The organism is Cobetia sp. MC34, from assembly GCF_018340035.1.
In the GTDB taxonomy this organism is placed as follows: Bacteria; Pseudomonadota; Gammaproteobacteria; order Pseudomonadales; family Halomonadaceae; genus Cobetia; species Cobetia amphilecti.
In genome coordinates, this window is sequence record NZ_JADPPY010000002.1 from 115,343 (window position 1) to 173,013 (window position 57,671).

Consider the following 57,671-nt stretch of genomic DNA (forward strand, 5'->3'; position numbering starts at 1 on the left):
ATCGAGTCGGACCTGCAATTGCTGGCGCGAGTGGTGCGCAACTTCCTGAGCAATGCGCTGCGTCATGTACCGGATGGCTCGACGCGCGGGCGGGTGCTGCTGGGGTGTCGGCGTCGCGGCGACTGGCTGGAGATCACCGTGGCCGACAACGGCCCCGGCATCGCCGAGCATCAGCGCGAGGTGGTCTTCCAGGAATTCCGACGTCTGGCGCCGCGCCAGGACAACGAGCAGCGCGGCCTCGGGCTGGGGCTGGCGATCGTCAAGCGCATCACCGGCCTGCTGGAGCACCCCCTGTCGCTGACCAGCACGCCGGGGCGCGGCGCCGCCTTCGCGGTCCGCGTGCCGATTCGTCAGCCTGCCAGTTTGGTAGGCCCGGCGGCTGACGCCTCTTCTCCCGGCCAGCCTTGCGCGTCACCGCTCGCGCAGCCGCTGCTCGATACCGTTATCTGGGTGGTCGAGGATGATCGGGAGGTGTGTGCCGGCATGCAGTCATTGCTCGGGGGCTGGGGCGCGAGTGTCCACTGCGCCGAGGATGCCGAGGTGCTGTTGCAGCAGGCCGTGGCCACGCCGCAGGTCTTGATCGTCGATCATCAGCTGGGCGAAGGGCAGCCCGATGGCCTCAAGCAGGCGCAACGCCTGCGGCAACGCTGGCCGGGCCTGCCGGTGGTGGTGATCAGCGCGGACCACTCGGCGCCGCTCAAGGCCAGGGCGCGTGCGCTCGGTTTCGGGTTTCTGCTAAAGCCGGTCAAGCCACTGCGCCTGCGCCAGTTGCTGGTCAATTGTCGCTAGCCGCGCGCAGAAGGGCTGGAAGAGATGTTGGAAAGGGGGAGGGAAAAGAGGGCTGGGAAAGAGGCTGAGGGGGCCTCAAGAAGAGACTGGAAAGGGGGAAGGCAAAGACAGTGGCAAATAGGCGTCCGCCACGGGGGTGATTGAAGGAGCCTATCGGGCACCACGCTTGTTTTAATGAGAATCAATGGCATTTGGCGTGTATGCTGATCACATAGCCTCCCGCATATTTCTTTATCTGTTCGCGGGTCATTGATCTGGCAGGTTTTCCCCCCATGCTGAATGTCATGTCCGATAAATCCGTACGTCATGCCGCAAGCATGTCACTGGGCAGCGAAGGCGACGCCTCTGCTGCCGGTGGTGCGCACACAGCTTCCCCTGTCCGTCTCGCTGGCCGCCTGCGCCGCGCCTTGCCATTCCTCGGCCCGGCGATGATCGCCGCCGTGGCCTATATCGACCCGGGCAACTTCGCGACCAACATCGAGGCCGGCTCCCGCTATGGCTACACCCTGCTGTGGGTGGTGCTGTGGGCCAACCTGATGGCGATGTTGATCCAGACTCTGTCCGCGCGGCTGGGGCTGGCGACCGGCAAGAATCTGGCCGAGGTCATCCGTGAACGCTTCCCGCGTCCGGTGGTGTGGGCCTTCTGGGTGCAGGCGGAGATCGTCGCTATCGCGACCGATCTGGCCGAATTCCTGGGGGCGGCGCTGGCCTTCAATCTGCTCTTCGGGCTCAGTATGCTGGAAGGGGCGCTGCTGACCGGCGCCATCACCTATGCGGTGCTGGTGATGCAGCGCTTCGGCTTCCGCATGATGGAAATGATCATCGGCGCGATGATTCTGGCGGTCTCGGCGGGCTTCCTGCTCGAGATCATTCTCAGTCGCCCGCCGGTGGAGCCGATCATCTACGGTTTGCTGTCGCCGAACTTCCCGGATAGCCACGCCATCTTCCTGGCGGCGGGCATCCTCGGTGCCACCGTGATGCCCCACGTCATCTACCTGCATTCCGCGCTGTCCCAGAATCGCATCCGGGTGCGTGACAGCGGTCAGCGCCGTCGCGTGATGGGTTACTACCGGCTGGATGTCATCATCGGCATGGCGCTGGCCGGCTTGATCAACATGGCGATGCTGGTGCTGGCCGCCAAGGTCTTCCACGGTAACGGCGAGACCGGCGTGGCCTCCATCACCGAGAGCTACAAGCTGCTGTCGCCGCTGATGGGTCAGGATGCGGCGAGTCTTATCTTCGGCTTCACGCTGCTGCTGGCGGGGCTGTCCTCGTCCATCGTCGGCACCCTGTCCGGTCAGGTAGTGATGCAGGGCTTCGTCAACTTCCGCATTCCTATGTGGCTGCGCCGCGTGATCACCATGGCACCGGCCATCGCCATCATCCTGATGGAGTTGCCGGAGCAGCAGGTGCTGGTCGCAAGCCAGGTGGTACTCAGCTTCGGGATTCCCTTCGCGCTGGTGCCGCTGTTGATGTTCACCGCCAATCGCCGCCTGATGGGCGACCTGGTCAATCGTCACTGGGTGACGGCCATCGGGGTGCTGGTCGCGGCGATCATCATCCTGCTCAATGGCTATGTGCTGGTCGGCGAGCTGATGTAGGCTTCATGCTTTATGCCCCAGTTCCTATGCCCTTGTGAGAGGTAAAAGCCCTGCTGGTGGCAGGCCCTCGCAACGCCCCGCTGTGTGCCTCATTCGTGAGCGCCCCGGCGGGGCGTTGCGCGTTTTGGGAAGGCAGGGGGCGCGCTCGCGCCAGACACGGCAGGCAGGGCGTGGCTGGCCAGCAGAATCGCCTGTACCCGGCTGGCGACCCCCAGCTTGTGGAGGATGGCGGAGACATGCGACTTGACGGTGGTTTCCGCCACGCCCAGCTGCCAGGCGATCATCTTGTTGGATTCGCCCAGCACCATGCGCTCCAGCACGCCGCGCTGCTTGGTGGTGAGGGTCTGCCACCGCTGCGCGAATTCCGCCTCGCTGAGGCTCGGCGCAAGTTGAGGGGCTGGCGGTGGCACTGGTGCTGAGGCCGATGCCGAGGCTGATGAGGATGAGGAAGCCGCCTGGCTCGCCAGCGCCGGACGCGGGGCGGCGCGCATCAGGCGGGCGGGCACATAGACCTCACCGGCCAGCATGCGCGCGAGCGCCTCGCGCAATACCTCCGCCGAGCTCGACTTGGAGAGATAGCCGACCGCGCCGAGTGCCAACGCCTCCAGCACCGTCTCGCGCGCCTCGTGGGCGGAGAGTATCGCCACCGGCAGCCAGTCTGCCTCCTGGCGCAAGCGCGCCAGGCCTTCCAGGCCGTGGCTGTCGGGCAGGTCGAGATCCAGCAGCAGCAGGTCGAGGCTATCGGCATGGGCGTCGATGAGGCTGAGCGTCTCGGCGAGACTGGCGGCCTGCAGCAGCTCGTAGGGCGGCGCCGGCGCGTCAGCGACGCTCAGACTCAGGGTACGACTGATGGCATCACGGAACAGCGGATGGTCATCCGCGATCAACAGACGGTACATGGAGGCTCCTGGCCGGTGGCGGGCGATATCCTGATCAAGGCTTTTCTGTTCATGGCTAGCCTGAGCATAACGTCATGGCGTGGTGTCGTGCCTTGCGGCCTTCGCGGTATGGCGGCGTTCGTTTCTCCTTCCTTTTCTCCTCCCTTTTCTCCTCCCAAGGGATGAGACGGTCTCCGCCCATGGGGGCATGTCGCGATTGGCGTCAGTGGTCAAGACTGTGAGAGTCGCCTGATCAAGTACCGCTTGATGGATCGGGCAGCGGGTCAGCGCCAACGGCGCCACTGCAGAAGGGCCAACACAGGCGTTTCGCTGACACGACAACGACTTCTCAGCAACGATAACGACTTTTCAGTAACGACAACGACTGCGCAGCAACGACAACAACAGGCCGTCGATCACGAGCGCCTCTCGTGAATCCGGCCAACAGGAGTTCGCCATGATCTACGCCTCCCCGGGCAGCGCCGATGCGCTGGTCACGTTCAAGGATATCTACGGCAACTATATCGGCGGTCGCTTCGTCGAGCCGGTGAAGGGTGAGTACTTCGACAATGTCAGCCCGGTGACGGGCGAGGCCTTCTGCCGTATCCCGCGTTCGAGTGCGGAGGATATCGACCTCGCGCTGGACGCCGCCCACAAGGCAGCCGCTGCCTGGGGCAAGACCTCGGTACAGGAGCGCTCCAACATCCTGCTCAAGATCGCGGATCGCATCGAGCAGAACCTCGAGATGCTGGCCGTCGCCGAGACCTGGGACAACGGCAAGGCGGTGCGCGAGACGCTGAACGCCGATATTCCGCTGGCGGCGGACCACTTCCGTTACTTCGCCGGTTGCCTGCGCTCCCAGGAAGGCACCGCGGCGGATATCGACGCCAATACCGTCTCCTATCACTTCCATGAGCCGCTGGGTGTGGTCGGGCAGATCATCCCGTGGAACTTCCCGATCCTGATGGCGGCCTGGAAGCTCGGCCCGGCGCTGGCGGCCGGCAACTGCGTGGTGCTCAAGCCGGCGGAGCAGACCCCGGCCTCGATTCTGGTGCTCGCGGAGCTGATCAATGACCTGCTGCCGGCGGGCGTGCTCAACATCGTCAACGGCTACGGGGCCGAGGCCGGCCAGGCGTTGGCCACCAGCAAGCGCATCGCCAAGATCGCCTTCACCGGCTCCACTCCCGTGGGCTCGCACATTCTCAAGTGCGCCGCCGACAGCATCATCCCCTCCACGGTGGAGCTGGGCGGCAAGTCGCCCAACATCTACTTCGCCGACATCATGAATGCCGAACCCGAATTCATCGACAAGGCCGCCGAAGGCCTGGTACTGGCGTTCTTCAATCAGGGCGAGGTGTGCACCTGCCCGTCACGCGCCCTGATCCAGGAAAGCATCTACGACGACTTCATGGCCCGGGTGATGGAGCGCGTGAAGACCATCAAGCGCGGCAACCCGCTGGACACCGACGTGCAGGTCGGCGCCCAGGCTTCCCGCGAGCAGTTCGACAAGATCATGTCCTACATGGATGTCGCCCGTGAGGAAGGCGCCGAGGTGCTCACCGGCGGCAGCAGCGAGCAGCTGGAGAACGAGCTGGCCAACGGCTATTACATCCAGCCTACCCTGCTCAAGGGCAACAACTCGATGCGTGTCTTCCAGGAAGAGATCTTCGGGCCGGTGGTGGCCGTCACCACCTTCCGTGACGAGGCCGAGGCGCTGGCCATCGCCAATGACACCGAATTCGGTCTCGGCGCCGGTGTCTGGAGCCGCGACATGAATGTCGCCTTCCGCATGGGCCGTGGCATCCAGGCCGGTCGCGTGTGGACCAACTGCTACCACCAGTATCCCGCCCATGCCGCCTTCGGTGGCTACAAGAAATCCGGTGTCGGTCGCGAGACCCACAAGATGGCACTGGAGCACTACCAGCAGACCAAGAACCTGCTGGTCAGCTACGACATCAATCCGCTCGGCTTCTTCTAGGCCTGTCTGGCAGCGCCACCGTGACTGGTGGTGCTGCACGACTCCCGCGATTCTTGCTTGAGAAATGACATCGATGCCCGCGCCAGATCCGATTGCTTGATCTGGCGCAGGGCAGGGAGCGCTGCGTCTGGTTTCAATGGAGAGGCAAGCTTTGCACTGGCTCGGGCGCAGGCTCGGGCGCTGGAAAAAACGCTGGCACGGGCGCTGGCGCATGCAGGCGCAAGCCCACACTCTCCGGCGCAACTCTCCGCCGCAACTCTGCTGGTTCGTCTGTCTTGAATGTCCGCCTTTCTTGAATGTTCGTCAGTCTTCAATGGATGAGGAGTACGTCATGGATAACAGCATGAAAGCCGCCGTGGTACGTGAATTCGGTGCACCGCTGGTGATCGAGGAGGTCGCGGTACCGCGCCCGGGACGTGGCGAGATTCTGGTCGAGGTCGCCGCCTCCGGGGTCTGTCATACCGACCTGCACGCCGCGCATGGCGACTGGCCGGTGAAACCCAATCCGCCGTTCATTCCCGGCCATGAAGGCGTCGGCACCATCGCGGCGGTGGGCGAGGGCGTCACCCACGTCAAGGAAGGCGACCGTGTCGGGGTGCCCTGGCTCTACTCGGCCTGCGGCCACTGCGAGCATTGCCTGGGCGGCTGGGAGACGCTGTGCGAGAGCCAGCAGAATACCGGCTATTCGGTGAATGGCGGCTTTGCCCAGTTCACGCTGGCGGACGCAGGCTACGTCGGCCGACTGCCGGACAGCGTGGGCTTCGTGGAGATCGCGCCGGTGCTGTGCGCCGGGGTCACGGTCTACAAGGGACTCAAGATGACCGACACCCGCCCCGGCCAGTGGGTGGTGATCTCGGGCATCGGTGGACTGGGACACATGGCGGTGCAGTATGCACGCGCCATGGGCCTGAACGTGGCGGCGGTGGATGTGGATGATGCCAAGCTGGAACTGGCCCGCCGTCTGGGCGCGACCGTGACCGTCAATGCCATGAAGGAAGACCCGGCGAGCGTCATCAAGCGCGAGATCGGCGGCGCGCATGGCGCGCTGGTGACGGCGGTATCACCCAAGGCCTTCGATCAGGCCCAGAACATGCTGCGCCGTGGCGGCACCCTGGTGCTCAACGGCCTGCCGCCGGGCGACTTCCCGCTGCCGATCTTCTCCACCGTGCTCAATGGCATCACGGTGCGTGGCTCCATCGTCGGCACGCGTCAGGACCTGCAGGAGGCGCTGGACTTCGCCGCGGAAGGCAAGGTCGCCGCCACCGTGCAGACCGGCAAGCTCGAGGACATCAACGACATCTTCGGACGCATGATCGAGGGCAAGATCGAGGGGCGCATCGTGCTCGACATGAAGGCCTGAGGCGTTCGCTGGCCTGATCTTGAACCTTCATCACCAACGCCAGGCCTGCTGGAAACGGCAGGTTGCCAGACACGACAACGCCAGCCCGAGGGCTGGCGTTGTCGTGTCTGGCATGGCCGTGCGCGTTGACTCTCACGCGGGCACTGCAAAGAGCTCTCCATGACGAGCTCGGGCTTTAGCTTACACCGTGCCGAATTTCTCGTTCTCGCCCATGTCCGGGGTGTGGTCCTTGTCGAGGTTGGCGCGCGCCACCTCGTAGAGCTGATAGGCCTTGCTCTCCTTGGCCTTCCAGTGCTCACCGGATTGCACCGAGATCTCCAGCAGGGTGACGTCGGGGTCATCCTTGCCTTCCGGGAACCAGGCGGCCACGAACGGGTTCCAGAACTTGTCGATCAGGCCCTGATCGCGGTGCAGATTGGCATGACCGCTCAGCGACACGTAGACGCCATCATCCTGATCGGAAAAGCTCAGGCAGACCTCGCTGTCCTTTCTGGCCTCAAACACCTTCTCGGCGCTGGCGCGGGTGAAGAACCACAGGGTGCCGTCGTAGTCATCCTGCACCAGATGCATCGGGCGGGCGTGGGGCATGCCGTCGCCTTGCGTCACCAACATGCCGACCTTCACATCCTTGATCAGCTTCCAGATCTTCTGCTTGTGCTCCGGGCTCGACATCGTGTGTCACTCCTTTGCGTCATGCGAATGAAAATCCGGCTGGCTAGCCGTTGCACAAGACCTTGGAGCGACGCCCCCCAACTTCAAGGGATGATGGTGAAGCTTTCGCTTGATGAGTCAGGGCTTGTTGAGTCAGCGCTTGATCAATCGGGGCTTTATTCAGGCGCCGAGGCGACTCACTGCGCTGCCGGGGCCTGCCAGGCGTCGCTGCCCCACAACGGCACGCTGCTCAGTGCATGCTTGAAGCTGCCGCTGGTTTCCTTGGTGCTGTAGGCGATATAGAGCAGGCTCTGGGAGTCGCGATCCAGAATGCGGCGAATCTTGAGGCTCTTGAGCAGCACGCTCTTGGACTTGCGATAGACCTCCTCGCCACTCTTGGAGGTGTCGATGTCGGCGATCATCTCCGCCGTGATCGGGCCGGTCTGGCGGCAGGCGATGCTCATGTCGGAGGGATCGGAGAAGTCGAGGTCCGCCTCGATGTTGCTCAGATGGCAGGTCACGCCCGGCACCTTGGGGTCGATCAGGCTCTCGATCTTGATGTCCTTGGTGGTGAACAGGCCCAGCGAGACATCCCCGACCTCGTTGTCATCACAGCCGGCCAGCAGCAGGCCTGAGGCAATCACACCCAGCAGGGCAGCACGAGGGGAAAGGCGGCGCAGTCGCGTCATGGGGGCATCCTTGAGTCAGTGGTGTCAGGCGATGATAGCGTGTCAGATCCGCGGTGGGCGTCAACCATCGCCCTGGCCTCAATGCTTGCCGCGGGCTCAATGCTTGCCGCGGCCTCACTCGCTGGCGAAGGCAGCGAGATTCAGCGTATGCGAGTTGCCCAGCCACATCACGCCCTGGGTGTGATCGAAGGGGTCATTGCCGGTGCCGGCGTGCACGAAGATGTCCAGCGAGCCGCGGTTGAGTGCCAGCCACGGGATGATGCGCCCGAATTCCTCAGGCAGGAAGGACAGCTGACAGCTCCACCGCGGGTGCGGGCCGACCGGCTGCTGGTGGAAGCGCCCGACGCGCAGCGTGAAGCGCTGCTCGGCCTGGGCCGCCAGTTCGCGAGCGGTGGCCAGGCTCTGCTCATCGGTGTAGTAGAGATGGGCGTGGTAGTAGCTGATGTGGTGTGTCATGGCGTTGTCTCGATCGTTCTCAAGGGGGCATTCCAGTACTCGGTCTCAAGGGCCGTACCGGGAGTTTTCAATGGCTGGCGGCAGCGGCCGTCAGGGCGTGATGGGCCTTGTGGCCCTCAGCCCCAGGCCTTGTAGATCAACTGCACACCCACCAGCGCCATCGCGATGATGATCAGGCGGAAGAACAGCTTCTCGTTGACGCGGGATTGCAGCCACAGGCCGCTTCTGACGCCCGCCCAGGCCACCGGCACCAGCAGCAGCGAGGTGGAGAGGCTGGTGAGGTTGATCTCGCCCAGCGCCACGTAGGGGCCCAGTTTCATCAGGTTCATGCCAGCGAAGATGATCACCGTGGTGGCGATGAAGGTCTCCTTGGGGTGCTGGCGCGGAATCATGTACAGGTTGTAGGGCGGGGCGCCGGCGTGGGCGAAGAAGCTGGTGAAACCGGCGGTGGCCCCGGCAGGAATGGCCAGCCAGCGGGGCAGCGGTTTGCTGGCTGTCGGTTTGAACAGCATATAGGCGGCGAACAGCAGCGAGATGACGCCCAGCAGGCCGCGAATCATGTTCTCGTCCAGCTCGTCGAACAGCACCACGCCCACCGCGATGCCGATGGCGGCGCTGGGCAGGATGATGCGCACCTCCGACCACAGCTGCTTGCCCCACCAGACGCGGGAGCTCAGAAAGTCCATCACCAGCAACAGCGGCAGCAGGATGCCGGCGGCTTCCAGCGGCCCGATGGCCAGCGCCATCAGCGGCACCGAGAGCGAGCCGAAGCCACCGGCGAAGCCGCCCTTGGAGATGCCGGTAAGGTAGGTCGAGAAGATGATCGCGCTCCAGGCCAGCGCAGAGTAATCGGGCAGTGTCAGCAGGGCATCGAGAGAATCGGTCACGGGCATCTCATGTCGAGAGGGCGGGCAAGGTGAGTCGTGAAGGCCCATTGTTGAACAATTCTGGCCGCGCTTCATCCCGACACGCTGCAATGAAGTCTTTCCCTTGGCGCACCAATGCGCTAAAAGGCGCATGTCGCACAGTGTTTTCTTTCGAGACACTGGGCGAGTAGCCTGATCTGGCGGGCATGTCGCAGTGCCTGCCGCTCGTTGGTCGAACAATCTCTGAGGTGGCGATGTCACGCGCTCCATTTGAAATCAGCGGTACCCGCATCGCGCCGGGAACGCGGGCCCAGGTCGATGTGCCTGTCGCCAAGCTCTACACCCATGCGCCGCTGCACATCCCCGTCGAGGTGGTGCATGGTCGCCAGCCCGGCCCGGTGCTGCTGGTGTGCGGTGCCATCCACGGTGACGAGATCAACGGCGTCGAGATCGTGCGGCGGCTGCTCAAGAGTTCCAGTCTCGCGCGGCTGCGCGGCACCCTGATCGCGGTGCCCATCGTCAACGTCTTCGGTTTCGTGCAGCACACGCGCTACCTGCCGGACCGCCGTGACCTCAATCGCTGCTTCCCGGGCAGTGAGAGCGGCTCACTGGGCTCGCGGGTGGCGGCGCTGTTCCGTGAGCAGATCGCCGATCAGGCCACCCACATCATCGACCTGCACACCGGCGCGATTCATCGCACCAACCTGCCGCAGATCCGCGCCACCATGACCGGCAGTGATGCCACGCGTCAGATGGCGGACGCCTTCGGTGCGCCGGTGCTGCTGAATGCCGAGCTGCGCGAGGGCAGTCTGCGCGCCTATGCCAGCGAGCGCGGCGTGCCGGTCATCACCTATGAGGCCGGTGAGGCACTGCGCTTCGATGAGTGGGCGATTCGCCCGGGGGTCAGCGGCGTGAAGCGCGTGATGCGCTCCATCGGCATGCTGGCCAAGGACCGCGACCGCAAGCCCAGCTCGCGTGCGGTGGAGATGTCCAACGGCTCCAGCTGGGCGCGGGCCTCCATCGATGGCATCGTCCAGAGCCGAGTAGGCCTGGGGGACCGCGTCGAGAAGCATCAGGTGCTGGGCATCGTCGCCGACCCCTTCGGTAACAGCGAAAGCGAGGTGCTGTCACCCGCGGATGGCATCATCATCGGCATGGCCAATCTGCCGCTGGCCAATGAGGGCGAGGCGCTCTATCACGTGGCGCGCTTCCATGCGATCGACGATGCCGAGAGCGCCGTCGACAACTTCCAGCAGCTGTTCGTGCCGGATTCCATCTAGGCGCTTCACGCCCCCTTACGGCCCTGTTGCTGGCAGTGATAACGCAAACGCCCCGCTCAATGAGCGGGGCGTTTGCGTTGTAACAGTCTGTCGTCTGGTCGAAAGCGACAGCCACAGAGCACTCAGCCGTGGCTGGTCTGGGTCTCGAGCGGGCCGTCATGACGCGCTTCCGCGCCGTGCATCCAGTCCACCAGCTTGCCGGCGAACACCAGCAACAGCAGGCCGCCGAGCACGCCGGTGATGGCGATGCCGCCGAACACGCTCATGGCACCGGCTTCGCCGACCAGCGAGCCGATCATCCCGGCCAGGTAGTTGGCCAGCGCCACGAAGGCGAACCAGGCGCCCATCATCAGCGCGCCCATGCGCACCGGTGACAGCTTGGTGACCATCGACAGCCCCACCGGCGACAGGCACAGCTCGCCGAGAGTGTGGAAGAAGAAGGCACCGACCAGCCACATCATCGAGGCGCTGCCTGCGGCTTTCTGCTCCAGCACTGCGCCGATCATGCACACGAAGCCGATGCCGAGGGCGATCAGGCCGAAGGCGAACTTGACCGGCGAGCTGGGCTCGCGGTTGTCCATGCGCGTCCACAGACCCGCCAGCAGCGGCGAGAGCAGGATGATGAACAGCGGATTGAGCGACTGGAACCAGGCCGCCGGCACTTCAAAGCCCATCAGCATGCGGTCGGTGTAGTCCTGCGCATACAGCGCCATCAGGCCGCCGCCCTGCTCGAAACCGGCCCAGAACAGGATGGTGAACAGGCCCAGCACCATGATGACCTTGATGCGGTCACGCTCTTCGCGGCTCAGCGGTGTCTTGCGGTTGCTGCTCTTGCTCAGGCGTGCCTCACGGCGGGCGCTGGGTTCGACCCCCAGGTCACCCAGATGGCGCGGCGCGAAGATGAGCTGGATGGTGACTGCCAGCAGCATGCCGATACCGGCCACCAGGAAGCCAGCATTCCAGCCATAGCCTTCGGCCATGGAACCCGCGACGATGCCCGACAGCAGCGCACCGATGTTGATGCCCATGTAGAAGATGGTGAAGGCGCCATCACGGCGATGATCGCCCTGTTGATAGAGATCACCGACCATCGTGGAGATGTTGGGCTTGAACAGGCCGTTGCCGACGATCAGCAGGCCGAGCCCGATATACAGCAGCAGCTCGGGGTCGAGACCGCTCATGGCCGGCGGCACGGCGAGCACGAATTGCTCGGTCGCCATGATCAGACCCCCGATCAGGATCGCACGGCGGGCGCCCAGCCAGTTGTCGGCCAGTGCTCCGCCGAACATCGGCGTGATGTACACCAGGCCCGTGAAGATGCCATACAGCTGCAGGGCGTCGCCCTGATTCCAGCCCAGACCGCCACTGGTGACGGCATCGGTGAGATAGAGCACCAGCAGGGCACGCATGGCGTAGTAGGAGAAGCGTTCCCACAGTTCCGTGGAGAACAGCAGATAGAGTCCGGCCGGATGCCCGAACAGCTCACGGCTGTTGGCTCCGGTAGGGGAGTGTGTGGACATGGAACCTCGAAGGAAGTGTCAGCAGAAGCAGCGCAGCCCGGATGACGGGACTGCATGGACCGGCCCACAGGTCTGCAGAGGAGGACTGTGGAGGAATCGCCGATGACGGAGCAGTTGTGTGGCTGACATCACGCGAGCATGGCGTGACGATGTCGAGACCGGTTGTTGTCCGTAGGGTCAGCCATTCTGCGTGAGATGGCTTTGTCAGACGATCAAACGAAAGTCATGCATGTTGTTGGTATTTAAGGGGTTATTAGCTTAGATGGCGACGCAGGGTTGCGTCAGGTGTCACGCCTGCCAGTGCAGTGTCGTCACTTTGCTGACTGCCAAGACGACGACACCCGGCGCGAGGGCCGGGTGTCGGGGGACTGTCTCTTGAAAGCGCTGCTCTCAAGAGAGAGGGCAGAAGATAGGGGGATGAAGAGAGAGCAGAAGCGGCGCGAACAGGCCAGCTCGATCAGGCCAGCTCGATCAGGCCTGTTCGACCTGTGCCTCGGGCCGGTGCTCCGGCACGCGCGCCATGGCGTCATCGATGACCTCGATGCCCGCACCCGGCTTGTGGGCGTTCTCGGAGACATGACGGCGGAACTGGCGGCCGCCCGGCTGACCCTGGAACAGCCCCAGCAGATGGCGGCTGATGTGGTTGAGGCGCACGCCTTCGGCGAGACGCTTCTCGATGTAGGGGCGGAAGGCACGCAGCGCATCGTGGCGGCTGGTGTGCGGATTCTCGGCCTCGCCGTACAGCTCGCTGTCCACCGTCGCCAGCAACCAGGGGTTGTGGTACGCCTCACGGCCGACCATCACGCTGTCGACATGCTCCAGCTGCTCGTGCAGCTCATCCATCAGCTTCAGGCCGCCGTTGATGCCGATATGCAATGACGGGTGCGCCTGCTTGAGGCGGTGCACGCGGCCATAGTTCAGCGGCGGCACATCGCGGTTCTCCTTCGGCGACAGGCCCTGCAGCCATGCCTTGCGCGCATGCACGCTGAAGGTGTCGCAGCCGGCATCGGCCACGGTGGTGATGAAGCGCTCGAGATCGGCGTCCTCATCCTGATCATCGATCCCGATGCGGCACTTCACCGTCACCGGAATCTTCACCTGCGCCTGCATCGCCGCCACGCACTTGGCCACCAGCTCCGGATGGCCCATCAGACAGGCACCGATCATGTTGTTCTGCACGCGATCGCTCGGGCAGCCGACATTCAGGTTCACCTCGTCATAGCCCCAGCTCTCGGCGATCGCCGCACACTCGGCCAGCGCCTGAGGGTCGCTGCCACCCAGCTGCAACGCCAGCGGATGCTCCGTCTCGTCGTGACCGAGGAAGCGCTCGCGGTCCGGATTGAACAGCAATGCCCCGGTGGTCACCATCTCCGTGTACAGCAGCGTACGACGGCTCAACACGCGCGCGAAGGCGCGGTAGTCTCGGGTCGTCCATTCCATCATCGGCGCAACGGAAAAGGTGCGGTCAATCGGTGTCATCGGCATGGCAGTCATATCGGCTGGTGTGGGAGCAGGGATCGGAGCATCAGGTGCAGGCGCTGTCGAGACAAGCGGGCGGTGATTCTAGCAGCTTGTGAGGCGAAGCGCCGAGTCAGAGGGAGCCGCGAGCCAATGCGCCGCTCATGGCTCAATGCGTGTTGTTGACCTTCAGCGCCTCGATATCCTGGGCGATGTCTTCAGCGAGCTGGCGAACGGCTTCGCTTTCGCCTTCGCGCTGGGCGTAGGCGCGCAGGCCCATGACTTCGGCCTGCAGGCGACGGCCGAGGCGTTCCGGCTGGTGAGCGGGGCGCTCGGGGTCGATGAGTTCTCCGGCGTCGCGGGCGTCCGCGAAGGCCTGGCGGAAGCGGGCTTCCATGTTGGCGAGCAGCGTCTCGACCTTGTCGCGGGCGGCCTGTTCACGCTCGCCGAGTTCCAGCAGGCTCTTGGCCAGCATGCAGGCGCGGGACGGCACCTCGCAATCGCGCAGTCCGCCGAGCTTGCGGATATAGGTGGCGAGAGCGGTCAATGGCGAGTCGTGGCTGGCCATCAGGCTTTCCATCTCGCGCAGGCTGCGCGCGGAATAGCAGTCCAGTGCTTCCTGGAAGAGGCCATCCTTGCTGCCGAAGGTGGCGTAGATGCTGCCGGGACGCATGTCGAGCGCGTGCTCGATATCCTTCAGCGAAGTGGCATGAAAGCCCTTCTGCCAGAAGAGATTGAGCGCCCGTTCGAGGGAATCCTGGCGGTTGTGCAAGGTCGCGCGTGGCATGGCTGTCCTGACGATGGGGCTCGCGAGTGACGCCTGTCTTCGCGCGGCTTGGCGAAGCGGGCGGTCTGCAAGGAGCAAGGTATTGAGTGAGTACTCAAGTTTAACTTGAATGATCGCTCAAATCCAGCTAGTGTGTTCCCCGACAACGCAGTGCAGCGGATGGTCAGGCGTTATTTTGAGCGTTTGCTCATATCTTGCCCTGCATCCTCAGGGTCGCTGCTCAAGGCTTCATGCCACTGACTGGCAGCCCGCCCCTGAGGCCCCGCGCATCTGGCTCATCATTCCGAAGGAGTTCTCATGACAGATTTCACACTCTATACCGCCGACAATGCCCCGCAGGAAAGCAAGCCGCTGCTCGGCAAGTCCGTCGAAGCCTTCGGCATGGTGCCGGGCCTGCACGCCGTGATGGCCGAAGCGCCGGGCCTGCTGGAAGGCTACCAGGTGCTGCACCAGCTGTTCCTCGACAGCAGCTTCGATGATGAAGAGACCACCGTCGTGTGGCAGACCATCAACGTCGAGCACAACTGCCACTACTGTGTGCCGGCGCATACCGGTATCGCCAAGTCGATGAAGGTGGATGACGCCATCATCGAGGCGCTGCGCAACGAGACGCCGCTGCCGACCGAGCGTCTGGAAGCCCTGCGTACCTTCACGCTGGCCGTGGTGCGTGAGCGTGGCTTCGTCGATGACGCCACCGTGCAGACCTTCCTCGATGCCGGTTACACCAAGCGCAATGTGCTGGAAGTGATTCTGGGCCTGTCCCAGAAGGTGATGAGCAACTACACCAATCACCTGGCCGAGACGCCGATCGACGAGCCGTTCAAGAAGTTCGAGTGGCACAAGCAGGGCTGAAACTGAGGCGAGAGGGCACGGCAAGTGCCTGAGCCACCAATGCTAATGAAAATATTTCTCATTAGTGTTGACGTCTGAGCCTGCGGGTCATATTCTGGGGTCATCGCTTCCCCGCCATGGGTAGCGGTGTCCCGGCCAGCGGAGTCAGGCCCCTGTCCGGGAGGCTTCTCATCAGACAGTTTTACGGTCCTTGCCAGCGGCTCATCCTACGGGGTGGGCCGCTTTTTTATGGACAAAAAAGACGCCTCCTTCGCTTGCACGAGGGAGGCGTCCGGAAGCGCTTCTCGATTCATTCGCTTTCCATCTGCCAATGACAGGGAGGAAGGCTTGCGAGTCGAGCGGTGCTTCGTGCTCACCAGATTAGGATGTCAGGTCCCTGGCAAGCGTCTCATCAGGCCAGTCACGACCTTGATATTCTGGCGCCATGATACGTCAGCCGGTGAGGGGAGGCCAGCGGCGCGTGAGATAAACGCTGACTCAATGTTAATGAAAATATTTCTCATTAGTATTGACGGCGTCTGCCGGAGAGCATAATCTGGATTCATCGCTTCCCGCCATGGAATGCGGTAGCCAGAACAGCGGAGTCAGGCCCCTGTTCGGGTTTCTCCTCATCAAGCTAGTCACGGTCTTAGGGCGACTCTCACGGGTCGCCTTTTTTCGTGTCTGGCCGTCAAGCGCTGCTCTGGCGCGTTATCTCGATCCTCGCTCGATCTCTCGCTCAATCACTCGCTCAATCACTCCTGCGGGTGATCTCTCGCACGCGACTTCTCGCTCACGCCCTCGTGCTTGATAACGCCCCGTCGCTCGGCCTCCGCTGGCGCGCCATCTCGTTTAGAATGACGACATCCTATTCCCACGCCGACAAGGCGCCCGGGTTTCGCTGCCTTTTCAGACGGTTGGCCATTGCGGCCAGTCATTGTCATCAGTCAGTGCACAGGCGCGACCCGCGGGGCTTTTCGAGGAAGTCATCATGATCACACTCTATCGACTGCACGATGATGGCCGCCTGCGCGGCGAACATATCGTGTTGCCCGACCCGCAGCCCGGCCAGCCCGATGCGCCGCCGCGCCTGGCGGACAGCGCAGAAGAGGCGGCTGCCCTGCATGCCGGGTTGCTGGCCGATGACGAGCTGGCACCGCCGATTCTGGTGCGAAGTGATGTGCTGTGGATCGATCTCTGTGAGCCGGATGAGCAGGAAAAACGCTGGGTGAGCGAACAGTTCACGGTGGAGCTGCCTGATGTCGAGGAACTGGAGGAGATCGAATCGTCGTCGCGCTTCTATCTGGAAGGCGATGGCATCCACGTCGTCTCGCTGTTTCCGCATCGCAAGGGGCGCGAGCCACAGACGGCCAACGTCGCCTTCCATCTGCATGGGCGCCAGTTGATCAGCATGCGCCACGAGGACATCGGCCTGCTGCGGCTGTTCCGCAATCACCTGCGTCGCCAGCGACTGAGCCCGGAGGATGGCTGGGAGGTGCTGTTGGCGCTGCTGGCGATGAAGGTCGATTACCTGGCCGATGAGATCGAGGATATCTACCGGGCACTGGAAGCGCTGGGCAAGCAGGCGGTGCACCCCGAGGCGCTGGAAGACACCCTGCACGGCATCCTGTTGCAGGAGCGCTACAACGACAAGGTGCGCCAGTCGCTGCTGGACAGTCAGCGCCTGCTGCGTCAGCTGACGCGCCATCTGCCCTCGGCGCCACGCCAGAAGTCGCGGCGTCAGGAGATTCGCGACATGTTGCGCGACATCGACTCGCTCAATCCGCACACCACCTTCATCTTCGACAAGGTCAACTTCCTGCTCGATGCCTCGATCGGTTTCACCAACCTCGACCAGAGCCGCATCATCAAGATCTTCTCGGTGGCGGCGGTGGTCTTCATGCCGCCGACATTGATCGCCAGCATCTACGGCATGAACTTCCACTGGATGCCGGAGCTGGACGAGGACTGGGGCTATCCCTTCGCGCTGTGCCTGATGGGGGTGTCGGCGCTCTCGACCTATCTGTTCTTCAAGTGGAAGAAGTGGCTGTAAGTCACTGAAGACAGGCATAAAAAAAGCGCCTGGCGTCGTGAGACGGCCAGGCGCACAAGAAACTTGCATTACAACACTGAAGATCGCCACCGAGGCCCGGGATGGGCCGACAGCGAAACCGCGCGTGGGGGCGTCGCCATGCAGACCAGTCACCGGGAATCGGTGGGATGAGCAGTGCAACTACCTGAGCGCGAACCTGGACGGTCGGGCTGCGCCACGCAGGCCCGGCCGTCGTCGGTCTAGTCCGGGAGCAGGCGGCCGATGCCGCGACGCGCCTGCTCCCGCATGTTCGTGGCGCACAGTATAGGGTGCCACGCTTTGGAGAATAAGCGCGTACAATCGAAAACTAGGGTTTCCATATTGGAAACCTGAGGGAGTGATGGGGTGTCTGGCCGTATTCAGAGGGCCATGGCGGTTGCACAGCGAGGGTAAGGGAGACACATGGCGACACTTGATGCATTGCGCGTATTCGTCGAAGTCGTGCGCGCGGCCAGTTTCACGGCGGCGGCACGGCGACTGGGAATTTCCAAGTCGCTGGCGTCCAAGCGGGTGGCGGCACTGGAGGAGCAGCTGGGCGTCAGCCTGATCAATCGCTCGACCCGCAAGCTGCATCTCACCGAGGCGGGGCGCATCTACTACGAGCACGGCCTGCGCATCCGCGAGGAGCTGGAATCCGCCGAGGCCCGCGTGCAGTCCGTCACCTCGCAGCCGATGGGCCAGCTCAAGGTATCGGCGCAGGTGTCGTTCGGCTTCATGTATCTGGCCGCGCCGACCACCGCCTTCATGCGCCGCTACCCGGATGTCAGCGTCGAGATTCTGCTCGAGGATCAGCGCTTCGAGCCCATCGATGAGTCGGTGGATCTGGCGATTCGCATGGGGCCGCTGCCGGATTCCTCGATGGTCTCGCGCCCGCTGTGCAAGGTGGTCTATGGCCTGTATGCGGCGCCGGACTATCTGGCGCGCGTCAATGCACCGCCGGTGCAGCCGCAGGACATCCGCGCCTTCGATACCATCTTCTACGGCAATTACGACCTGGGGGCGCATTGGCGCTTCACGCTCAATGGCCAGCCCTTCGATGTGGAGCCGGAGTCGCGGTTGGTGATCAACAATCTGCTCGGCGTGGTGGAGGCGGCCAAGGCCGGCTTCGGTCTCGCCTATCTGCCGACCTTCTCGGCCCGCGCGGCAGTGGAAAGTGGTGAACTGGTGCCGCTGCTGCAGCCCTACTGGAACGAGCATGGCTCGATGGTGGTGCTGTTCCGCTCACGCAAGTACCTGCCCGACAAGACCCGCGCCTACCTCGACTTCATCACCGAGTGGTTCCAGGAGCATCTGCAGCTCTGACGCTGCCTCTACCGAGAGGGTTACCACTCGATGGCCTGGCCGGCCCAGTCGTAGAAGCCGCCGCTGGCGGTGGGCGGGAGTTCGCAGGCGACGCGCAGCAGACGGCGCGCCACGAAGCCCGTCGTGAACAGTTTGCCCTCGGGCACGCGGGCCTGGAAGGGCGTCGACAGGCCGGTGTCGGTGGTGCCGGGATGCAGCGCGACCAGCAGCGCCTCGGGATTGCGCCGTGCGATCTCGATGGCGGCGGTCTTGAGCAGCATGTTGTGGCTGGCCTTGCTGGCGCGATAGGCATACCAGCCGCCGCTGCGGTTGTCGGAGATCGAGCCGACCCGCGCCGACAGCGAGGCGAAGATCACCGGCGTGCGTCGGCGCAGGCGTGGCGCCAGCATTGCCAGCAGCAGGGCCGGGGCGAAGGCGTTGACCTGATGCAGGCGCGTCAGGGCCGCCAGACTCAAGTCTTCCAGGCGCTTCTCCGGCCATAGCTGCTCGCGCTCGTCATGCAGCAGGCCCAGCGCGTTGAGTATCAGCGCCGGTGGCTGTCCCGTCTCGCTCTCCCCATCCAGTTGCTGTGCCAGCCACTCCTCGAGGCGCGCGGTGCCTTGCTCGGTGGTCAGGTCGGCTTCCAGCGTCTCGAGCTCGGGATGTGCCGGAAGGCATGAGACATCGCGACTCACCGCCAGCACTTTTCCACAGTGGGGATGGGCGAGCAGCTCAGCGATCAGCGCCCGCCCGATCCCGCCGCTGGCACCGGTGACCAGTGCGCAGAAGCCCTGTGGCAGGCGCGCGAAGGTATCCGCCGCCAATGGCTGATCTTCCAGTCTGCTGTCTGCCATGCATGTCTCCCTCTGTAGTGGCCGAATGTGACTGTCGTCAGGCAGTGCGCTCCATCAGCCTGGCGAGACGGGAGTCGCTGCTCAGCGTGGTCGGTGTGGCGTCTTCCTGCAGGTGGCCCGCTTCCAGCAGCGCCAGACGCGTGAAGCGCTCCAGCCCCAGCGGCTGGTGGGTGATCATGATCAGGCTGCGGCCCTCGCAGGCGGCGAGAATCGCGCTCATCACCTGCTCGGCGCTGGTGCGGTCCAGTCCTTCGCAGGGCTCATCGAGCAGCACGATCGGCGCCGGTGACAGCAGCGCACGCGCCACACCGAAGCGGCGCAGCTGGCCACCGGACAATGAACGCCCCCCTTCATCCGGGAAGCCGGCCAACCCCTGTGGCTGGCGGGCTAGCCAGTCGCCGAGGCCAAGGCTTTCCAGCATGCGCGTCAGTGCCTCATCGCTGGCCTCGGGAGCGGCCAGGCGCAGGTTGTCGGCGTAGCTGGCACAGAACAGATGCGTGTCCTGCGGGCAGACCGCGAAGCTTGCGCGCAGCGTGGCCTCATCGAGTGAATCCAGCGCCACGCCGCCCAACGTGATGCGTCCGGCGCTGGGAATATGGAAGCGACTGAGCACGTCCAGCAGGGTGCTCTTGCCGCTGCCGGACGGGCCGAGCAGTGCCAGATGCTCGCCGGCAGCCAGCGTCAGGGAAAGCTCTTCAAGCACCGGCGTGTCGCCGTGGGTGACGCTCAACTGCTCGATCTCCAATGCATGACCCACCGGCGTGGCAGCCTCGGAGTCACTGGGGAACTGAGCCGCCGGCGTATTGGCCTGCACGCTGTTGAGACGCGCGGCCGCCGACAGGCAGCGACCGAGCCCCTGCCAGGCCAGCGGCAGTGGCGCCAGTGCCTCGAAGGCGCCGAGCACGGCCAGCAGGAACAGTGCCAGCAGGCGACCATCGAGCAGCTCGCCAGAATGCGTCGTCATGTCGTTGTTCGCATATGGCGCCATCTGCATGACGCCGAGTAGCGCCACCCCGGCCAGTGTCAGCCCCAGCAGACTGTGGCTCAGCCAGCTGGCCAGTGCCTGACGGCGTGCCTGGGCGCGCTCGATGCTATCCCGCTCGGCCTGTTGCTCGGCCAGGCGCTCAAGTTCTTCATTCCAGCGACCATAGATCACCAGCTCGCCCAGCCCCTGAAGGCGTTCCAGCAGGCGCGCGCGCAGGCGGCTGGCCGAGGACTGATGCCGCATGGCGTCACGGCTGCCACGCCACCAGGCCAGCCACGGCACCAGTCCGCCGGTCAGCACTAGTCCGATCACCGCCACCAGCGCCAGTGTCGGCGCGAAGATGCCGATCAGCGTGCCGGCGGCGAGGATGGCGCAGACCGCCACCAGCGAGGGAATCAATACGCGCACGTAAAGGCTGTCGAGGGCGTCGACATCCGCGCCCAGGCGGGTCATCAACTCTCCCTGGCCGGCATGCTGCAGGGCGGCGGGGGAGAGCGGCTCGATGGCCTCGAACAGGCGGCGGCGCAGGCTCGCCAGCAGACGCAGCGTGCCTTCGTGGGTGGTGACGCGCTCGCCATAGCGTCCGGCGGTGCGCGCCAGCGCCAGACCGCGCACGCCTGCCGCCGGTGTGAAGAAGTTGAAGGCCTGGGTGGCGGCGACGCTCAAGCCGGCCACGGCGGTGGCGGAGAGAAACCAACCCGACAGCGCCAGCAGACCGGTGGCGGCCAGCAGGGTGATCAGCGCCAGCAGCGCGCCGATGCCTAGCCAGCCGCGATGCTCGCGCATCAAGGCCAGATAGGGTGTCAACTCGCGAAGATGTGGGCGCTGTTCGGCGTGCGGCTCGGCCAGTGCTGGCTCACTGGCTGTGACAGCCGCGGGCATGTCAGGCGCGGGCTTGCGGATGGCGCGGTTCATGCGTCACCTCGCGGTGTCGGGAGGGGGAGCGGGCGGTCCTGCACCAGCTGGCCATCGTCCAGATGAATCAGGCGCTGGCACAGCGTCAGCAGCTCTGGTCGGTGGGTCAGCAGCAGCAGGGTGCGACCCTCGCCGAGACGCTTGAGCGCGGCGATCACGCGCGCTTCGCTGTCGGCGTCCAGGCTGGCGGTGGGTTCATCCAGCAGCACCAGCGGCGCGTCATGCAAGAAGGCGCGGGCCAGAGACAGGCGGCGTGCCTGACCACCGGACAGCGCCTGACCGCCCTCGCCAAGGCGCGTCTCGAGCCCACGCGGCAGGTGCTGGTACCAGTCAAGCAGGTCGGCATTGTCCAGCGCCGCTTCGAGCTGTGCGTCGCTGGCGTGAGGCCTGGCCAGACGCAGGTTGTCGGCCAGCGTGCCGGACAGGACCACCGTCTCCTGACCGACCCAGGTCGCCATGCCCGGCGGCAGGCCGTGGCTCAGCGGATGGCCGTTGAGATACAGCAGGCCGTCGCTGGCCTCGACGAAGCCGAGCAGCAGATTGAGCAGCGTCGACTTGCCGGAACCGGAGGCGCCGGTCAGCGCGACGCGTTCGCCCTGGGTGATCCGCAGGGTCAGCGGGCCGAGCGCCGGCGGAGTCAGCGTGCTGGTCTGGCGGTTCCACTGATTGGGATAGCGCACACAGACCTCTTCCAGCATCAGCGAGTGCAGCTTGCGGGTCTGAGGGCGCGCCGCGGGCAGGTCGCTGATGGCATTGTGCGCCTGTGCGCCAGCCTCGGCCTCTTGCGTGAAGGGGGCACTGCCGACGATGGGGGCGAGGTCGCTGGCGGCGGCCTCGGCCTCGGCCTTGGCGTGATAGTGCACGCCCAGCTCGCGCAGCGGCTGATAGAACTCGGGCGCCAGTACCAGAATGAAGAGTGCGGTCTGCAGGGACAGCGGTGAGTCGCCCCAGGTGCCGAATTGCAGATGGCCGAGGAAGTGGAAACCAAGGTAGACCGCCAGCAGCGCGATGGACACCGCGGTGAAGAATTCCAGCACCGTGGAGGACAGGAAGGCCAGACGCAACACGCGCATGGTGCGCTTGCGAAAGGCATGGCTGACCGCCTCGACCTGGGGGCTGCGTCTGGCGCTGCCGAACAGCTTCAGGGTCTTGAGGCCGGTGAGCAGGTCCATGAAGTGGCGGCCCATGCGGTCCATCTCCCGGAACTGCTCCTGCGAGCGCTTGCGCGCCGCGATGCCGACCAGAATCATGAAGATCGGCACCAGCGGTGCGGTGGTGGCCAGAATCAGGCCGGCCGCCCAGTTGAGCGGAAACACCACGCACAGCAGCATCAGCGGAATCAGCCCCGCGAGGCGTGTCTGTGGGCGGAAGTCGGCGTAGTAGCCGTGCAGTGACTCGACCTGGTCCCAGACGCGGTTGGCGAGACTGGCGCGATGCTGGCGACGCACCCACAGCGGGCCGAGTTCGGCGAAGCGCTGCAGCAGGCGCTCGCGCAGGCGACGGCGGATCTGCTGACTGGCGCGGGTGCCGGCATAGCCACGCAGGCCAGTGAGCGCGCCGCGCAACGAGAGACTGGCGGCGAGCACCGCGATGGCCGGCCACAGTGTCGCCAGGCCTTCGCGGTCGATCGCCACGCCCTGGGCCAGACGGGCGATGGCCCAGGCCTGGGCGAGCAGCACCAGCGTCGAGAGCAGGGCGCACAGGATGGCGAGCTGGGGCCAGCGGCCACCGGCACGTGCCAGTGTCTCCAGCCAGCGGCGTGGCACGAATTCTGCCGATGCAGTGGCATCGGTGGGGGAGGGTGAAACATCGGGTGCAGCGGCAGTTCGGGGCATTCATGCTCCTGCCGGTGGTGGCAGAGATAGTTGCAGGGAGGCGCTGGCGTCACGTCTCAAGGCAGAGAATGACGCATCTGGCGCAAGCTTACCGCCGAGAGAGCGTTGGTACACGGCGACGCACTGTCGCACATCTTCACCTTGCGTATAATATGCCCCAGCACTCGCTGCTGAGACAGCAGCGTGATTTCACGGCCCGGCAGTCAGTCATTGCCGAGACGCTTGTTGCCCTCTCTTCTCGAACTACTGGACCCCACATGACCGTTCGTACGCGCATCGCACCGTCGCCGACTGGTGATCCCCACGTCGGCACCGCCTACATCGCCCTGTTCAACCAGTGCTTCGCTCGTCAGCACGGTGGCGAGTTCATTCTGCGTATCGAGGATACCGATCAGACGCGTTCCACCGGTGAATCCGAGCAGATGATCCTCGATTCGCTGCGCTGGCTGGGCATCGAATGGGCCGAAGGCCCGGATGTCGGCGGTCCGCACGGCCCGTACCGTCAGAGTGAGCGTGGCGACATCTACGCCAGGCACTGCCAGCAGCTGATCGATGCCGGCCATGCCTTCAAGTGCTATCGCACCAGTGAAGAGCTGGACGAGCTGCGCGAGTCGCGCAAGGCCGAAGGTCTGCACATGGCGCTCAAGCCGTCCGATCTCGCGCTGCCGGCAGAAGAAGTGGCACGTCGTGAAGCGGCGGGCGCGCCCTTCGTCATCCGCATGAACGTGCCGGAAAGCGGCACCTGTGTGGTCAAGGACATGCTGCGCGGCGAGATCGAGGTCGAGTGGGCCCAGGTCGATGCGCAGATCCTGCTCAAGTCCGATGGCATGCCGACCTACCACCTGGCCAACGTGGTGGATGATCACCTGATGGAGATCACCCACGTGCTGCGTGGCGAGGAGTGGATCAACTCGGCGCCCAAGCATCAGCTGCTGTATGAATACTTCGGCTGGCAGATGCCGGAACTGTGCCACATGCCGCTGCTGCGCAACCCGGACAAGACCAAGCTGTCCAAGCGCAAGAACCCGACATCGATCCTCTACTACCGTCGCATGGGTTACCTGCCGGCGGCGGTGATCAACTATCTCGGCCGTCTCGGCTGGTCCATGCCGGACGAGCGCGAGAAGTTCACCCTGAGCGAGATGCAGGAGCACTTCGATATCCAGCGTGTCTCACTGGGTGGCCCGGTATTCGATGTCGAGAAGCTCAGCTGGCTGAACGGTCTCTACATCCGCGATCTGTCCGAGGACGAGCTGCTGAGCGAGCTGCGCCAGTGGGCCTTCAACGAGTCCTACGTCAAGCAGATCCTGCCGGAAGTGAAGCCGCGCATCGAGACGCTGTCCGAGGCGATTCCGCTGGCCGGCCACTTCTTCTCCGGTCTGCCGGCCATCACGCCGGACGACTTCGCCAAGGCGAAGCTGGAAGGCGAAGACCTGGTGCGTCAGATGCAGTTCCTGACCTGGAAGCTTGAAGCCGTGAGCCGCTGGGACAAGGAGCATCTGCTGGCGGAAGTGAAGCTGCTCTCCGAGCACTTCGGGCTCAAGATGAAGGACTTCCTGGCACCGGTGTTCGTGGCGGTGACCGGCTCGGCGACCTCCACCTCGGTGATGGACGCGATGGTCATTCTGGGCTCCGACATGACGCGCGCGCGTCTGCGTCACGCCGTGGCCGTGCTGGGTGGCGTCTCCAAGAAGGCTGCCAAGCGCTTCGAGAAGGAATATCGCGACCTGTAAGAATATCGCGACCTGCATGAATATCGCGACCTGCAAGGGTGTCTGCGATGTGCAGATGATGGCCCCCGTGACGTATGTCGTCATGGGGGCCATGTCTTGCAGCAGGGCGCTGAACAGCGCTTTCAGTGCTGATCAGCATCACGATGAGAATTGTGTGAAAAAGAAGTTGACGACCCCGAGGGTTATCAGTAAGATACGCCTCGTTCTTGAGAGACGGGGCCTTAGCTCAGCTGGGAGAGCGCAACACTGGCAGTGTTGAGGTCAGCGGTTCGATCCCGCTAGGCTCCACCAAGTTTCTCAAGCGACTGCGTCCCATTCGTCTAGTGGTCCAGGACACCGCCCTTTCACGGCGGTAACAGGGGTTCGAACCCCCTATGGGACGCCACTCTTCAGACATCCCGAGTCACCTTTCAGGTCTCGTGAAGTCAACAAAAAAGCACACCTTGCGGGGTGTGTTTTTTTTGTCCCTGATTCTGGCTTATGCACAGGCTGTGTGTCGGCAGAAAAGCATGTTATCCCCAAGTCGCCCTTGACAGACCCCGTGTCTTGTCCACTGTTCGCGCGCTCTCACATCTCCCCCTGCATCTCTTCCCAAAGTGCGGCCCCTGCGGCTGGCGCTTACGTCGGGTTACGAAAAATTTCTTTTATATCAATGGTTTATGCGCTGGTTAAATTTTGTGCAATCTGTTGGTAAGCCCGCTGTCATGCTGGTTCGCCGCGCTTGTCTAGGGGTTATCAACGAGGTTATCCACAGATAGTGTGGAAAAACATCATGAGCGCCGCTGCTGTCTGGGATGTTGCGCTGCGGCATGAAAAAACGCCTCATTCCCGCGTCCATATGGCGTTCGAATGAGGCGTTTTCAGTGCGAGGCCGTGTGATGCGATTCAGCTCGCTCGTGTGTATTCAGACCCGCTTCATCTGGAGAGGCGCTTGAGCAGCGAGGAGGTGTCCCAGCGATTGCCGCCCATGGCCTGCACGTCGGCATAGAACTGATCGACCAGCGCGGTCACCGGCAGGCTGGCATCGATGCGGCGTGCTTCCGCCAGACAGATGTCGAGGTCCTTGCGCATCCAGTCGACGGCAAAGCCGTGATCGTACTCGTCCTTGATCATGGTGGCGTGACGATTTTCCATCTGCCAGGAGCCGGCGGCGCCCTTGGAGATCACCTCGATCACCGCCTCGCGATCCAGTCCCGCCTGCTCGGCGAAGTGCAGGCCCTCGGAAAGTGCCTGCACCAGCCCGGCAATGCAGATCTGGTTGACCATCTTGGTGGTCTGGCCGGCACCGGTCTCGCCGATGCGCTTCACCATGCGACCGTAGTGCGTCAGCACCGGCTCGGCGCGTGCGTAATCCGCCTCGCTGCCGCCACACATGATGGTCAGCACTCCATTTACGGCGCCTTGCTGGCCGCCGGAGACCGGTGCGTCGACGAAGCCGATGCCGGCCTCGCCCGCGGCGGCGGCCAGCTCGCGTGCCAGGTCGGCGCTGGCGGTGGTGTGGTCCACCAGCAGGCTGCCGCTCGTCATGCCGGCCAGCACGCCGTCGTCGCCGTAGGTGACGCTGCGCACGTCATCATCATTGCCCACGCACATCAGCACGATATCGGCGCCCTCGGCGGCTTCTCGCGGGGTGGCGTGATGGCTGCCGCCGTACTCCTCGCTCCACTGCTCGGCGCGTGCACGTGTGCGGTTGTAGACCCGCACCTCAAGGCCTGCGCGTTTCAGATGGCCGGCCATGGGGTGACCCATGACACCGAGTCCGATGAAGGCGGCGGTACGTGGCGTTGTGTATGTGTCTGACATGCTGGGGGCTCCTTGCCATCAATCAGGAATGAGGTTGCGCCGCTCGCGGTGGGGCGCATGGCGTGCCGGCGCGCACAGGACGTGAAGAGGCCGGTACATCAGCACGCTAGCACGTCCGGGGCGGGGGTGGGGCGGCTTTATGGCTTGCTGTCAGGCAGGGGCTGCGCGCATGAGAGGCAACAGGCCAAAAAGAACCGCCTCCGAAGAGGCGGTCTGTCCTGCAGGCGCATGACCCGATGTTGCCGGGTGCTTGGTTGCCTGGTGCTTGGTTGCCTGGTGCTTGGTTACTTGGCCGGATAGTCGCGCTGCGGGTGGCCGGTGTAGAGCTGACGCGGACGGCCGATGCGGTGGCCGCCGGCGATCATCTCGTTCCAGTGGGAGATCCAGCCGATGGTGCGCGACATGGCGAAGATGACCGTGAACATGTTGGTCGGGATGCCGATCGCCTTGAGGATGATGCCGGAATAGAAGTCGACATTCGGGTACAGCTTGCGCTCGATGAAGTACTCGTCTTCCAGCGCGATCTGTTCCAGACGCTTGGCGATCTTGAGCTGCGGGTCGTCCGCCATGCCCAGCTGCTCCAGCACTTCGTCGCAGGTCTCTTTCATGACCTTGGCGCGCGGATCGAAGTTGCGATAGACGCGGTGACCGAAGCCCATCAGCTTGAACGGGTCTTCCTTGTCCTTGGCCTTGTCGATGAAGCGCTGGATGTTCTCCTCGGACTCTTCACCGATCTCGTCGAGCATGGCCAGCACGGCTTCGTTGGCGCCGCCGTGTGCCGGGCCCCACAGTGCCGCGATACCGGCGCTGATGCAGGCGAACGGGTTGGCACCGGTGGAGCCGGCCAGACGCACGGTAGAGGTCGAGGCGTTCTGCTCGTGGTCGGCGTGCAGCATGAAGATGGTGTCCATCGCCTTGGCGAACACCGGGTTGATCTTGTACTCCTCGCACGGGTTGCCGAACATCATGTACAGGAAGTTCTCGCCGTAGGAGAGGTCATTGCGCGGGTACATGAACGGCTGACCGATGTTGTACTTGTGGCACATGGCCGCCAGGGTCGGCATCTTGGCGATCAGGCGCACGGCGCTGACGTAGCGTTCCTTCTCGTTGGTGATGTTCAGGTTGTCGTGATAGAAGGCGGCCAGGCCACCGACCACGCCGCACAGGATCGCCATCGGGTGGGCGTCGCGACGGAAGCCCTTGAAGAAGTTGACGATCTGCTCATGCACCATGGTGTGGTTGCTGATCAGCTGGGCGAACTTGTCGTATTCCTCGTCGCTCGGCAGCTCCCCGAACAGCAGCAGGTAGCACAGCTCGATGTAGTTGGAGCTCTTGGCCAGCTGGTCGATGGGGTAGCCGCGATGCAGCAGCACGCCTTTCTGGCCATCGATGAAGGTGATGGATGATTCGCAGGCGGCAGTGGAGACAAAGCCCGGGTCGTAGGTGAACATGCCTTCGGCGGTCAGGCCGCGAACGTCGATGACGTCCTGGCCGAGCGTGCCGGAATAGACCGGGAACTCGATGCTCTTGTCGATACCGTCTACTGTCAATGTCGCTTTCTTGTCAGTCATGCCGACCTCCTCATTATTCGCGTAACTCTTTGACTTGCTTGCCATGCCGGGCTTGCATCAATCCCGCCCACTATAGAAGCCCGCGAAAGATTGTCAATTCGCCACACGGCGTAGAGACGCGCGCCATGCTGCTGTGCGTCAGTTCCCCGACGTTTACGTATCCCGTGCCGTCAGGTCGCGTCCTGTTCACTGCATTTTGTGCAATCCGTGGTTGCGGCCCTGCGACGTCATGCCATTTGTCATGCCAATGGCCAACCCCTATAATCCACCGTCGCGCGACTGGCGGGAAATTCGGCTCGGTACCGTGGATGGCCTGCGCCCGAGACCCTTCCTCAAACCACCGCCCCTGCGGGCTTGCGTCCGTGTTGGGCCAAGAGAGTGTGTAAGAGCCGTGAATAGCAAACGACCCGTAAATCTCGATCTGACGACGATAAAGTTCCCTCTCCCTGCGCTGACTTCAATCACCCACCGTATTACCGGCGTGATTCTGTTCGTGGGCCTGGTATTTGCGCTGTGGGCACTCGATGCCTCGCTGTCCTCCCCGGAAGGGTTCGAGGCAGTGCGCGACACCCTGGCGACCAACTTCCTGGCCAAGATCGTGGCCTGGGGCCTGCTGTCTGCCCTCGGTTTCCACTTCGTGGCTGGCATCAAGCACCTGCTGATGGACATGGATATTGGTGTCGAACTGGAAAGTGCTAATCGCAAGGCGCAGGTCACTGTCGTGATCAGTGCTGTTCTCGTGGTCCTGGCGGGAGTCTGGGTATGGTAAACAACATCACCAATTTCAGCCGCAGCGGTCTGTCCGACTGGGTGCTGCAGCGTGTTTCTGCCGTGATTCTGGCAGTCTATTCCGTGTTCATGGTCGGCTACCTGCTGCTCCATCCGAACCTCGACTACACCACCTGGAGTGGTCTGTTCGAGAACACGGCGATGCGCATCTTCTCTCTGATGGCATTCATCTCGATTGCCGCACACGCCTGGATCGGTCTGTGGACCGTGGCGACCGATTACATGAAGCCGACCGCACTGCGTTTCGGTTTCCAGGTCTTCGTCATCCTTGCGTTGTTCATCTTCTTGGTCTGGGGCGTTCAAGTCCTGTGGGGAGCCTGATACATGTCCACCATGCGTAGCCTGACATTCGACGCGATCATCATCGGCGGCGGCGGCGCTGGCCTGCGTGCCGGTCTCGAACTGTCCCAGTCCGGCAAGAAGACCGCCGTGCTGTCCAAGGTCTTCCCGACCCGCTCGCATACTGTCTCTGCCCAGGGCGGTATCACCTGTGCCATCGCTTCTGCTGATCCGAATGATGATTGGCGCTGGCACATGTATGACACCGTCAAGGGTGGCGATTACATCGCTGATCAGGACGCTGCGGAATATATGTGTACCGAAGGCCCGAAAGCGGTCTTCGAGCTTGAGCACATGGGTCTGCCGTTCTCCCGTTTCGACAACGGCCGCATCTACCAGCGTCCGTTCGGTGGCCAGTCCAAGGACTTCGGCAAGGGCGGTCAGGCGGCTCGTACCTGCGCCGCGGCTGACCGTACCGGTCACGCCCTGCTGCACACTCTGTATCAGGCCAACCTGAAGAACGGCACCGTCTTCCTCGACGAGTGGTACGCCATCGACCTGGTCAAGAATGCCAACGGCGATATCGTCGGCGTGATTGCCCTGTGCATCGAGACCGGCGAGACCGTGGTCGTGAAGTCCAAGGCCACCGTTCTGGCCACTGGCGGTGCGGGCCGTATCTACGCCTCCACCACCAATGCCCTGATCAACACCGGCGACGGTATCGGCATGGCACTGCGTGCCGGCCTGCCGGTCCAGGATATGGAAATGTGGCAGTTCCACCCGACCGGGATTCACGGTGCGGGCGTGCTGGTCACCGAAGGTTGCCGCGGTGAAGGTGGCTACCTGGTCAACAAGGACGGCGAGCGCTTCATGGAGCGTTATGCGCCGAACGCCAAGGACCTCGCGGGCCGTGACGTCGTCGCGCGCTCCATGGTGCTGGAAATCCTCGAAGGCCGTGGCTGTGGCGAGAATGGCGACCACGTCTTCCTGAAGCTGGATCACCTGGGTGAGGAAGTGCTGAACAAGCGCCTGCCGGGTATCTCCGAGCTGTCCAAGACCTTCGCGCACGTTGATCCGACCAACGCGCCGATCCCGGTCGTGCCGACCTGCCACTACATGATGGGCGGCATCGCCACCAACGTGCACGGTCAGGCCATCGCACAGAACGAAGACGGCAGCGACCGCATCGTCAACGGCCTCTATGCCGTGGGTGAAGTGGCCTGTGTGTCCGTTCACGGCGCCAACCGTCTGGGCGGCAACTCGCTGCTGGATCTGGTCGTCTTCGGCCGCGCCGCGGGCAAGTACATCGAAAGCGCGCTCAACGAAGGTGTCGAGTACCTCGAGCCGACGCAGAGCGACATCGATGCAGCCCTGGTGCGCCTGAACCGCTGGAACGAGTCCGAAAGCGGCGAGTCCGTGCCGGAACTCAAGCGCGAACTGCAGCAGATCATGCAGAACTCCTTCGGTGTCTTCCGTCAGGAAGACAAGATGGAAGAGGGCGTCAAGCAGCTGTCCGATCTGCGTGAGCGTATCGCCAAGGCGGGTCTGTCCGACAAGTCTCAGGTCTTCAATACCGCGCGTATCGAAGCTCTCGAGCTGGACAACCTGATGGAAGTGGCGGAAGCCACTGCCATTGCGGCCCTGACCCGCAAGGAAAGCCGTGGTGCTCACTCCCGTTACGACTTCCCGGACCGTGATGACGAGAACTGGCTCAAGCATTCTCTGTTCTTCCCGAACGAGAAGCGTGTCGGCAAGCGTGATGTGAACTTCGCGCCGAAGACCGTCGAGCGTTTCGAGCCGAAGATTCGTACCTACTGAGTCTGAACCCAAGGCGCGCGTCGCGACCCGCTCGGGACGCCGCGCCTTCTTTCAGACCAAGTTCGCACTCGCTCGAGTTCACTCTCGCTTGAGTTCGCCGTGATCGAGGTGCGTGCAGGTCACCGCACGCACCTGACCCGTTTGCCCGGAGGGGAAACCATGCTTCAGGTATCCATATACCGCTACAACCCTGAAACCGATACTGCGCCGTACATGCAGGAGTTTCAGGTCGACACCCAGGGTCGTGACCTGATGGTGTTGAACGTGATGGAAATGCTCAAGGAACAGGACAGCTCGCTGGCCTATCGTCGCAGCTGCCGTGAAGGCGTCTGTGGTTCGGACGGCATGAACATGAACGGCAAGAACGGCCTGACCTGTGTCACAGCGCTGTCCGAAGTCGTCAAGGACAACAAGCTGGTGCTGCGCCCGCTGCCGGGCCTGCCGGTCGTGCGTGACCTGGTCGTCGACATGAGCATCTTCTACAAGCAGTACGAGCGCATCCAGCCGTACCTGCTCAACGACACTCCGGCGCCGGCCATCGAGCGTCTGCAGTCGCCGGAAGACCGTGACAAGCTCGACGGTCTCTACGAGTGCATCCTGTGTGCCTGCTGCTCGACTGCCTGCCCGTCCTTCTGGTGGAACCCGGACAAGTTCGTCGGTCCGAGCGGTCTGCTGCAGGCCTATCGCTTCCTGGCGGACTCGCGTGACACCGCCACCAAGGAGCGTTTGAGCGAGCTGGACGACCCGTTTGCCGTATTCCGTTGTCGCGGAATCATGAATTGTGTCGCGGTTTGCCCCAAGGGTCTGAACCCGACACGTGCCATCGGCAAGATTCGTGAGCTTTTGCTGGCAAACGCCACTTAAAAGCCGCGCCTTAGCTTGCTATGATGCACGTCAGCTGCGGCAGGGTGTCACACCTTGTCGCAGCGCACAGCTTGCTGAAGCCGGTGCCTTGTGCACCGGCTTTTGACGATAAAAGAAGACTCAGATGGTGAAGGCCTCCATGGTTTCGCCATACAGGGCATAATCGAGTGACGCCGACAGCGCTTGTCAGGCGCCTACCCCACCCCATCAGTCAGGGTGACCGAGAGATGCAAGAAGGCACAATGGAGTTGATGTGGCGCACTTCCCATATGAGCGGGGGGAATGTCCACTACGTAGAAGATCTCTACGAGCGTTATCTTGTCGACCCGAATGAGGTTCCCGACGAGTGGCGCAACTACTTTGATACTCTGCCGCGTCATGACGGCAGCCCCTCCCAGGATGTTCCGCTAGCGCCGATCCGTGATCAGTTCTACGAGATGGGTCGCAACAGTCGCCGCCCGGTGGCTGTCTCTGCGGGCGAAAGCAGCGAGAACAAGAAGCAGGTTCGTGTTCTCCAGCTGATCAACGCCTACCGCTTCCGTGGCCACCAGAAGGCGGATATCGATCCCCTCGGTCTGCGCAAGCCGGCACCGGTACCGGACCTCGAACTGTCCTTCCATCAGCTGTCCGTCGCTGACATGGACGTCGAGTTCCAGACCGGCTCGCTGTTCCTCGGCAAGGATGTTGCACCGCTCAAGGAAATCCACGCCGCGCTGGAGCAGACCTACTGCCGCAGCATCGGCGCCGAGTTCATGCACATCGTCAATACGGAAGAGAAGCGCTGGCTGCAGCAGCGTTTCGAGTCCGTACGTTCCAAGCCGAACTTCTCACGCGATGTCCGTCATCACGTGCTGGAACGTCTGACCGCCGCCGAAGGCCTCGAGAGCTATCTCGCCAGCAAGTACCCGGGCACCAAGCGCTTTGGTCTGGAAGGCGGCGAATCCTTCATTCCGATGATGGATGAGCTGATCCAGCGCAGCGGCAAGTACGGTACCAAGGAAGTCGTGATCGGCATGGCCCACCGTGGCCGCCTCAACCTGCTGGTCAACCTGCTGGGCAAGAGCCCGTCAGAGCTGATCGAGGAATTCGATGGCAAGAAGCAGATTGCCAAGGGTTCCGGCGACGTGAAGTACCACCAGGGCTTCAGCTCGAATGTCATGACCCCGGGCGGCGAAGTCCACCTGGCGCTGGCGTTCAACCCGTCGCACCTGGAAATCGTCTCTCCGGTGGTGGAAGGCTCCGTGCGTGCCCGTCAGGACCGTCGCGAAGACAGCGAAGGCGACAGCGTACTGCCGATCTCCATCCACGGTGACGCGGCATTCGCCGGTCAGGGCGTGGTCATGGAAACCTTCCAGATGTCGCAGACCCGTGCCTACAAGACGGGCGGTACCGTGCATGTCGTCATCAACAACCAGGTGGGCTTCACCACCTCGCGTGCCGATGATGCTCGCTCGACCGAATACTGCACCGACATCGCCAAGATGGTTCAGGCGCCGATCATCCACGTCAATGGAGATGATCCGGACGCCGTGCTGCACGCCGCTCAGGTCGCCATCGACTACCGTCAGCAGTTCAAGCGTGACGTCGTGCTCGACCTCGTGTGTTACCGCAAGCGCGGTCACAACGAAGCCGACGAGCCGTCCGGTACCCAGCCGCTGATGTACGCCAAGATCAAGTCCCAGAAGACTGCCCGCGAGAAGTATGCGGACCGTCTGGTCGAGGAAGGCGTGCTCAGCGCGGAAGAGACCAAGCACCTGGTCGACCAGTACCGTGCCGACCTGGATGCCGGCAACCACGTTGCCAATGCGCTGGTGAAGCAGCCCAACACCGGTCTGTTCGTCGATTGGACGCCGTACCTGGGCCACGAGTGGACCGGCGTTGCCGATACCTCGATGGACATGAAGCAGCTGCAGGCCCTCGCCAACAAGATGTGCGAAGTGCCGGACGGCATCTCGGTCCAGCGTCAGGTCAACAAGATCTACGAAGACCGTCGCAAGATGGCCGCTGGTGGCATGCCGCTGAACTGGGGCTTCGCCGAGACACTGGCCTACGCCACCCTGGTCGATGCCGACCATCCGGTGCGTATCACCGGTCAGGACGTGGGTCGCGGTACCTTCTCCCACCGTCACGCGGTGGTGCACAACCAGAAGGATGGCGACACCTACGTGCCGCTGCAGCACATCAAGGATGGTCAGGCGACCTTCACCATCCATGACTCCTACCTCTCCGAGGAAGCGGTGCTGGCCTTTGAATATGGCTATGCCACCACCATGCCCAAGGCATTGGTCGTGTGGGAAGCCCAGTTCGGTGACTTCGCCAACGGCGCCCAGGTGGTGATGGACCAGTTCATCTCCTCCGGCGAGAGCAAGTGGGGCCGCCTGTGTGGTCTGACCATGCTGCTGCCGCACGGCTACGAGGGTCAGGGCCCGGAGCACAGCTCCGCACGCCTCGAGCGTTACCTCCAGCTGTGTGCCGAGCACAACATGCAGGTATGCATGCCGACCACGCCGGCGCAGATCTACCATCTGCTGCGTCGTCAGGTCATCCGCTCGCTGCGCAAGCCGCTGGTCGTGCTGTCACCCAAGTCTCTGCTGCGTCACAAGGAAGCGACTTCCACCCTCGACGAGCTGGCCGATGGCCGCTTCGAGATGGTGCTGTCCGACAAGGGCAACCTGGAAGCTTCCAAGGTCAAGCGCGTCGTGCTGTGTGCGGGCAAGGTCTACTATGACCTGGCCGCCTATCGCGCCGAGCAGGGCCGTGAAGATGTTGCCATCATCCGTGTCGAGCAGCTCTATCCCTTCCCGAAGGAAGAGCTCCAGGCCGCCATCGCCGACTACGAGAATCTCGAGCAGGTGATGTGGTGCCAGGAAGAGCCGCTCAACCAGGGTGCCTGGTATCAGAGTCAGCACCATATGCGTCAGGTCGCTGAGCAGCACCGTCAGGGGCTTGGCATGAGCCTGGACTTCGCCGGACGCCCGGCCTCTGCGGCACCTGCCGCGGGCTACATGTCCGTTCATAACGAGCAGCAGCGCCAGCTGGTCGACGACGCCTTCAACAAGTAAAGGCTCGCGACCCGCAAGGGCACCGAGAGAGAATTGAGTTAAGGAACTCCAATGGCTATCGATATCAAAGCGCCGTCTTTTCCGGAATCCGTCGCCGAAGGCACTGTGGCGACCTGGCACAAGCAGCCCGGCGACAGCGTCGAGCGTGACGAGCTGATCGTCGAGATCGAGACCGACAAGGTCGTGCTGGAAGTCGTCGCACCGCAGGACGGCACCCTGGGCGAGATCAAGGTTCAGGAAGGCGATACCTGCGAGTCCGAGCAAGTACTGGGCTCCATCGGTGATGCAGACGCCGCTGCATCTTCAGACGCCAAGGACGACTCCGCCGCTGAAGAGAGCAAGGACGACGCCAAGGCCGACAGCAAGCCGGCCGCCGGTGGCGAAGGCAAGACGCTGGAAGTCAAGGCGCCGAGCTTCCCGGAATCCGTTGCCGAAGGCACCGTCGCCACCTGGCACAAGAAGGTCGGTGAAGCCTGCGAGCGCGACGAGCTGATCGTCGAGATCGAGACCGACAAGGTCGTGCTGGAAGTCGTGGCTCCGGCCGACGGCGCCCTGAGCGAGATCAAGGTCGAGGAAGGCGATACGTGCGAGACCGAAGCCGTGCTGGCACTGTTCAGCGCTGGTGCTTCCGGTGGCGCTGCGCCGGCCGCTGAGGCAAGCGACGACAAGTCCGACTCTGACGAAGGTCAGGACGAGAAGGTCGGCGACAAGATCCTCGCCCCGGCAGCGCGCAAGATGGTGGCCGAGCACGATCTGGACGTCAGCAAGCTGGTCGGTACCGGCAAGGGCGGTCGCGTGCTGAAGGAAGACGTGGCCAAGGCCGTCAAGGAAGGCACTGCGGCCAAGTCCGCTGCCAAGCCGGCTGCCAAGTCCGGCGCTTCCAAGTCTGATGCCAAGGCCGCGCCGAAATCTGCACCGACCTTCGAGGGCGAACGTCCCGAGAAGCGCGTGCCGATGAGCCGCATGCGCCAGACCATCGCCAAGCGTCTGGTCAATGCCCAGCAGACCGCCGCCATGCTCACCACTTACAACGAAGTGGACATGAGCGCGGTGATGGAACTGCGCAAGCAGTACAAGGACACCTTCCAGAAGGTGCACGACACCAAGCTCGGCTTCATGGGCTTCTTCGTCAAGGCGGCCACCGAAGCGCTCAAGCGCTTCCCGGACGTCAATGCCTCCATCGACGGCACCGACATCGTCTACCACGGTTACCAGGACATCGGTGTGGCCGTGTCTTCCGACCGCGGTCTGGTCGTGCCGGTGCTGCGTGATACCGACAGCATGAAGCTCGCCGATGTCGAAAAGACCATCGTCGACTTCGGTCAGCGTGCCCGCGCCGGCAAGCTGGGCATCGATGAGATGCAAGGCGGTACCTTCACGATCACCAACGGCGGCATCTTCGGTTCCCTGATGTCCACCCCGATCCTGAATCCGCCGCAGACCGCCATCCTGGGCATGCACAAGATCCAGGAGCGTCCGATGGCCGTGAACGGTCAGGTCGTCATCCGTCCGATGATGTATCTGGCACTGTCCTACGATCACCGCATGATCGATGGCAAGGATGCAGTCCAGTTCCTCGTCGCCATCAAGGACCTGCTGGAAGATCCGGCTCGTTTCCTGCTCGACGTCTGAGACCGCAATGTCTCACGCCCTTGAGGATCTCGAGGGCGTGAGCGGCCCCGGCGGGTGGCACTGCCACGCGCCGGGTTGCCAACCCGAATCGAACTGCACCAACAGGAAGAGACATGGCCGATAAATTTGATGTGATCGTCATTGGCGCTGGCCCTGGTGGCTATGTTGCCGCTATCCGCGCTGCTCAGCTGGGTCTGAAGACCGCCTGCGTCGAGAAGTGGGTCAACAAGGAAGGCAAGGTCGTTCACGGCGGTACCTGCCTGAACGTCGGCTGCATTCCGTCCAAGGCATTGCTGGAAACCTCGCACAAGTACGTCGAAGCGCGTGATGAATTCGCCGAACTGGGCATCAAGGCCGACGGCGTCGAGATCGACGTGGCCAAGATGATCGAGCGCAAGGCGCAGATCGTGAAGAACCTGACCGGCGGTATCTCCGGTCTGTTCAAGGCCAACGGTGTCACCGCGCTGGAAGGTACCGGCAAGGTGCTGCCGAACAAGCAGGTCGAAGTGACCGATCACGACGGTGGCAAGGCGACCTACGAAGCCGAGAACATCGTCATCGCGTCCGGTTCCGTGCCGGTCGAGATTCCGCCGACGCCGCTGACCGAAGGTCTGATCGTCGATTCCACCGGCGCGCTCGAGTTCGACGAAGCGCCGAAGCGTCTGGGTGTCATCGGTGCCGGTGTCATCGGTCTCGAGCTCGGTAGCGTGTGGAGCCGTTGCGGTTCTGAAGTCACCGTGCTGGAAGCGGTCGACAGCTTCCTGCCGATGGTCGATGCGGCCGTCGCCAAGGAAGCCCAGAAGCTGCTCAAGAAGCAGGGTCTGAACATCAAGCTCGGCGCCCGTGTGACCGGTTCCGACATCAAGGACAGCGAAGTCGTCGTCAAGTACACCGACGCCAACGGCGAACAGGAACAGACCTTCGACAAGATCATCGTCGCGGTCGGCCGTCGTCCGTACACCCAGAGCCTGCTCGACAGCGATGTGGGCATCAATCTGGACGAGCGTGGCTTCATCCACGTCGACGACCAGTGCGCGACCAGCGTGCCGGGCGTCTACGCCATCGGCGACGTGGTGCGTGGCCCGATGCTGGCGCACAAGGCCTCTGAAGAGGGCGTGATGGTTGCCGACATCATCGCCGGCCACAAGGCCGAGATGAACTACGACGCCATCCCGAGCATCATCTACACCTTCCCGGAAGTGGCGTGGGTCGGCAAGACCGAACAGCAAGCCAAGTCCGAAGGCATCGAAGTCAAGACCGGCAGCTTCCCGTTCGCGGCAAGCGGTCGTGCCATGGCCAACAATGCCACTGAAGGTCTGGCCAAGATCATTGCCGACGCTGAGACTGATCGCGTCCTGGGCGTTCACATCATCGGCCAGCATGCCGGTGAGCTGATCGCACAGGGTGTGACTGCCCTCGAGTTCGGCGCAAGCGCCGAAGACCTCGCACTGATCTGCACGGCTCACCCGACCCTGTCGGAAGCCGTGCACGAAGCCGCGCTGGCCGTTGACGGGCATGCGATTCACATCGCAAACCGCAAGAAGCGCAAGTAAGCGTCCTTCCGAACAAGAGACGCGTCGCCCCGGCCAGGCCGGGGCGAACGGTGGCAGTGGCATCTTGCGACTGCCGTTCGAGTCTAATGCAACCAATGGCATGACACGATGAACCTTCACGAATATCAGGCAAAACAACTTTTTGCCGACTATGGCCTGCCGGTGTCCAAGGGCTTTGCCGTTGACACCCCGGAAGACGCTGCTGAAGCGTGCAAGAAGATTGGCGGCGACAAGTGGGTCGTCAAGGCACAGGTCCACGCAGGTGGCCGCGGCAAGGCTGGCGGCGTCAAGCTGGTCGACAGCGCACAAGCCGCTTCCGACTTCGCGACCCAGTGGCTGGGCAAGAACCTGGTGACCTACCAGACTGACGAAAACGGTCAGCCGGTCACCAAGATTCTCGTCGAGAACTGCACCGACATCGCCGAAGAGCTGTACCTGGGCGCCGTCGTTGACCGCACCACTCGTCGCATCGTCTTCATGGCTTCCACCGAAGGCGGCGTGGAAATCGAGAAGGTTGCTGAAGAGACGCCGGAAAAGATCCTGAAAGCCGAGATCGATCCGCTGGTCGGCGCTCAGCCGTACCAGGCGCGTGAACTGGCCTTCAAGCTGGGTCTGAACCCGACCCAGATCAAGCAGTTCACCAAGATCTTCCTGGGTCTGGCGAAGATGTTCGCCGACAAGGATTTCGCGCTGCTGGAAATCAACCCGCTGGTCATCACCGACGAAGGCAACCTCCACTGCCTCGACGGCAAGATCAACATCGACGCCAACGCCGTCTACCGTCACCCGGACCTGCAGGCGATGCACGATCCGTCTCAGGAAGACGAGCGTGAAGCGCATGCTGCCAAGTTCGAACTGAACTACGTTGCCCTCGACGGCAACATCGGCTGCATGGTCAACGGCGCAGGCCTGGCGATGGGCACCATGGACATCGTCAACCTGTCTGGCGGCAAGCCGGCCAACTTCCTCGACGTGGGTGGCGGTGCTACCAAGGAACGCGTTGCAGAAGCATTCAAGATCATCCTGTCCGACGACAACGTCAAAGCTGTTCTGGTGAACATCTTCGGCGGCATCGTGCGTTGTGACATGATCGCCGAAGGCATCATCGGTGCCGTCGAGCAGGTCGGTGTCAACGTGCCGGTCGTGGTGCGTCTGGAAGGTAACAACGCTGAACTCGGCGCCAAGAAGCTGGCCGAAAGCGGTCTGAACATCATCGCTGCTACCAGCCTGACTGACGCGGCGCAGCAGGTTGTCAAAGCTGCGGAGGGCAAGTAATGAGCATTTTGATCGACAAGAACACCAAGGTGATCTGCCAGGGCTTCACTGGCGGCCAGGGTACCTTCCACTCTGAACAAGCCATCGCCTACGGCACCAAGATGGTCGGTGGCGTGACGCCGGGCAAGGGTGGTCAGACTCACCTGGGCCTGCCGGTGTTCAACACCGTCGCCGAAGCCGTTGCCGAGACTGGCGCTGAAGCGTCCGTCATCTACGTGCCGGCACCGTTCTGCAAGGATTCCATCCTTGAAGCGGCCAATGCAGGCATCAAGCTGATCGTCTGCATCACCGAAGGCGTGCCGACTCTCGACATGCTGGAAGTCAAGGTCAAGTGCGACGAGCTGGGCGCGCGCGTCATCGGTCCGAACTGCCCGGGTGTCATCACTCCGGGTGAGTGCAAGATCGGTATCATGCCGGGTCACATCCACCAGCCGGGCAAGGTCGGTATCGTGTCTCGTTCCGGCACCCTGACCTACGAAGCCGTCAAGCAGACCACTGACCACGGTTTCGGTCAGTCCAGCTGTGTCGGTATCGGCGGCGACCCGATCCCGGGTTCCAACTTCATCGACATCCTCGAGATGTTCGAGAAGGACCCGAAGACCGAAGCCATCGTCATGATCGGCGAGATCGGCGGTTCTGCTGAAGAAGAAGCCGCTGCCTACATCAAGGCGAACGTCACCAAGCCGGTCGTCTCCTACATCGCTGGTGTGACTGCGCCTCCGGGCAAGCGCATGGGCCATGCAGGCGCCATCATCTCCGGCGGCAAGGGTACTGCCGACGAGAAGTTCGCGGCTCTGGAAGCAGCTGGCGTCAAGACTGTGCGTTCACTCGCGCAGATCGGCGATGCCATCAAGGAAGTCACTGGCTGGTAAGCCGTTGATCTCCTGACAGCGATCGGCGCCAAGCGGATCGCATGTCACCGAAAGGGCAGGCCCACAGGGCCTGCCCTTTTTTCGTTTCTGGCCCTCACCAGTCTCTCTCTAGTGCATGTCGGCGGGGCTACCTGCGGCCGGTGGCGTAGGCGAGGGGCGAGGTGTTTCGGCTGATGCAGGCGGGGCAGGTGCGTTCATATCAAGCAGTTGCTAATCTGATGACTGTTCATTGGCACCTGACCAAGCGACACGTGCAGATGCCCCACGGCGCAACACGACTCACTGATAAGGATGTTCCATGCTCAAGTCATTCCCCGCCCTTACGCGCTCCGCGCGCCTGCTGGCGCTGCTGTCCCTGCCGTTGGCTGCTGGCATGCCGCTGTCTGCCAGTGCAGATTCCGGCGCGGCGGCAGCCTCCGCCCCTGAAGCTTCAGCGAGCATGCAGGTGCCTGCCAAGGGCATCGAGTCGGTGACCAGTCGTGATGATGTCGCCAGCGTCCAGGCGCGTCTCGAGACGGCGCTCAAGGCCAAGGGGCTGACGCTGTTCAGCGTCATTGATCATGAGGCGGGTGCCGAGAAGGTGGGCATGGAGCTGCCCGCGACGCATACCGTCATCTTCGGCAATCCCAAGGTGGGCACCCTGTTGATGCAGTGCAACGGGGCGGCCGCCCTGGACCTGCCGCAGAAGATGCTGATTCGCGCCGTGGAGGGCGGCAGCGTGATCGAGTGGAATGACCCGCAGTACATGGCCAACCGTCATGATCTGGGCGACTGCAAGCTGCCGCTGGACAAGATCGCCGGGCTGCTCAAGGGGCTGGCCGCCGAAGCAGCGGGTCAATGAAGGCAGCGCTCATCACGTGTCGATGCTGATATCGTGAACTGACAGCGAGCGCTGACGATCAGGCAGGACGAGAAACAGGCAGGACGAGAAAGCCGGACTCCTCACGGAGTCCGGCTTTTTGATGTTCCCCTGCCAAGGGCTGCCTGTCTTGAAGGGCTGCTTACAGAGCATCACCGTGCTGCTTCAGCCACTGCACGGCGCGGTCCGGGTAGTCAGTGAAGACACCATCGACCCCGGCGTCGACGAAGAAGGCGCGCAGCATGTCGTCGTAATCGCTGGCCCAGTCGGGGATGCGCCCTTCATCGAGGCGGAAGGTGTAGGGCATCACGATTAGGCCCTGCGCATGGGCTTCCTCGACCATTGGTGTGACCTTGATGTCGTCCCGGGTCGAGCTGTCCTCGATCACCATCGGCTTCCACGGCCCGATGCCATCGGCGTAGGTGGCGATGCGCTGCATGCCGCCTTCCTGATACATCCAGTCATAGTCGTAGGGCTCAAGCTTGCCCTCCGCATCCGGCTGGAAGGTCATGTCCCAGCTGGTCTCGCCCATCAGCTGCACCAGACGCAGGTCCATCTCCAGTTCGGGCTGCAGCTTGTCGTGAATGCGCTTGAGGCCATTGGGATCGAAGACCTGCACGACGGCATTGTCATCCTGCGCGACGTAGCCGTACTGCTTGAGGGTCTCGAGCACGGCTCGCGAGACCTGATTGCCTTCCGACTGGTGGAACCAGGGCGCCTTGATCTCCACATACAGGCCGACATCGCGTCCGGTGGAGTGATTCAGGCCCTGAATCATCTCGATCTCTTCACTCAGGGTGTGCAGGCCGAAGTGCGACTTGCCCAGCGGGAAGCGCTCAGGGTAGTCGGCGACCTGCTCGCCATCCTTGACGGTGAAGCCCTCGCTGAACGACAGCAGGCGCAGCTCGTCCAGCGTGAAGTCGATGGCATAGTAGCGGCCATCATCACGCGCACGCTCGGGGAAGACCTCGGCGACATTGGTCACGCGGTCCAGGAAGCGGTCGTGCAGTACCACCAGCTGGTCATCCTTGCTCATCACCACATCCTGCTCGAGGAAGTCGGCGCCCTGGGCGTAGGCCATCGCCTTGGCCGCGAGGGTGTGCTCCGGCAGGTAGCCCGAGGCACCCCGGTGGGCGACCACGACCTTGTCGGTGCCATGGCCGGGGTCGATGCTGCGCAGGGGCCTGTCATCAGCGAGTGCCGCTGAGGTCGAGGTGGCCAGCAGCGAGCCGACCACGCCCATCATGGCCAGCGGGCGGCGAATGCGGGCGGAAGTCGGGTGACGCTGGGAAGGATGCGGCATGTGAGATCACCTTGAGCTGTGGTTATTGTATGGCCGTTCAATAAAGCCGCCTGCCAGCATAACAAAATCTTATTCATATGGCGATGATCAAGTATTTTTCATGATGAAGCCTGCAGCGCTGCTCGGTCGCCCCGTCATGTGGCTGCCGAGCGACGCTTGAGCAAGCTTCCCAGCATGCTGCGTCCCGCCATCACGAAGAACACCGGGGCGCCGGCGATCAGGTAGAAATAGAAGGTCACTGCTCGCCAGATCACTACTGCCGCCGCGGCACTGGCGGCGCCGATCATCGGGCTGAGCAGGGCAGTGGAGGACAGTTCCGCGCCTCCGGCACCGCCGGGCAGCAGCGTCAGCTGGCCCGCTGCCAGCGAGAGCATCTGCACGATGAAGGTCCAGCTCCAGTCGATGTCCTGCCCCAGGCCGGACACGGCCAGATAGAGGATCGAGTAGCGCAGCAGCCAATGGGCACAGCAGAGCAGGAAGATCAGGCTCAGCGTCAGGCGCGGCAGGGCGAGTGTCTCGACCAGCGCATGGCGGAAGTGGATCAGGCCCCGCGCCAGCTTGACGCGTGAGCGATGGCGTACCTTGAGCCAGCGCAGCAGGCGTCCGCTGGTCTTGAGCAGGCGCCGATGATGCTTGCCCAGCGCGGCCAGCAGGCCAAAGCCGATGATCAGCAACAGCGCCGGCACGGCCAGCATCCACCCCAGGCGCAGGTCGATGGTATGCGAGAGGGCGTAGAGCCCGATGCTGGCCAGCGCCGAGAGGAAGAACAGCATGTCGGTGATCTGATCGACCGCGAATACCGCCGTGGCCTGCGCCGGGCGCACCCCCTGACGTGACAGCAGCCCCATCAGGGTAAGCGGGCCGCCACTGCCGCCGGGGGTGGCGCTGATGGCGAATTCGGTCGCCATCACCATGCCGACGGCGCGCCGTTGCCCCAGGTGACCGCCACGCCCGGCCAGCAGCAGACGCAACCGGCCGGCGTTCAGGTTCCAGCACATCACGATCATGCCCAGCATCAACAGGAAGGTGTCGAGGGGGAACTGGCGCAACTGGCCGCCCAGTCCGCTGCCACCCAGTACCAGCGGTATCGCGATGACCATCACAAGGCCAGCACCCAGTAACCAGAGGGCACGATTCATGGCAGATTCCCGCAGCGGGTTGTCACAAGGCCCATACGACGGGACTCATCAGGTGGGTGGGTCTCAGGCAGCACTGTGGGCCGCCTGGTGCGAGTTCAGTTGCGTCGTGTCAGACGTGGCGGGGGTGAGCAGTCCCTGCTGGGTCAGCCAGCCGATCTTGGTCATCGGCTGGCGCCCTTCATCGAGCAGGCGCTCGACCAGCGTCAGCCAATACTGGCGCGAGCGCGCATGACGCATGTCGACCGGATGCAGGCCCAGACGCAATACCGGCGCCTGTTGCTCGCGGCTCAGCTTGCGCTGCGTCACCCACTGCGACATCAGGCGGCGTGGCGCCGAGCGTGCGCTCCACACGAGTCCGGGCGCATCGATGACCGTGAAGTCAGGCAGTCGATAGAGATGCTGGGGATCGCTGGTGTAGCGGAAGTCGAGGGACTTCAGCGCCTCGCGAGTGCCGTCACTCATCAGCCAGGCAGGGGCCACGAAGCCGTCCAATGGCCAGCCGAGGCGCTTGAAGAGTGCGGCGCCTTCCCGCAGGCGTCGTCTGGCTTCGGCCTCATCGAGGGGGTAGAACTCGCCTTCCCAGGTCAGCACGCGGCGCATCAGGTAATCGCGCGGGGTGCGGGGGGCTGGCGCGTCATCGCAGTGATGGAAGCCATGCAGGGCAAGCTCGTCCCCCTGTTGGCGGCGAGAGTCCAGCAGGGCGATGAATTCCGGAGCGTCTTCCAGGGCGCTGCGATGATGGAAGTCAGGCACCACCAGCCAGGTGATTGGGCAGGGGTGGTTCAGGCGTGCCTGGCAGAGAGCATCCACCTCGGCGACGAAGTCCCGGTAGTCGGACCATGTCTCGGGCGCGACATCATGCAGGACCAGCAGAAAGTGCTGCTTGGCAGCCGGCGATTCAGCCATGGGTCACCTCCTCGAGTACCGGTTGCATGCGAGTCCCGGTGACCGCGTGATAATGCCCGAGCAAGCCATCCACGACACGGTCCCAGGCGTGGTGCTTCTCGACATGCCGCCGCGCCTGACGACCCAGTGCGGCGGGGTCGTTGGCGAAGACTTCCTGCACGGCACGCGCCATGGCATGCGGCGAGTGTGGGTTGCACAGCTGACCGCAGCCCAGTGGCACATTCTCCGCCAGCGCGCCGGCGCGTACCGCCACCACCGGCGTGCCGCAGGCCATGGCTTCCAGTACCACCAGACCGAAGGTTTCCTGGGTGCCGGCATGCAGCAGCACATCCACCGAGGCCACCAGGCGCGCCACTTCGGTGCTGCTGCAGAAATGCCCGGTCACGCTGACATTGTCGGGCAGATGCCGCGGCATGCCCGAGCCGATCAACAGCAGATGGTAGTCGGGGCCGAGCAGGCGAGCGGCCTCCAGCAGCTCATCCAGATTCTTCTCGCGTGAGCCGCGGCCGGCGAAGGCCAGCAGGCGCACGTGGTCTTCCAGGCCAAGCTCGCGGCGCAGGCTCTCATCGCGGCAGTCAGGGTGGAAGGTGGAAAGATCGACACCGAGTGGCTGGATATGGACATTGTCGACGCCAAGTCGGTCGAGTCGGTCGGCCATCACCTGGCTGGGGGCCAGCACGCGGTCAAAGTGGCGATAGAGGCGTTTGACGTAGCGATCGACGTTGGCCCCTGACCACTCGCCCAGGCGATTGGTGATCAGGCGCGGCAGGTCCGAGTGATAGAAGCCCAGCACCGGGACATCGAGCTTGCGACCGGCATCGAGTGCCGCCCACGCCGTGACGTAGGGGTCGCCGGCCTCGATGACATCCGGCTGCAGTGCCAGCAGCGTGCTGACCCAGCCGCCTCGGCGCAGGGGGAAGCGATAGCCGTTGCCGAAGGGAATGGGCGGTGCCGGCACGCTGTAGAGGTCATCACTGACACTGGTGGTCTCGCCGGGGACCAGCAGGCTGTGACGAACATCGGGCCGCGTCCGCAGACGTCGTCGCTTGGCTTCCAGGTAGGTTCTGACCCCGCCACTGGAGGGGGCATGGAACATGGTCATGTCAGCGATATGCACACGGACTCCTCAAGACCGCTTTACCGGTCGTGCGCGATGAAGATGAATCCCGACGTCACTGCCCGCCATGGCTGCCTTGTCGTGCTTCAGGGTGCTCCCGGGTGCTTGAGAAAGACGCAATCGAGCACGCAGATTCCAGCAAGCCAGTGGCATTGACGAACGAGCCTCTGGTCAAGTCATGGGGGGAACCCGACGTGAAACCAAGGGCACGAGGCATGATATGCGGTGTCGCGCGTGACGAGACGCCTCGCCACGCGATGTTCCACACTGCGGCTGGCAATGACGTTACATCAGGAGATGACTGGTCTGTGTGACAACAGGGAACAATGTTGGTGCGATGCGCTCCCGCTCTCGGACATTTGTCATCAAGCTCTTGGCATCAGGCTCCTGGCATCAGGTTCACTGCGAGGGGAGGGAAGAAAGACGTTTCGCCATGCTGGCGTGCTCCAGCAGGGAGCGCGTCAGCTGGCCTCTGCCTAGCGCTGCGCAAGAGAAGCCCTACGACAGGCAAAAAAAGACCCTGTCCGGAGCCACCGGACAGGGCAAGTGCGTGCACTACAGGAATACAGGGGGCGACAGGGGGAGGGTCGCCGGAGCGGGCATTGCAGGGTCTAGCAGAGGATCGACTCAGTCATGTCTGGCATCCGTGCCTGGTGTTGCATGGGGTCCTGGCATCGTTATCTGTCCTGATGGATGGAGATCGGGCGTCTTCACGCCAGTCCATGCTGGGACAGGTGCAGGGCGCTGGGCATGGCCTGGCCAAGCTCCTGCGAGAAGGCGGCTTCCGGCTCGGCTGGGCGCTGGCTGGCGAGCAGCACAAGGCTCAGCAGCAGGCCGGCGGCCAGCAGCAGGCGGTTGCGGGTACGGCGGCGATCACGTTCCAGCAGCATCGCGACATGTTCCATCGCTTCACGTTGAATCTCACGCTGGCGCTCCGGAGAGGTGGAGCTGCCATCCGAGCTTCTGCCTGAGCTGCTGTCTGCTGCGGAGTCGACACGGGCGTAGCTCATGGCCGGGTGACGAACGATGGCGGCATGCTCGGCCAGGTGACGCAGTGAAGTCGCTGCAGTGGAGCGATGAGTTTTCATTTCCGGGTCCTCGCATGGACGAACTTCATCAGGGACAGGCTTCAGTCATTCGCGCTTGGGTCAATCCAGTAACGCTGCAGCAGTGAAAGCAGATGTCGTGTGTCGATGTGAGGAGTATAGCGTGAGCTTATGTTTCACAAAATTACAATTTCTCACGCTTGGCACACGATACGTATACGTAATGCACAAGAACGAAAAACGCCCCGGGCGCAGAGCGCTCCGGGGCGTAGATGGCCGTGGCAATTGCCCGTGATGACAAGGCAGTTACATACGGCAGTGGTGGGTCGCGGCTTATTCGGCCGGACGACCTACCAGTGAACGACGCTCTTCACGGGCTTCGGTCAAGGAGACCTTGATGATGTCGCCCAGTGAGTAACGCAGCTCGTCTTCGATGCGCACGCGGCCTTCCTTGTCATCGATCGCGACCTTCTTGCGATCGCTGTGGATCAGCGGTGCCGGAATGAAGACGCTGGCGCCATTCTCTTCCAGACGCACGCGCATGCCGCCACGACGGATGTCGATGATCTCGCCAGTGAAGACCTGCTGTTCTTCGGCGGCCTTGGTCAGGTAGCGCACGTAGAGCCAGTCCTTCACATCGCGCTCGGCCATGCGGTTGAGACGACGACGTTCGCTGAGGTGCTCGGTCAGCTGCTCGGTGGCTTCCGCCGGCACGTCCTGGCCGAGAATCACGCGCTTGATCAAGCGGTGGTTGACCATGTCGCCGTACTTGCGGATCGGCGAGGTCCAGGTCGCGTAGGCTTCCAGACCCAGACCGAAGTGCGGTCCCGGCTGAGCGGACATCACGGTGTAACCCTGGAAGCGACGCATGCGCACGTCCAGCCAGGTGTCTTCGCGGCTGTCCAGCTCCTGACGGATCAGGCGGTAGCCTTCCAGGCTGCCCAGCTGTTCCGGCGTGGCGGTGATGTTCTGGCCAGCCAGGAACTCGATGGTGTCGTCGTACTTCTCCGGTGCGAAGCCCTGGTGCACGTTGAAGATACCGTGACCGATGTGCTTGGAGAGCAGACGTGCGCAGCTCAGGTTCGCGGTGATCATGGATTCTTCGATCATGCGATTGCTGATGCGGCGGTGGTCGGCACGTACGTTGAGCACGTTGCCTTCCTCATCCAGCTCGAACTCGAAGTCCGGACGCTCGCGGAAGACCTGGGAGTTGCGTGCACGCCAGGCGATACGCGCCTGAGTGAAGGCTTCCAGCTGACGCAGACCTTCGGCCAGCTCTTCGGTTTCCGGCTTCCAGCTGCCTTCCTGGCCTTCGATCCAGTCGGAGACGTTGTCGTAGGTCAGGCGGTGGTGGGAGCGCATGGTGGCCGCGAAGAACTTCGGCTCGCCGATCACGCCATCGGTATCGATGTCGACGATGCACATCAGCGTCGGACGGTCTTCACCTTCCTTCAGCGAGCACAGGTCGTCGGCCAGGATTTCCGGCAGCATGGTGACGTTCTGGCTCGGCAGGTAGACGGTGAAGGAGCGCGTGCGCGCCTCTTCGTCGACACGGCTGCCTTCCGGCACGTAGGCGGTCGGGTCCGCGATGGCGATGCTCAGGGTCCAGCCGCCTTCCGGGCGCTCGACGATGTGCAGGGCGTCATCCATGTCACGCGTCTTCTCACCATCGATGGTGAAGAAGGGCACGTGGGTCATGTCTTCGCGAGTCAGGCCTTCCTCGAGCAGCGGCCAGTCAGTGCCGCCCTCCGGAGAGGCCTGTTCCAGCGCGTGACGTGCCAGGGTGACGCGCCACGGCACACGCGGGTTGTCCACGGTGGCGATGACTTCCTCGATCTGGGCGAAGAAGCTGCGGTCGTCCTTGCGCATCGGGTGACGCAGCAGACGTGCCACGACCCAGTCGCCATCATTGAGGGCTTCCTCATTGATGCCACGCTTCACGCGCGCTTTCATGCGCGTGTTGATGGAGGGATGATCCGGCATCACGTTCAGGCGGCCATCACGCTTGCCGACACGAGCGACGAAGCGATCGACACCCGTCTCAATCAGCACTTCCGGCTGTACGGACTTCTTCTCACCTTCCACCTTGACGGTCGCTTCGACGGTATCGCCGTGCAGTACCTGCTTCATGGCGGGTGGCGGCACGAAGTAAGACTCGCCGTCCTCGCATTCGAGGAAGCCGAAGCCCTTGTCGGTGCCTTTGATCACCCCCGTGACACGGGGAATTTCCTGGCGGATTTGATCTTTCAGCTGCGCCAGCAGCGAATTGTTCTGCAGCATTTCGGAAGTTCTGTTGGCGGGGTCAGTGGCTCACTATACGGACATGGAGCATGGGGGGAAAGCTACCAGATGGCCCAACGCCCGCGCGGGCTGCGCGCAGGCGTGGATGAGCGCTAGGTCAACCGCGGGCAAGCCTGGCGAAAGCGGCCTGCCGGTGCACTTTGCCACAGGCTCGGACGTGCACTCAGTCGGCGGTCGTCGTGGCGTTCAGCAGACCCGAAACCGGCGTATCACCGTCGAACAGGGTGAAGATGGGCGCCTTGCGATAACGGCCGCCGATCTCGCGGGCCTTGATCAGTCCGAGCAGGAACTCGGCGACATTGGCCCGCGAGACCTGCATCTCGTCGGAGTCATCGGCGTTCTGGGTCAGCTTGCCGCTGCCGCTCTCGTTGGTGAGACGGCCGGGCTTGACGATGACGTGACGCAGGCCACTCTCGGCGAGGCACAGGTCAGCGGCCTTCTTGGCCGCGAAGTAGGGGCGCATCGCCGCCGGACCGGCCAGCGGTGTCTCGGAGCGGATCGAGCTGACCTGGATCACGCGCGACAGCCCGAATTCGGCAGCCAGCTCCGCGGTGCGCATCGCACCATGCAGGTCGATGGTCAGTGTCTTGTCCGGGCCGGTATTCGGGCCGGAGCCCGCGACGAACACCGCCTGATCGCAGCCATAGAAGGCCTGGCGCATCTCGCCTTCCAGGTCGCCCAGAACCGTCGGGATGCTGCGTTCATGGAACCAGCTCTGCTGATCGGTCGAGCGGATCATCGCCACGACGGGTTCGCCGGCGGCCTGAGCCTTCTCGCAGAGTTGACGACCGATCTTGCCGTTGGCACCTATGATGAGCGTCTTGCGCATGCTGTCTGCTCCTTCGCGAATCAAATGGCGAGGCGGCTGGCGAGTGACCTTCCCACTCACAGCCACGCCCCTCCTGGTACAGCAAGGTCTGCGGGCTGAGCCACGTGACTTCAAGGGGACTGCTGTTCGATGGCGGGCATTACGCGGCGACTCGCTCGCGGGATGAAGTCTGCGATGGACAAGCATTAAAGGCGGCTGTCATCTCTGTCTGTGGCACGGGAGCCTTGCTAGGATGGCGCTGCCAGACACGACTCCCTCAAGATTGCGTCAACGACAAGGATGCCCGATGAGCCGCATAGCCCACCCCGCCACTGATGATCATAGCGACACCGCCGCATGGCACGGCGCCGCCTTCCCCTCCGAGAGCGCGATCCGGGTCGGGCTGATCGGTTATGGCATGGCGGTGCGCACCTTCCACGCACCCTTGATCGAGGCCACGGACGGGCTGGCGCTGGTGGCGCTGTCCACCTCGCGGCCCGAGGTCGTCAGGGCCGAGCGCCCACAACTGGAGGTGGAGGCCACCCCGGAGGCCTTGCTTGCGCGCGATGATATCGATTTGATCATCATCGCGACGCCCAACGAGACCCATGCCCCGCTGGCCTCTGCGGCGCTGGCGGCAGGCAAGCATGTGGTCGTCGACAAGCCCTTCACGGTGACGCTTGAAGAAGGCGAGGCCCTGACCCGGCAGGCCGAGCAGGCCGGACGGGTGCTGGCGGTATTTCACAATCGGCGCTTCGATGCCGACTTCCTGACGCTGGCGGAATTGATCAACGACGGCACGCTGGGGCGCATCGCGCATCTGGAATCCCACTTCGACCGCTTCCGCCCGACGGTGCCGAACCGCTGGCGTGAGCAGGCACTGCCCGGCAGCGGCCTGTGGTATGACCTCGGCCCGCACCTGCTGGATCAGGCGCTGTGCCTGTTCGGCGAACCAGCCGCCATCCAGCTCACGCGTCGCGCCCAGCGCGAAGGCGCGGTGACCGATGATTTCTTCCACGCCGTGCTCGATTACGCCCACCATCCAAGGCACCCCGGTCTGGTGGTGGAGCTGCACGCCAGTGCACTGACGGCGGCGCCGACGGCACGCTTCGCCGCGCACGGCACCCGTGGCAGCTATGTGGTGTTCGGGCTCGACCCTCAGGAAGATTGTCTCAAGGCCGGTGACTGGCCCTCGCGTGACCCGCAGGAGCGCCAGGCGCGCCAGTGGGGGCGGGATGCGCGTCCCGGAATGCTGACCGTGCTGGAGGCCGACCCGGACGGCGCCGAAGGCGAGCAGGTGCTGGTGGGCGGCACCCATCAGGGCCGCGATGGCGACTATCCGGCCTGGTATGCGGGGCTGCGCGACTGCATTCGCGGCCAGGGTGGCAATCCGACCTCGCCCCATGAGGCACTGTGCGTGATGAAGTGGCTGGAGGCCGGCATCGCCAGCGAAGGCTGAAACCATCGAAGGTGAGATGACTCACGAAAGACGCGCGCCCTGAAGGCCCGAATGGCCAGCTATCAGAGGCGCGCGTCTTGTTTTCGAGGTAGTGGCAGGGGAGGTCGCGGCCTGCTCAGGCTGCGTCGTCCTCGCCCTTGTCGGCCTTGCGCATGCGCGAGAACAGCTCCGCGCGCAGCTCACCGATGCGCGGCACCTCCTCGGCATGGAAGGGGATGGGGCGCAGCAGGCGCATGGCTCGCAGGCCGAGACGTGCGTTCATCAGGCCACTGCCCAGCCCCTGACCGGCCTTGGTGGAGAGCCGGCCGGCCAGATTCATCGACAGCAGGTCCATGCTGGCCTCGGCGGCCAGTTCGCTGGCACCGGCGAAGGCCATCGAGGCCAGTACCTCCTTGAACAGCCGCAGGCGGCTGGCATAGCCCAGCTCCAGCCCGTAGAGGCGCGACAGGCGCTCCATCATGCGCAGCCCGCGCCAGGCCACCAGACTCATGTCGACCCAGGTCAGCGGCGAGACCGCCACCATCACCGCCGTCTCGCCACTCATGCGCGAGATCAGACGCCGCGCCTCACGGTCCCGCGGCCCCAGTACGTGGAAGGCGAACAGCTCGCGGCGCTCCGACGGGGAGTGATGCGCTTCACAGGCGGCGCGCCAGGCGCGCACGCCGGCATCATCATCGCCGAGCTTCATCTGGCGACGCAGCTGTTCGAGCAGGTCTTCCTGCTGGCTGCCGGCTTTGCCGCCTGCCTTGCCCGCGTCCTCGTCAGGCGTGGACAGCGCATCACCGCGTTGGCCAAAGCTTTTCTGACCAAAACCCCTTTGACCAAAGCTCTCCTGGCCAAAGTCATCCTGCTGATGTTCTTCCAGCTCGGCGCGCAGCGCGACGTGCTTGCGCAGGTGACGCAGCCTGAAGAGCTCCTTGCCCAGCGCGCGGGCGCCGAGTCCGATGGCGCCAAGGCCCAGCAGGCCCCAGGCACCGGCGATCAGGTCGCCGCCCATGGCCGCCTGATAGAGCGCATGACCGGCTTCGACACCCCCGAGGGTCAGGGTGCCGAGCAGCAGCCATTTGAGGCCACGGTGACGTGGCCGGGCGCTCAGCGTCGCATCCAGTCCCGGCGTGGCGGGTTCCGGCTCGGCCGCCGCCAGGGGCTGGCTTTCCATCTCCGGCGAGAAGTGACGCGCACCGCGCAGGGCCTCTGCCGCGCTCTCTGATGCGCTCTCGGTGGGGCGCTCGGCATAGGCGGTCGAGGCGGCATCGGCCTGCGCCGAATTGGGGCTCGTGAAGCGTTTGCCCGGGCGCGGATGGCGGGATTCGGTGGTCATTTCAGGTGGTCTCCCAGCAGCCAGTCGAGCACGGCGTCCATGCGAATGTGAGGTGGCGCATTGCCATCGATCTTCGGCGGCGCGAAGTGGGGGAAGTCGAAGCGGCTTTCGGCCCAGAAATTCGGGTCGGGCAGCCGTGACGGCACCTCGCCCGGGAACAGCAGCACGGACTCGCGGCCGGCGCCTTGCGTGTCCAAGTCGCTCGCCCCCTCGTGCTCGCCGAGCAGTTGTCCCGCCAGCGCCGGATGACGCTGACCATTCTCGACCACCTCACGCGCCTCGCTGGCACGGATGGCGGCGATGGTGAAGGCCTTGAGCGGCACGTCGCGATAGCGCAGGCGCTTGAGCGGGTCCGCCAGCAGCTGCTCGAGCAGGTCGCGCATCGCGCCATGCTGCTCTGGCGTGACGTGGTCGGCCTTGGTGGCGGCGATGGCCAGGCGGTCGATGCGGCGGTCCATCAGGCGCGCCAGCAGGTGACGGCGGCCGTAGGCGAAGCTGTCGAACAGCTTGTCAAGCGCACGGCTCAGGTCGCGGAAAGGCGCCGGGCCGGCATTCAGCGCGCCCAGCACGTCGATCAGCACGATCTGGCGGTCAAAGCGCCGGAAGTGGTCGTGATAGAAGGGGCGCACCACGCGGCGGCGATAGTGATCGAAGCGGCGTGCGAGGGTGCGATACAGGCTGGCTTCCGGCAGCGCGGCCAGCGCGTCGGGTGCCCAGTCACCGAGCCCCGGCAGCGGGAAGAACTGCAGCACCGGCGCTTCGTCCAGCTCGCCGGGCAGCAGGAAACGGCCCGGTGTCAGGTCGACGAAGCCACCCTTGCGGCGCGCGGCGTGCAGATAGTCGGTATAGAGGCTCGCGATCTCGGCGAGGCGGTCTTCATCCACCTCGCTGTCCGGTGTCAGGCCCTCGATGGCCGCCATCCAGTCGTGTGCCCAGTCGCCACGCCCGTCGGCCAGCTGGGTCTCGCACTCGCTGCTCCAGCCGCTGAAGTCCTGCTCCAGCATCGGCAGGTCCAGCAGCCATTCGCCGGGGTAGTCGATCAGGTCCAGCGTCAGGGTGGCGCGCTGGCTGTCGAGCATGCGCGCGGCGCGCGAGGTGGGGCGAAAGCCGATCTTGAGACGCAGCTCGCTGATGCTGCGGGTCGGCGTCGGCCATTCGGGGCCATGCGGCGAATGCTGGCCGGACAGCGAGCGCAAGCCGGCTTCCAGCGGGAAGCGCGGGATGGAAAGGTCCGGCTGACTGACGCGTTCCGCGCCGAGCAGGCGGCCATCGCGTGCAGCAGGCAGCAGTTCCAGGCGCGCACCGAGTCCGGCATGGCGCAACTGCTCGATCAGCGAGACGAGAAAGGCGGTCTTGCCGGCACCGGACAGGCCGGTGACGGCGAGCCGCAGCTGGCGGTCGAGACCGCGCTCCAGCAGGTCATGTGCTTCGCGGCCCACATCGCGGGCAAGCTGGCGGGCGTTGCGGGTCATGGTGTTGAACATCAGGCATTCCCTGTCAGTGGGGGCGAGGCGGCGCGACGTGATGGCGTCCTGGCAGCTGATGATGAGCTGGGTGATGGCCGGGACTTGTCAGCGTGCGCCGCACGGCTCGCCATCATCCCTCTATCTGCGGGCGATCGGCGCGCAAGGCAAGCTGACGCCACGCCAGCAGTGCGATGGGCAGCAGGCAGGCGGGGATCAGCAGCAGGTTGAGCAGCGCCCAGCCCAGCGTACTGACCAGAGGGCCGGCCAGCAGCGCCGTCACCGCCCCGGTGGTGAAGACGAGGAACTCGTTGGCGGCCTGGGTGCGGGCCTTCTCGTTGGGGCGATGGCAGCGGGTCAGCAGCGTGGTGGCGGGCAGGAAGGTGAAGTTCCAGCCGATGCCGAGCAGGATGAGACCGAGGAAGAACCCCTGGGTTCCCGTCAGGTAGTCGGCGGCCAGCAGCTGCGCGGTGGCAAGGCTTGCCAGCAGAAAGCCGCAGCCGGTCACGATCATGGTGCCCGCCCCGAAGCGGGCGACCAGCCGCCCGGTGAAGAAGGACGGCAGGAACATGGCGACCACATGCCATTGAATGGTGGTAGCGACATGATCGAAGCCGTGCCCGGCATGGGCCATGGCCAGCGGTGTGGCCGTCATCGCCAGATTCATCACCCCATAGCCGACCATCGCGCTGAGCACGGCCAGCAGGAAGGTCGGTTGACGCAGGATCACGCCCAATGGGCGTGCCGGCGCCACTGCATCATCGTCGGCTGACAGGGCGTTGCCTTCACGGGGCAGGCGGATGAAGGCCAGCAGCAACAGCGCCAGCAGATAGAGCGCTCCCAGCCCGATGAAGCTGCCCAGGAAGGGTGTGTCGGCCAATGCATGACTGGTGCGTGCAAGCCAGGGCCCGAAGAAGGCCGCCAGCACGCCACCGCCCATCACCAGCCCGATGGCGCGCTCACGTTGCTCCTCCGGGGCAGCCTCCATCGCGGCGAAGCGATACAGCTGTCCGAAGCCGATACCGATGCCCACCAGCCAGGTGGCAAGCAGGAACAATCCGAAATGCTGCAGATGCAGCGCCAGCACGGCCAGCCCCGCGCCAGCCAACCCGCACAGATTGCCGAGCACGAAGCCGCGCCGCCGCCCGAGACGGGCAGTGATCAGCGAGGCGGGAATGGTGGCACACATCAGGCCCAGCCACTGGGTGGCGACCGGCGCGGTCGACCAGCTGCTCGAGGCCAGCTGGGCACCGATCAGCGGTGAGACTGCGATCAGCAGGATGTTGCCGCTGACCAGCAAGGCCTGACACAGCGACAGCAGCGTGACGGCCAGCGGCAGGCGTGCCCGGTCGGCAGCGGGAGAAGATAGTGGCATGAAGGCGCAGCTCCGTCGGATGTCGGCGCCCGGCGCGCCTGACCTGATTATGCCTGTGCTCCGCTCAGGGGTTCCAACTCCATGCCCAGGATTGTGTTCACGGCGAGCCTAGTCTCCCGCCCATTCCCGCAGACTGCCCTGGCGCACGCGGCGGATGGCGTGTGACAGCTCGCCCTGTTCGGCAAGGCGCTGGATGACCGCAGGCAGCGCAGCGCGGACTTGTGCGGCTGACATGCCGGGGGAAAGTTCCGGGGCATACAGCATCTTGAGCAGCACATAATCCAGCGGGCTCAGCCAGGTATCCACCGTGACGTCACTGAAGATTGAGGGGAAAACTTTATCCGAATCATTGGGCAGCCCCATCAGCTGGGCGCTCTCCTCGACGACGCAGTCCACCAGACGCGCCTTCTGGCGGGCATAGTCCGCGGGAATCAGGATCAGGCCGCTGGCGATGGCGTGATCCGGCCCGGTCTTGAACAGCGTCAGGCACACGCCTTCACGCAGTGCCTTGCGCATGCCCGGGGTGGCGGCCTGCTGCTTGCCGACGTAGGCGGTGGCCTCGCGCGTCATGTGGTCCCGGGCGATGAAGGCGATGCGCAGGTTGGCCTTTCCGGCGGAGGACACGAAACTCAGCGGCTGCCCGGTGATGGCGGACAGATGACGAAACTGGACCTCGCTCATCTGGCGCTGCATGCGCGAGTTGCCCAGCTGCGAATCGACCCGCACCTTGATGGGTGCCTGCCAGCGCACCAGCGAGGCGCTGCTGCCGGGTTGGTATTCACGCTTGAGCGCCACTTCCATGAAGCTGTCCGTCAGTACATCGGCCCGCTGCCAGCGCTCGGCGGCCTGGCTCGGGCTGGCGGTGGCCAGACTGGAAAGCAGCAGGGCGATGCCCATCACCTTGAGCGCCACAGGAGCCTTCAGTGGGGGAGAGAACAGCCCCTTGAGCTGGCGATGGGGTAAGCAGGGCATGGGCGACCTCTTCAGGGAACATGCAGTCCAGCATGCCTGAAATGCACACGCCCCGCGTGTCCGAGAGGGCAACGCGGGGCGTGATGCTCATTTGATGACGATTCGTCGTTTTGAAGCGGCGACTTTCAGGCGTCAGATGAAGGCCAGATAGATGGCGATCACCAGCACGACCAGCAGCAGCGCGCAGACCTTGGCGCCTTTCCAGGGCGTCATGTCGATGGCGCCGACATCCTGCTGGATCCACGGCTCGTCACGCGGTGCCAGCTTGCCGATGATCAGCATCATCGCGATCAGCAGCACGAAAACCAGGCCGACGAAGTGGAACTCGTGGATCACGTCGAGCACACCGGAGAAGGCTGGCACGAAGTAGACCACCCCGATCACGCTGCAACCGATCAGCAGTGCCAGGTTGGCGGCGATGGTCGGCACGCGACGCGTCAGCAGGCCCATCAGCACCACGGCGAAGATCGGGATGAAGTAGATGGCATTCATCTTCTGCAGGTAACCGAACAGGCTCTCCTGACCGGCCAGCAGCGGCGCGAGGGTCATGGAGGCGATCGCCAGCACCCAGCCGAAGCCCTTGGAGACCTTGACCACTTCCTCGTCGCTGGCATCACGACGCAGATGCGCCTTGTAGATGCCGGTGGAGAACAGCGTGGTGGTGGCGTTCAGCGCCGAATTGAAGGACGACAGGATCGCACCGACCATCGCCGCGGCGAAGAAACCGGTCAGCGGCGCGGGCAGCACATCGAAGACCAGCTGGCCGTAGGCGCTGTCGGCCTTGACGCCGGAAGAGGCATAAAGGTGATAGGCGATGATGCCGGGAATCACCAGATACAGCGGGCCCAGCAGCTTGAGGGCACCGGTCAGCAGCACGCCTTTCTGGCCCTCGGCGAGGGTCTTGGCGGCGAAGGTGCGCTGGATGATCTGCTGGTTGGTACACCAGTAGAAGAAGTTGATGATCATCACGCCGGTGAACAGGGTCGAGAAGGGCACCGACTGGTCTTCACCGCCCATGGAGTTGAATTTCTCCGGATTGGCGGCGGTCAGCGTATCCCAGCCGGCCATCACGCCCTGGCCATCACTGACGGCATCGAGGCCGAAATAGACGATCAGCATGCCGCCGATCAACAGGCCCACGCCGTTCAAGGTGTCGGAAATGGCGATGGAGCGCATGCCGCCGAACAGGGCATAGATGGCACCGATGATGCCGACCACCCAGATGGTCATCCACAGCAGCGCATT

The 57,671-nt window shown here is 63.7% G+C and carries 45 protein-coding genes and 2 tRNA genes (2 of these 47 running past the window's edge); 22 read left to right on the plus strand and 25 right to left on the minus strand.

Features of this window, described 5'->3' with window-relative positions; genetic code table 11:
* Together IZU87_RS01775 and IZU87_RS01780 are read left to right on the plus strand one after the other, a co-directional pair.
* A protein-coding gene (locus IZU87_RS01775; protein ID WP_213113496.1) for an ATP-binding response regulator crosses the window boundary here: on the plus strand, positions 1–789 show its 3' portion. Its footprint begins 690 nt before the window's first position; the window shows 789 of its 1,479 coding nt (coding positions 691–1,479); its start codon lies off the left edge, out of view; its stop codon occupies positions 787–789.
* 284 nt (positions 790–1,073) lie between these two features.
* Positions 1,074–2,390, plus strand: coding sequence for an Nramp family divalent metal transporter (locus IZU87_RS01780; RefSeq protein WP_240548686.1), 1,317 nt, complete (start codon positions 1,074–1,076; stop codon positions 2,388–2,390).
* Between the two features lie 89 nt (positions 2,391–2,479).
* Here IZU87_RS01780 and IZU87_RS01785 read toward each other — a convergent pair whose 3' ends face one another.
* A complete protein-coding gene (locus IZU87_RS01785; RefSeq protein WP_213113497.1) occupies positions 2,480–3,289 on the minus strand; it encodes a response regulator in 810 nt (269 codons plus the stop codon).
* 436 nt (positions 3,290–3,725) lie between these two features.
* On the opposite strand from IZU87_RS01785, the gene exaC reads away from it, so the two are divergent.
* Together exaC and adhP are read left to right on the plus strand one after the other, a co-directional pair.
* Complete coding sequence (gene exaC, locus IZU87_RS01790) at positions 3,726–5,246, plus strand: acetaldehyde dehydrogenase ExaC (protein ID WP_043333120.1); 1,521 nt, start codon at positions 3,726–3,728, stop codon at positions 5,244–5,246.
* A 331-nt stretch (positions 5,247–5,577) separates the two neighbouring features.
* On the plus strand, positions 5,578–6,606 hold the full coding sequence (gene adhP / locus IZU87_RS01795; protein ID WP_213113498.1) for an alcohol dehydrogenase AdhP: 1,029 nt from the start codon (positions 5,578–5,580) through the stop codon (positions 6,604–6,606).
* A 180-nt stretch (positions 6,607–6,786) separates the two neighbouring features.
* Here adhP and IZU87_RS01800 read toward each other — a convergent pair whose 3' ends face one another.
* From IZU87_RS01800 to IZU87_RS01815, 4 genes are all read right to left on the minus strand, one after another.
* Entirely contained in the window at positions 6,787–7,278 is a 492-nt protein-coding gene (locus IZU87_RS01800) for a pyridoxamine 5'-phosphate oxidase family protein (protein WP_043333119.1), read from the minus strand.
* A 176-nt stretch (positions 7,279–7,454) separates the two neighbouring features.
* Positions 7,455–7,946 carry a CreA family protein gene (locus IZU87_RS01805; protein ID WP_043333118.1) on the minus strand — a complete coding sequence of 164 codons (492 nt, stop codon included), beginning with the start codon at positions 7,944–7,946 and terminating at the stop codon, positions 7,455–7,457.
* 114 nt (positions 7,947–8,060) lie between these two features.
* The gene (locus tag IZU87_RS01810; RefSeq protein ID WP_213113499.1) at positions 8,061–8,402 is read right to left on the minus strand and encodes a DOPA 4,5-dioxygenase family protein; all 342 of its coding nucleotides are present in this window, start codon (positions 8,400–8,402) and stop codon (positions 8,061–8,063) included.
* Positions 8,403–8,518: 116 nt separating this feature from the next.
* Entirely contained in the window at positions 8,519–9,289 is a 771-nt protein-coding gene (locus IZU87_RS01815) for a sulfite exporter TauE/SafE family protein (protein ID WP_349305156.1), read from the minus strand.
* A 233-nt stretch (positions 9,290–9,522) separates the two neighbouring features.
* On the opposite strand from IZU87_RS01815, the gene IZU87_RS01820 reads away from it, so the two are divergent.
* Positions 9,523–10,548 (plus strand): succinylglutamate desuccinylase/aspartoacylase family protein, encoded by a 1,026-nt coding sequence (locus IZU87_RS01820; RefSeq protein WP_043333116.1) that lies wholly within the window; start codon positions 9,523–9,525, stop codon positions 10,546–10,548.
* A gap of 122 nt (positions 10,549–10,670) precedes the next feature.
* Here the strand turns inward: IZU87_RS01820 and IZU87_RS01825 are convergent, their stop codons facing one another.
* From IZU87_RS01825 to IZU87_RS01835, 3 genes are all read right to left on the minus strand, one after another.
* Entirely contained in the window at positions 10,671–12,068 is a 1,398-nt protein-coding gene (locus tag IZU87_RS01825) for a peptide MFS transporter (protein WP_213113501.1), read from the minus strand.
* Between the two features lie 471 nt (positions 12,069–12,539).
* On the minus strand, positions 12,540–13,547 hold the full coding sequence (gene dusA, locus IZU87_RS01830; RefSeq protein WP_052384479.1) for a tRNA dihydrouridine(20/20a) synthase DusA: 1,008 nt from the start codon (positions 13,545–13,547) through the stop codon (positions 12,540–12,542).
* Positions 13,548–13,695: 148 nt separating this feature from the next.
* On the minus strand, positions 13,696–14,313 hold the full coding sequence (locus IZU87_RS01835; protein ID WP_043333114.1) for a TetR/AcrR family transcriptional regulator: 618 nt from the start codon (positions 14,311–14,313) through the stop codon (positions 13,696–13,698).
* A 297-nt stretch (positions 14,314–14,610) separates the two neighbouring features.
* On the opposite strand from IZU87_RS01835, the gene IZU87_RS01840 reads away from it, so the two are divergent.
* The 3 genes from IZU87_RS01840 (at position 14,611) to IZU87_RS01850 (ending at position 18,538) form a co-directional block, all read left to right on the plus strand.
* The gene (locus IZU87_RS01840; RefSeq protein WP_213113502.1) at positions 14,611–15,165 is read left to right on the plus strand and encodes a carboxymuconolactone decarboxylase family protein; all 555 of its coding nucleotides are present in this window, start codon (positions 14,611–14,613) and stop codon (positions 15,163–15,165) included.
* A 970-nt stretch (positions 15,166–16,135) separates the two neighbouring features.
* Entirely contained in the window at positions 16,136–17,197 is a 1,062-nt protein-coding gene (gene corA / locus IZU87_RS01845; protein ID WP_084589333.1) for a magnesium/cobalt transporter CorA, read from the plus strand.
* 441 nt (positions 17,198–17,638) lie between these two features.
* Positions 17,639–18,538 carry a LysR family transcriptional regulator gene (locus IZU87_RS01850; RefSeq protein WP_043333112.1) on the plus strand — a complete coding sequence of 300 codons (900 nt, stop codon included), beginning with the start codon at positions 17,639–17,641 and terminating at the stop codon, positions 18,536–18,538.
* 20 nt (positions 18,539–18,558) lie between these two features.
* On the opposite strand, the gene IZU87_RS01855 is transcribed toward IZU87_RS01850, so the two are convergent.
* The 3 genes from IZU87_RS01855 to cydD are packed head-to-tail and all read right to left on the minus strand — an operon-like array spanning position 18,559 to position 23,106.
* Positions 18,559–19,371 carry an SDR family NAD(P)-dependent oxidoreductase gene (locus IZU87_RS01855; protein WP_213113503.1) on the minus strand — a complete coding sequence of 271 codons (813 nt, stop codon included), beginning with the start codon at positions 19,369–19,371 and terminating at the stop codon, positions 18,559–18,561.
* A 37-nt stretch (positions 19,372–19,408) separates the two neighbouring features.
* Positions 19,409–21,271: a thiol reductant ABC exporter subunit CydC gene (gene cydC / locus IZU87_RS01860; protein ID WP_213113504.1), complete on the minus strand. Its 1,863-nt coding sequence runs from the start codon at positions 21,269–21,271 to the stop codon at positions 19,409–19,411.
* Entirely contained in the window at positions 21,268–23,106 is a 1,839-nt protein-coding gene (gene cydD, locus IZU87_RS01865; RefSeq protein ID WP_213113505.1) for a thiol reductant ABC exporter subunit CydD, read from the minus strand. Before cydD ends, cydC begins: the two co-directional genes overlap by 4 nt.
* Positions 23,107–23,363: 257 nt before the next feature.
* Between cydD and gltX the strand changes: the two genes are divergently transcribed.
* From gltX to IZU87_RS01880, 3 genes are all read left to right on the plus strand, one after another.
* Positions 23,364–24,839, plus strand: coding sequence for a glutamate--tRNA ligase (gltX, locus tag IZU87_RS01870; protein ID WP_043333111.1), 1,476 nt, complete (start codon positions 23,364–23,366; stop codon positions 24,837–24,839).
* A 215-nt stretch (positions 24,840–25,054) separates the two neighbouring features.
* Positions 25,055–25,130 (plus strand) — tRNA-Ala (locus IZU87_RS01875).
* Between the two features lie 18 nt (positions 25,131–25,148).
* Positions 25,149–25,224, plus strand: a tRNA-Glu gene (locus tag IZU87_RS01880).
* Between the two features lie 530 nt (positions 25,225–25,754).
* Here the strand turns inward: IZU87_RS01880 and IZU87_RS01885 are convergent.
* Complete coding sequence (locus IZU87_RS01885) at positions 25,755–26,642, minus strand: NAD(P)-dependent oxidoreductase (protein WP_213113506.1); 888 nt, start codon at positions 26,640–26,642, stop codon at positions 25,755–25,757.
* 284 nt (positions 26,643–26,926) lie between these two features.
* A complete protein-coding gene (gene gltA / locus IZU87_RS01890) occupies positions 26,927–28,213 on the minus strand; it encodes a citrate synthase (RefSeq protein ID WP_043333109.1) in 1,287 nt (428 codons plus the stop codon).
* A 391-nt stretch (positions 28,214–28,604) separates the two neighbouring features.
* On the opposite strand from gltA, the gene sdhC reads away from it, so the two are divergent.
* The 10 genes from sdhC to IZU87_RS01940 all read left to right on the plus strand — a co-directional run bounded on the left by sdhC (position 28,605) and on the right by IZU87_RS01940 (position 41,198).
* Complete coding sequence (sdhC, locus tag IZU87_RS01895) at positions 28,605–28,982, plus strand: succinate dehydrogenase, cytochrome b556 subunit (protein WP_043333108.1); 378 nt, start codon at positions 28,605–28,607, stop codon at positions 28,980–28,982.
* Entirely contained in the window at positions 28,976–29,323 is a 348-nt protein-coding gene (gene sdhD, locus IZU87_RS01900) for a succinate dehydrogenase, hydrophobic membrane anchor protein (protein ID WP_043333107.1), read from the plus strand. The genes sdhC and sdhD overlap by 7 nt, the downstream gene beginning before the upstream one ends.
* Before the next feature lie 3 nt (positions 29,324–29,326).
* On the plus strand, positions 29,327–31,099 hold the full coding sequence (sdhA, locus tag IZU87_RS01905) for a succinate dehydrogenase flavoprotein subunit (RefSeq protein WP_043333106.1): 1,773 nt from the start codon (positions 29,327–29,329) through the stop codon (positions 31,097–31,099).
* 159 nt (positions 31,100–31,258) lie between these two features.
* The gene (locus IZU87_RS01910) at positions 31,259–31,963 is read left to right on the plus strand and encodes a succinate dehydrogenase iron-sulfur subunit (RefSeq protein ID WP_043333105.1); all 705 of its coding nucleotides are present in this window, start codon (positions 31,259–31,261) and stop codon (positions 31,961–31,963) included.
* A gap of 227 nt (positions 31,964–32,190) precedes the next feature.
* A complete protein-coding gene (locus IZU87_RS01915) occupies positions 32,191–35,025 on the plus strand; it encodes a 2-oxoglutarate dehydrogenase E1 component (protein ID WP_213113507.1) in 2,835 nt (944 codons plus the stop codon).
* Positions 35,026–35,076: 51 nt separating this feature from the next.
* The gene (gene odhB / locus IZU87_RS01920) at positions 35,077–36,657 is read left to right on the plus strand and encodes a 2-oxoglutarate dehydrogenase complex dihydrolipoyllysine-residue succinyltransferase (protein ID WP_213113508.1); all 1,581 of its coding nucleotides are present in this window, start codon (positions 35,077–35,079) and stop codon (positions 36,655–36,657) included.
* Between the two features lie 113 nt (positions 36,658–36,770).
* Complete coding sequence (gene lpdA / locus IZU87_RS01925) at positions 36,771–38,210, plus strand: dihydrolipoyl dehydrogenase (RefSeq protein ID WP_213113509.1); 1,440 nt, start codon at positions 36,771–36,773, stop codon at positions 38,208–38,210.
* Between the two features lie 108 nt (positions 38,211–38,318).
* Positions 38,319–39,485: an ADP-forming succinate--CoA ligase subunit beta gene (gene sucC, locus IZU87_RS01930; protein WP_043333999.1), complete on the plus strand. Its 1,167-nt coding sequence runs from the start codon at positions 38,319–38,321 to the stop codon at positions 39,483–39,485.
* Complete coding sequence (gene sucD, locus IZU87_RS01935) at positions 39,485–40,357, plus strand: succinate--CoA ligase subunit alpha (protein WP_043333998.1); 873 nt, start codon at positions 39,485–39,487, stop codon at positions 40,355–40,357. Before sucC ends, sucD begins: the two co-directional genes overlap by 1 nt.
* A gap of 298 nt (positions 40,358–40,655) precedes the next feature.
* Complete coding sequence (locus tag IZU87_RS01940; protein WP_107335512.1) at positions 40,656–41,198, plus strand: DUF302 domain-containing protein; 543 nt, start codon at positions 40,656–40,658, stop codon at positions 41,196–41,198.
* Positions 41,199–41,358: 160 nt separating this feature from the next.
* On the opposite strand, the gene glpQ is transcribed toward IZU87_RS01940, so the two are convergent.
* The 7 genes from glpQ to IZU87_RS01975 form a co-directional block, all read right to left on the minus strand.
* Positions 41,359–42,519 carry a glycerophosphodiester phosphodiesterase gene (gene glpQ, locus IZU87_RS01945; protein WP_213113510.1) on the minus strand — a complete coding sequence of 387 codons (1,161 nt, stop codon included), beginning with the start codon at positions 42,517–42,519 and terminating at the stop codon, positions 41,359–41,361.
* A 134-nt stretch (positions 42,520–42,653) separates the two neighbouring features.
* On the minus strand, positions 42,654–43,658 hold the full coding sequence (gpgF, locus tag IZU87_RS01950) for a glucosaminyl phosphatidylglycerol flippase (protein ID WP_131431293.1): 1,005 nt from the start codon (positions 43,656–43,658) through the stop codon (positions 42,654–42,656).
* 63 nt (positions 43,659–43,721) lie between these two features.
* Positions 43,722–44,564 carry an N-acetylglucosaminyl phosphatidylglycerol deacetylase gene (gpgD, locus tag IZU87_RS01955; RefSeq protein ID WP_213113511.1) on the minus strand — a complete coding sequence of 281 codons (843 nt, stop codon included), beginning with the start codon at positions 44,562–44,564 and terminating at the stop codon, positions 43,722–43,724.
* Positions 44,557–45,681 (minus strand): N-acetylglucosaminyl phosphatidylglycerol synthase, encoded by a 1,125-nt coding sequence (gene gpgS / locus IZU87_RS01960; RefSeq protein WP_213113512.1) that lies wholly within the window; start codon positions 45,679–45,681, stop codon positions 44,557–44,559. The genes gpgD and gpgS overlap by 8 nt, the downstream gene beginning before the upstream one ends.
* Positions 45,682–46,391: 710 nt before the next feature.
* Positions 46,392–46,769: a hypothetical protein gene (locus IZU87_RS01965; protein ID WP_213113513.1), complete on the minus strand. Its 378-nt coding sequence runs from the start codon at positions 46,767–46,769 to the stop codon at positions 46,392–46,394.
* A gap of 291 nt (positions 46,770–47,060) precedes the next feature.
* Positions 47,061–49,007: an exoribonuclease II gene (locus IZU87_RS01970; RefSeq protein WP_043333994.1), complete on the minus strand. Its 1,947-nt coding sequence runs from the start codon at positions 49,005–49,007 to the stop codon at positions 47,061–47,063.
* A 184-nt stretch (positions 49,008–49,191) separates the two neighbouring features.
* Positions 49,192–49,857: an SDR family oxidoreductase gene (locus tag IZU87_RS01975; protein WP_213113514.1), complete on the minus strand. Its 666-nt coding sequence runs from the start codon at positions 49,855–49,857 to the stop codon at positions 49,192–49,194.
* A gap of 286 nt (positions 49,858–50,143) precedes the next feature.
* On the opposite strand from IZU87_RS01975, the gene IZU87_RS01980 reads away from it, so the two are divergent.
* The gene (locus IZU87_RS01980; protein WP_213113515.1) at positions 50,144–51,295 is read left to right on the plus strand and encodes an oxidoreductase; all 1,152 of its coding nucleotides are present in this window, start codon (positions 50,144–50,146) and stop codon (positions 51,293–51,295) included.
* A 115-nt stretch (positions 51,296–51,410) separates the two neighbouring features.
* Here IZU87_RS01980 and IZU87_RS01985 read toward each other — a convergent pair whose 3' ends face one another.
* From IZU87_RS01985 to IZU87_RS02005, 5 genes are all read right to left on the minus strand, one after another.
* Complete coding sequence (locus IZU87_RS01985; RefSeq protein ID WP_249330381.1) at positions 51,411–52,616, minus strand: TIGR01620 family protein; 1,206 nt, start codon at positions 52,614–52,616, stop codon at positions 51,411–51,413.
* Positions 52,613–54,100, minus strand: coding sequence for a YcjX family GTP-binding protein (locus tag IZU87_RS01990; protein WP_249330382.1), 1,488 nt, complete (start codon positions 54,098–54,100; stop codon positions 52,613–52,615). The genes IZU87_RS01985 and IZU87_RS01990 overlap by 4 nt, the downstream gene beginning before the upstream one ends.
* A 112-nt stretch (positions 54,101–54,212) precedes the next feature.
* Positions 54,213–55,418: an MFS transporter gene (locus tag IZU87_RS01995; protein WP_213113549.1), complete on the minus strand. Its 1,206-nt coding sequence runs from the start codon at positions 55,416–55,418 to the stop codon at positions 54,213–54,215.
* 144 nt (positions 55,419–55,562) lie between these two features.
* Positions 55,563–56,426 (minus strand): DUF2927 domain-containing protein, encoded by an 864-nt coding sequence (locus IZU87_RS02000; protein ID WP_213113516.1) that lies wholly within the window; start codon positions 56,424–56,426, stop codon positions 55,563–55,565.
* 132 nt (positions 56,427–56,558) lie between these two features.
* Positions 56,559–57,671, minus strand: the 3' portion of a protein-coding gene (locus tag IZU87_RS02005; protein ID WP_213113517.1) for a solute:sodium symporter family transporter. 480 nt of this gene lie beyond the right edge of the window; only the last 1,113 of its 1,593 coding nucleotides appear in the window; the start codon falls outside the window, past its right edge — the gene reads right to left on this strand; the stop codon is at positions 56,559–56,561.

Coding starts and splice junctions, on each gene's coding strand:
- IZU87_RS01780 (WP_240548686.1), top strand. CDS start 1,074: ATGTCCGATAAATCCGTACGTCATGCCGCAAGCATGTCACTGGGCAGC.
- IZU87_RS01785 (WP_213113497.1), bottom strand. CDS start 3,289: ATGTACCGTCTGTTGATCGCGGATGACCATCCGCTGTTCCGTGATGCC.
- exaC (WP_043333120.1), top strand. CDS start 3,726: ATGATCTACGCCTCCCCGGGCAGCGCCGATGCGCTGGTCACGTTCAAG.
- adhP (WP_213113498.1), top strand. CDS start 5,578: ATGGATAACAGCATGAAAGCCGCCGTGGTACGTGAATTCGGTGCACCG.
- IZU87_RS01800 (WP_043333119.1), bottom strand. CDS start 7,278: ATGTCGAGCCCGGAGCACAAGCAGAAGATCTGGAAGCTGATCAAGGAT.
- IZU87_RS01805 (WP_043333118.1), bottom strand. CDS start 7,946: ATGACGCGACTGCGCCGCCTTTCCCCTCGTGCTGCCCTGCTGGGTGTG.
- IZU87_RS01810 (WP_213113499.1), bottom strand. CDS start 8,402: ATGACACACCACATCAGCTACTACCACGCCCATCTCTACTACACCGAT.
- IZU87_RS01820 (WP_043333116.1), top strand. CDS start 9,523: ATGTCACGCGCTCCATTTGAAATCAGCGGTACCCGCATCGCGCCGGGA.
- IZU87_RS01825 (WP_213113501.1), bottom strand. CDS start 12,068: ATGTCCACACACTCCCCTACCGGAGCCAACAGCCGTGAGCTGTTCGGG.
- dusA (WP_052384479.1), bottom strand. CDS start 13,547: ATGACACCGATTGACCGCACCTTTTCCGTTGCGCCGATGATGGAATGG.
- IZU87_RS01835 (WP_043333114.1), bottom strand. CDS start 14,313: ATGCCACGCGCGACCTTGCACAACCGCCAGGATTCCCTCGAACGGGCG.
- IZU87_RS01840 (WP_213113502.1), top strand. CDS start 14,611: ATGACAGATTTCACACTCTATACCGCCGACAATGCCCCGCAGGAAAGC.
- corA (WP_084589333.1), top strand. CDS start 16,136: ATGATCACACTCTATCGACTGCACGATGATGGCCGCCTGCGCGGCGAA.
- IZU87_RS01850 (WP_043333112.1), top strand. CDS start 17,639: ATGGCGACACTTGATGCATTGCGCGTATTCGTCGAAGTCGTGCGCGCG.
- IZU87_RS01855 (WP_213113503.1), bottom strand. CDS start 19,371: ATGGCAGACAGCAGACTGGAAGATCAGCCATTGGCGGCGGATACCTTC.
- cydC (WP_213113504.1), bottom strand. CDS start 21,271: ATGAACCGCGCCATCCGCAAGCCCGCGCCTGACATGCCCGCGGCTGTC.
- cydD (WP_213113505.1), bottom strand. CDS start 23,106: ATGCCCCGAACTGCCGCTGCACCCGATGTTTCACCCTCCCCCACCGAT.
- gltX (WP_043333111.1), top strand. CDS start 23,364: ATGACCGTTCGTACGCGCATCGCACCGTCGCCGACTGGTGATCCCCAC.
- IZU87_RS01885 (WP_213113506.1), bottom strand. CDS start 26,642: ATGTCAGACACATACACAACGCCACGTACCGCCGCCTTCATCGGACTC.
- gltA (WP_043333109.1), bottom strand. CDS start 28,213: ATGACTGACAAGAAAGCGACATTGACAGTAGACGGTATCGACAAGAGC.
- sdhD (WP_043333107.1), top strand. CDS start 28,976: ATGGTAAACAACATCACCAATTTCAGCCGCAGCGGTCTGTCCGACTGG.
- sdhA (WP_043333106.1), top strand. CDS start 29,327: ATGTCCACCATGCGTAGCCTGACATTCGACGCGATCATCATCGGCGGC.
- IZU87_RS01910 (WP_043333105.1), top strand. CDS start 31,259: ATGCTTCAGGTATCCATATACCGCTACAACCCTGAAACCGATACTGCG.
- IZU87_RS01915 (WP_213113507.1), top strand. CDS start 32,191: ATGCAAGAAGGCACAATGGAGTTGATGTGGCGCACTTCCCATATGAGC.
- odhB (WP_213113508.1), top strand. CDS start 35,077: ATGGCTATCGATATCAAAGCGCCGTCTTTTCCGGAATCCGTCGCCGAA.
- lpdA (WP_213113509.1), top strand. CDS start 36,771: ATGGCCGATAAATTTGATGTGATCGTCATTGGCGCTGGCCCTGGTGGC.
- sucC (WP_043333999.1), top strand. CDS start 38,319: ATGAACCTTCACGAATATCAGGCAAAACAACTTTTTGCCGACTATGGC.
- sucD (WP_043333998.1), top strand. CDS start 39,485: ATGAGCATTTTGATCGACAAGAACACCAAGGTGATCTGCCAGGGCTTC.
- IZU87_RS01940 (WP_107335512.1), top strand. CDS start 40,656: ATGCTCAAGTCATTCCCCGCCCTTACGCGCTCCGCGCGCCTGCTGGCG.
- glpQ (WP_213113510.1), bottom strand. CDS start 42,519: ATGCCGCATCCTTCCCAGCGTCACCCGACTTCCGCCCGCATTCGCCGC.
- gpgF (WP_131431293.1), bottom strand. CDS start 43,658: ATGAATCGTGCCCTCTGGTTACTGGGTGCTGGCCTTGTGATGGTCATC.
- gpgD (WP_213113511.1), bottom strand. CDS start 44,564: ATGGCTGAATCGCCGGCTGCCAAGCAGCACTTTCTGCTGGTCCTGCAT.
- IZU87_RS01965 (WP_213113513.1), bottom strand. CDS start 46,769: ATGAAAACTCATCGCTCCACTGCAGCGACTTCACTGCGTCACCTGGCC.
- IZU87_RS01970 (WP_043333994.1), bottom strand. CDS start 49,007: ATGCTGCAGAACAATTCGCTGCTGGCGCAGCTGAAAGATCAAATCCGC.
- IZU87_RS01975 (WP_213113514.1), bottom strand. CDS start 49,857: ATGCGCAAGACGCTCATCATAGGTGCCAACGGCAAGATCGGTCGTCAA.
- IZU87_RS01980 (WP_213113515.1), top strand. CDS start 50,144: ATGAGCCGCATAGCCCACCCCGCCACTGATGATCATAGCGACACCGCC.
- IZU87_RS01985 (WP_249330381.1), bottom strand. CDS start 52,616: ATGACCACCGAATCCCGCCATCCGCGCCCGGGCAAACGCTTCACGAGC.
- IZU87_RS01990 (WP_249330382.1), bottom strand. CDS start 54,100: ATGTTCAACACCATGACCCGCAACGCCCGCCAGCTTGCCCGCGATGTG.
- IZU87_RS02000 (WP_213113516.1), bottom strand. CDS start 56,426: ATGCCCTGCTTACCCCATCGCCAGCTCAAGGGGCTGTTCTCTCCCCCA.